This is a genomic window from [Mycobacterium] manitobense, from assembly GCF_025821665.1.
Taxonomy (GTDB): Bacteria; Actinomycetota; Actinomycetes; order Mycobacteriales; family Mycobacteriaceae; genus Mycobacterium; species Mycobacterium arseniciresistens.
In genome coordinates, this window is record NZ_JACKSJ010000163.1 from 1 (window position 1) to 47,278 (window position 47,278).

The 47,278-nt window shown below is 70.3% G+C and carries 48 protein-coding genes; 27 read left to right on the forward strand and 21 right to left on the reverse strand.

Annotated features, from left to right (window positions below; genetic code table 11):
- The 4 genes from H7I41_RS19755 (at position 1) to rraA (ending at position 2,852) form a co-directional block, all read left to right on the forward strand.
- Positions 1 to 924: a CopD family protein gene (locus tag H7I41_RS19755; protein ID WP_264014311.1), complete on the forward strand. Its 924-nt coding sequence runs from the start codon at positions 1 to 3 to the stop codon at positions 922 to 924.
- 93 nt (positions 925 to 1,017) lie between these two features.
- Positions 1,018 to 1,539 carry a hypothetical protein gene (locus H7I41_RS19760; RefSeq protein ID WP_264014312.1) on the forward strand — a complete coding sequence of 174 codons (522 nt, stop codon included), beginning with the start codon at positions 1,018 to 1,020 and terminating at the stop codon, positions 1,537 to 1,539.
- A gap of 48 nt (positions 1,540 to 1,587) precedes the next feature.
- The gene (locus H7I41_RS19765) at positions 1,588 to 2,352 is read left to right on the forward strand and encodes a MerR family transcriptional regulator (protein WP_264014313.1); all 765 of its coding nucleotides are present in this window, start codon (positions 1,588 to 1,590) and stop codon (positions 2,350 to 2,352) included.
- 20 nt (positions 2,353 to 2,372) lie between these two features.
- Positions 2,373 to 2,852, forward strand: a complete 480-nt coding sequence (rraA, locus tag H7I41_RS19770; RefSeq protein WP_264014314.1) for a ribonuclease E activity regulator RraA — start codon at positions 2,373 to 2,375, stop codon at positions 2,850 to 2,852.
- 51 nt (positions 2,853 to 2,903) lie between these two features.
- On the opposite strand, the gene H7I41_RS19775 is transcribed toward rraA, so the two are convergent.
- Positions 2,904 to 4,373, reverse strand: coding sequence for a flavin-containing monooxygenase (locus H7I41_RS19775; RefSeq protein ID WP_264014315.1), 1,470 nt, complete (start codon positions 4,371 to 4,373; stop codon positions 2,904 to 2,906).
- A 71-nt stretch (positions 4,374 to 4,444) separates the two neighbouring features.
- Here H7I41_RS19775 and H7I41_RS19780 point away from each other — a divergent pair, with 71 nt between their 5' ends.
- The 3 genes from H7I41_RS19780 (at position 4,445) to H7I41_RS19790 (ending at position 7,282) form a co-directional block, all read left to right on the forward strand.
- Positions 4,445 to 5,083 carry a TetR/AcrR family transcriptional regulator gene (locus H7I41_RS19780; protein WP_264014316.1) on the forward strand — a complete coding sequence of 213 codons (639 nt, stop codon included), beginning with the start codon at positions 4,445 to 4,447 and terminating at the stop codon, positions 5,081 to 5,083.
- Between the two features lie 99 nt (positions 5,084 to 5,182).
- The gene (gene dinB / locus H7I41_RS19785; RefSeq protein WP_264014357.1) at positions 5,183 to 6,385 is read left to right on the forward strand and encodes a DNA polymerase IV; all 1,203 of its coding nucleotides are present in this window, start codon (positions 5,183 to 5,185) and stop codon (positions 6,383 to 6,385) included.
- A 48-nt stretch (positions 6,386 to 6,433) separates the two neighbouring features.
- Positions 6,434 to 7,282 (forward strand): TIGR03620 family F420-dependent LLM class oxidoreductase, encoded by an 849-nt coding sequence (locus H7I41_RS19790; protein ID WP_264014317.1) that lies wholly within the window; start codon positions 6,434 to 6,436, stop codon positions 7,280 to 7,282.
- Here H7I41_RS19790 and H7I41_RS19795 read toward each other — a convergent pair.
- A complete protein-coding gene (locus H7I41_RS19795; protein ID WP_264014318.1) occupies positions 7,236 to 8,240 on the reverse strand; it encodes a PHP domain-containing protein in 1,005 nt (334 codons plus the stop codon). The genes H7I41_RS19790 and H7I41_RS19795 overlap by 47 nt on opposite strands.
- A 94-nt stretch (positions 8,241 to 8,334) precedes the next feature.
- Between H7I41_RS19795 and H7I41_RS19800 the strand changes: the two genes are divergently transcribed.
- The gene (locus tag H7I41_RS19800; protein WP_264014319.1) at positions 8,335 to 8,688 is read left to right on the forward strand and encodes a hypothetical protein; all 354 of its coding nucleotides are present in this window, start codon (positions 8,335 to 8,337) and stop codon (positions 8,686 to 8,688) included.
- A 38-nt stretch (positions 8,689 to 8,726) separates the two neighbouring features.
- Positions 8,727 to 9,578 carry an LLM class F420-dependent oxidoreductase gene (locus H7I41_RS19805; RefSeq protein WP_264014320.1) on the forward strand — a complete coding sequence of 284 codons (852 nt, stop codon included), beginning with the start codon at positions 8,727 to 8,729 and terminating at the stop codon, positions 9,576 to 9,578.
- Positions 9,579 to 10,046: 468 nt separating this feature from the next.
- Here the strand turns inward: H7I41_RS19805 and H7I41_RS19810 are convergent, their stop codons facing one another.
- Both H7I41_RS19810 and gltB read right to left on the reverse strand, forming a co-directional pair.
- On the reverse strand, positions 10,047 to 11,513 hold the full coding sequence (locus H7I41_RS19810; protein WP_264014321.1) for a glutamate synthase subunit beta: 1,467 nt from the start codon (positions 11,511 to 11,513) through the stop codon (positions 10,047 to 10,049).
- The gene (gene gltB / locus H7I41_RS19815; RefSeq protein WP_264014322.1) at positions 11,506 to 16,089 is read right to left on the reverse strand and encodes a glutamate synthase large subunit; all 4,584 of its coding nucleotides are present in this window, start codon (positions 16,087 to 16,089) and stop codon (positions 11,506 to 11,508) included. The genes H7I41_RS19810 and gltB overlap by 8 nt, the downstream gene beginning before the upstream one ends.
- Before the next feature lie 467 nt (positions 16,090 to 16,556).
- Between gltB and H7I41_RS19820 the strand changes: the two genes are divergently transcribed.
- The 3 genes from H7I41_RS19820 (at position 16,557) to aqpZ (ending at position 19,719) form a co-directional block, all read left to right on the forward strand.
- The gene (locus tag H7I41_RS19820; protein ID WP_264014323.1) at positions 16,557 to 17,351 is read left to right on the forward strand and encodes a PaaI family thioesterase; all 795 of its coding nucleotides are present in this window, start codon (positions 16,557 to 16,559) and stop codon (positions 17,349 to 17,351) included.
- Between the two features lie 28 nt (positions 17,352 to 17,379).
- Positions 17,380 to 18,798, forward strand: coding sequence for a chloride channel protein (locus H7I41_RS19825; protein WP_264014324.1), 1,419 nt, complete (start codon positions 17,380 to 17,382; stop codon positions 18,796 to 18,798).
- Between the two features lie 96 nt (positions 18,799 to 18,894).
- Complete coding sequence (gene aqpZ, locus H7I41_RS19830; RefSeq protein WP_264014325.1) at positions 18,895 to 19,719, forward strand: aquaporin Z; 825 nt, start codon at positions 18,895 to 18,897, stop codon at positions 19,717 to 19,719.
- A gap of 13 nt (positions 19,720 to 19,732) precedes the next feature.
- On the opposite strand, the gene H7I41_RS19835 is transcribed toward aqpZ, so the two are convergent.
- Entirely contained in the window at positions 19,733 to 20,287 is a 555-nt protein-coding gene (locus tag H7I41_RS19835; RefSeq protein ID WP_264014326.1) for a Dps family protein, read from the reverse strand.
- 81 nt (positions 20,288 to 20,368) lie between these two features.
- Positions 20,369 to 21,292 carry a DNA-3-methyladenine glycosylase family protein gene (locus H7I41_RS19840; protein ID WP_264014327.1) on the reverse strand — a complete coding sequence of 308 codons (924 nt, stop codon included), beginning with the start codon at positions 21,290 to 21,292 and terminating at the stop codon, positions 20,369 to 20,371.
- Between the two features lie 145 nt (positions 21,293 to 21,437).
- Here H7I41_RS19840 and H7I41_RS19845 point away from each other — a divergent pair, with 145 nt between their 5' ends.
- Genes H7I41_RS19845 through H7I41_RS19880 form a run of 8 tightly spaced genes read left to right on the forward strand, consistent with a single transcriptional unit; the run spans position 21,438 to position 29,043 of the window.
- A complete protein-coding gene (locus H7I41_RS19845; protein ID WP_372503772.1) occupies positions 21,438 to 22,574 on the forward strand; it encodes a polyprenyl synthetase family protein in 1,137 nt (378 codons plus the stop codon).
- A gap of 25 nt (positions 22,575 to 22,599) precedes the next feature.
- Positions 22,600 to 24,114, forward strand: coding sequence for a phytoene desaturase family protein (gene crtI, locus H7I41_RS19850; protein ID WP_264014328.1), 1,515 nt, complete (start codon positions 22,600 to 22,602; stop codon positions 24,112 to 24,114).
- Entirely contained in the window at positions 24,111 to 25,094 is a 984-nt protein-coding gene (locus H7I41_RS19855; RefSeq protein WP_264014329.1) for a phytoene/squalene synthase family protein, read from the forward strand. The genes crtI and H7I41_RS19855 overlap by 4 nt, the downstream gene beginning before the upstream one ends.
- Positions 25,095 to 25,096: 2 nt before the next feature.
- Entirely contained in the window at positions 25,097 to 25,438 is a 342-nt protein-coding gene (locus H7I41_RS19860) for a lycopene cyclase domain-containing protein (RefSeq protein WP_264014330.1), read from the forward strand.
- On the forward strand, positions 25,435 to 25,770 hold the full coding sequence (locus H7I41_RS19865) for a lycopene cyclase domain-containing protein (protein WP_264014331.1): 336 nt from the start codon (positions 25,435 to 25,437) through the stop codon (positions 25,768 to 25,770). The genes H7I41_RS19860 and H7I41_RS19865 overlap by 4 nt, the downstream gene beginning before the upstream one ends.
- The gene (locus tag H7I41_RS19870; RefSeq protein WP_264014332.1) at positions 25,767 to 26,477 is read left to right on the forward strand and encodes a class I SAM-dependent methyltransferase; all 711 of its coding nucleotides are present in this window, start codon (positions 25,767 to 25,769) and stop codon (positions 26,475 to 26,477) included. The genes H7I41_RS19865 and H7I41_RS19870 overlap by 4 nt, the downstream gene beginning before the upstream one ends.
- Entirely contained in the window at positions 26,474 to 28,039 is a 1,566-nt protein-coding gene (locus H7I41_RS19875) for an FAD-dependent oxidoreductase (protein ID WP_264014333.1), read from the forward strand. Before H7I41_RS19870 ends, H7I41_RS19875 begins: the two co-directional genes overlap by 4 nt.
- Positions 28,036 to 29,043 carry a DUF5914 domain-containing protein gene (locus tag H7I41_RS19880; RefSeq protein WP_264014334.1) on the forward strand — a complete coding sequence of 336 codons (1,008 nt, stop codon included), beginning with the start codon at positions 28,036 to 28,038 and terminating at the stop codon, positions 29,041 to 29,043. Before H7I41_RS19875 ends, H7I41_RS19880 begins: the two co-directional genes overlap by 4 nt.
- Here the strand turns inward: H7I41_RS19880 and H7I41_RS19885 are convergent.
- Positions 29,040 to 29,411 (reverse strand): DUF427 domain-containing protein, encoded by a 372-nt coding sequence (locus H7I41_RS19885; protein WP_264014335.1) that lies wholly within the window; start codon positions 29,409 to 29,411, stop codon positions 29,040 to 29,042. The genes H7I41_RS19880 and H7I41_RS19885 overlap by 4 nt on opposite strands.
- 110 nt (positions 29,412 to 29,521) lie before the next feature.
- Here H7I41_RS19885 and H7I41_RS19890 point away from each other — a divergent pair, with 110 nt between their 5' ends.
- Positions 29,522 to 29,998: an SRPBCC family protein gene (locus H7I41_RS19890; protein WP_264014336.1), complete on the forward strand. Its 477-nt coding sequence runs from the start codon at positions 29,522 to 29,524 to the stop codon at positions 29,996 to 29,998.
- A 12-nt stretch (positions 29,999 to 30,010) separates the two neighbouring features.
- Here H7I41_RS19890 and H7I41_RS19895 read toward each other — a convergent pair whose 3' ends face one another.
- Positions 30,011 to 30,313 carry a hypothetical protein gene (locus tag H7I41_RS19895; RefSeq protein ID WP_264014337.1) on the reverse strand — a complete coding sequence of 101 codons (303 nt, stop codon included), beginning with the start codon at positions 30,311 to 30,313 and terminating at the stop codon, positions 30,011 to 30,013.
- A gap of 224 nt (positions 30,314 to 30,537) precedes the next feature.
- Positions 30,538 to 31,926 carry an NAD(P)/FAD-dependent oxidoreductase gene (locus H7I41_RS19900; RefSeq protein ID WP_264014338.1) on the reverse strand — a complete coding sequence of 463 codons (1,389 nt, stop codon included), beginning with the start codon at positions 31,924 to 31,926 and terminating at the stop codon, positions 30,538 to 30,540.
- Positions 31,927 to 31,992: 66 nt separating this feature from the next.
- Here H7I41_RS19900 and H7I41_RS19905 point away from each other — a divergent pair, with 66 nt between their 5' ends.
- Positions 31,993 to 32,460, forward strand: coding sequence for a DUF4262 domain-containing protein (locus H7I41_RS19905; protein WP_264014339.1), 468 nt, complete (start codon positions 31,993 to 31,995; stop codon positions 32,458 to 32,460).
- On the opposite strand, the gene H7I41_RS19910 is transcribed toward H7I41_RS19905, so the two are convergent.
- From H7I41_RS19910 to H7I41_RS19920, 3 genes are all read right to left on the reverse strand, one after another.
- Positions 32,448 to 33,266, reverse strand: coding sequence for a class I SAM-dependent methyltransferase (locus tag H7I41_RS19910; protein WP_264014340.1), 819 nt, complete (start codon positions 33,264 to 33,266; stop codon positions 32,448 to 32,450). The genes H7I41_RS19905 and H7I41_RS19910 overlap by 13 nt on opposite strands.
- Positions 33,267 to 33,330: 64 nt before the next feature.
- Positions 33,331 to 34,362 (reverse strand): NAD-dependent epimerase/dehydratase family protein, encoded by a 1,032-nt coding sequence (locus H7I41_RS19915; protein WP_264014359.1) that lies wholly within the window; start codon positions 34,360 to 34,362, stop codon positions 33,331 to 33,333.
- The gene (locus H7I41_RS19920; RefSeq protein ID WP_264014341.1) at positions 34,359 to 34,865 is read right to left on the reverse strand and encodes a nuclear transport factor 2 family protein; all 507 of its coding nucleotides are present in this window, start codon (positions 34,863 to 34,865) and stop codon (positions 34,359 to 34,361) included. Before H7I41_RS19920 ends, H7I41_RS19915 begins: the two co-directional genes overlap by 4 nt.
- 121 nt (positions 34,866 to 34,986) lie before the next feature.
- Here H7I41_RS19920 and msrB point away from each other — a divergent pair, with 121 nt between their 5' ends.
- A complete protein-coding gene (msrB, locus tag H7I41_RS19925) occupies positions 34,987 to 35,460 on the forward strand; it encodes a peptide-methionine (R)-S-oxide reductase MsrB (protein WP_264014342.1) in 474 nt (157 codons plus the stop codon).
- Positions 35,457 to 35,972, forward strand: coding sequence for a peptide-methionine (S)-S-oxide reductase MsrA (gene msrA / locus H7I41_RS19930; RefSeq protein WP_264014343.1), 516 nt, complete (start codon positions 35,457 to 35,459; stop codon positions 35,970 to 35,972). The genes msrB and msrA overlap by 4 nt, the downstream gene beginning before the upstream one ends.
- Here the strand turns inward: msrA and H7I41_RS19935 are convergent, their stop codons facing one another.
- On the reverse strand, positions 35,973 to 37,325 hold the full coding sequence (locus tag H7I41_RS19935) for a cytochrome P450 (protein WP_264014344.1): 1,353 nt from the start codon (positions 37,323 to 37,325) through the stop codon (positions 35,973 to 35,975).
- Positions 37,326 to 37,422: 97 nt separating this feature from the next.
- Between H7I41_RS19935 and H7I41_RS19940 the strand changes: the two genes are divergently transcribed.
- On the forward strand, positions 37,423 to 38,034 hold the full coding sequence (locus H7I41_RS19940) for a TetR/AcrR family transcriptional regulator (protein WP_264014345.1): 612 nt from the start codon (positions 37,423 to 37,425) through the stop codon (positions 38,032 to 38,034).
- Here the strand turns inward: H7I41_RS19940 and H7I41_RS19945 are convergent.
- The gene (locus H7I41_RS19945) at positions 38,031 to 38,600 is read right to left on the reverse strand and encodes a TetR/AcrR family transcriptional regulator (protein WP_264014346.1); all 570 of its coding nucleotides are present in this window, start codon (positions 38,598 to 38,600) and stop codon (positions 38,031 to 38,033) included. The genes H7I41_RS19940 and H7I41_RS19945 overlap by 4 nt on opposite strands.
- 94 nt (positions 38,601 to 38,694) lie before the next feature.
- On the opposite strand from H7I41_RS19945, the gene H7I41_RS19950 reads away from it, so the two are divergent.
- A complete protein-coding gene (locus H7I41_RS19950) occupies positions 38,695 to 39,375 on the forward strand; it encodes a class I SAM-dependent methyltransferase (protein ID WP_264014347.1) in 681 nt (226 codons plus the stop codon).
- A 12-nt stretch (positions 39,376 to 39,387) separates the two neighbouring features.
- Here the strand turns inward: H7I41_RS19950 and mmpH are convergent, their stop codons facing one another.
- The 5 genes from mmpH to H7I41_RS19975 form a co-directional block, all read right to left on the reverse strand.
- Complete coding sequence (gene mmpH / locus H7I41_RS19955; RefSeq protein WP_264014348.1) at positions 39,388 to 40,458, reverse strand: MMP endo-(1,4)-3-O-methyl-alpha-D-mannosidase; 1,071 nt, start codon at positions 40,456 to 40,458, stop codon at positions 39,388 to 39,390.
- Positions 40,445 to 41,212, reverse strand: a complete 768-nt coding sequence (locus H7I41_RS19960; RefSeq protein WP_264014349.1) for a class I SAM-dependent methyltransferase — start codon at positions 41,210 to 41,212, stop codon at positions 40,445 to 40,447. The genes mmpH and H7I41_RS19960 overlap by 14 nt, the downstream gene beginning before the upstream one ends.
- Complete coding sequence (gene manT / locus H7I41_RS19965; RefSeq protein ID WP_264014350.1) at positions 41,206 to 42,426, reverse strand: MMP alpha-(1->4)-mannosyltransferase; 1,221 nt, start codon at positions 42,424 to 42,426, stop codon at positions 41,206 to 41,208. The genes H7I41_RS19960 and manT overlap by 7 nt, the downstream gene beginning before the upstream one ends.
- Positions 42,427 to 42,606: 180 nt before the next feature.
- On the reverse strand, positions 42,607 to 45,228 hold the full coding sequence (locus tag H7I41_RS19970) for a LuxR C-terminal-related transcriptional regulator (protein ID WP_264014351.1): 2,622 nt from the start codon (positions 45,226 to 45,228) through the stop codon (positions 42,607 to 42,609).
- Between the two features lie 93 nt (positions 45,229 to 45,321).
- A complete protein-coding gene (locus tag H7I41_RS19975; protein WP_264014353.1) occupies positions 45,322 to 45,777 on the reverse strand; it encodes a PPOX class F420-dependent oxidoreductase in 456 nt (151 codons plus the stop codon).
- Positions 45,778 to 45,828: 51 nt separating this feature from the next.
- Here H7I41_RS19975 and H7I41_RS19980 point away from each other — a divergent pair, with 51 nt between their 5' ends.
- Positions 45,829 to 46,128 (forward strand): hypothetical protein, encoded by a 300-nt coding sequence (locus H7I41_RS19980; RefSeq protein ID WP_264014354.1) that lies wholly within the window; start codon positions 45,829 to 45,831, stop codon positions 46,126 to 46,128.
- A 1-nt stretch (position 46,129) separates the two neighbouring features.
- Here the strand turns inward: H7I41_RS19980 and H7I41_RS19985 are convergent, their stop codons facing one another.
- Together H7I41_RS19985 and H7I41_RS19990 are read right to left on the reverse strand one after the other, a co-directional pair.
- Entirely contained in the window at positions 46,130 to 46,444 is a 315-nt protein-coding gene (locus H7I41_RS19985; RefSeq protein ID WP_264014355.1) for a hypothetical protein, read from the reverse strand.
- Positions 46,445 to 46,476: 32 nt separating this feature from the next.
- Positions 46,477 to 47,043 (reverse strand): hypothetical protein, encoded by a 567-nt coding sequence (locus tag H7I41_RS19990; protein ID WP_264014356.1) that lies wholly within the window; start codon positions 47,041 to 47,043, stop codon positions 46,477 to 46,479.
- Between the last annotated feature and the right edge of the window lie 235 nt (positions 47,044 to 47,278).

Here is a 47,278-nt window from a genome sequence, read left to right on the forward strand (position 1 = left end):
ATCGCCGGCGGTCGCGCGGCGCTCACCGGCGCGCTCGTCGTGGTGGCGGCCTCGACGCTGGGCTGGGCGCTGGCCGAGCCGATGAACTCGCTGGCCGGGTCGGCGGTGCGGGCGCTGGCCGACTCCGCGGCGGTGGTCACACTCGGGCTGACGGTGGTGCCGATGCTCGACGTCGGCAGGCACCGCGCCGAACTCGTCCGCTCGTCGGCCACCGCGCTCGGAGTGGCCGCAGCCGTCTGGCTGCTGGCCGAGGTGGTGCGCCTGATCGTCGTGACCGCGCAGGCCGCCGCCCTACCGCTGAGCAGGGTGGGGGCGCGTGACGTCCTGCAGTTCTCGCTTCAGACGACCGTCGGGCGGGCGGGCCTGTTCAGCATCGCGGCGGCACTGGCCGTGGGACTGATCGCGTTGGCCGCACCGCGGACGGCGGTGGCGGCCGTTGCGGCGGGCGGGTCGGCGGCCGCGGGGCTGGCCGCCAGGACGCTCGCGGGTCACCTCGCGGATAGCCCCTGGGGCGGAGTGGCGGTGGCGGTCCACGCGCTGGCCGCCGCTGTGTGGTGCGGTGCCCTGGCGGCGATGGTGCTGACAGTGGGGCATCGCGGACGATGGGCCCGGGTGCTGCCGAGGTTCTCCCAGCTGTCGCTCCTCTGTGTGGGGCTGCTGCTGGCCGCCGGGGTCGCCGGTGCGGTCGCGGCGGTCGACTCGTGGGACGCGTTGTTCTCGACCGGGTACGGGCGCGTGCTGTCGGCGAAGATGTTGGTCACGGCGGTGTTGATGGTGCTGGCGTGGCGGAATCGGGCCGGGTGGCTTCCGGCGGCGCGGGCGCACCGTGCGACGGCCGGATTGTCACGCACCCGCTCGCTGATCGAGTTGGCGATCATGGCCGTCGCGGTGGCGCTGGCCGCCGCACTGGCAGTGACGGGTTGACCGGTGACCCCGCCTGGCATGATGGGCACCACTGCCGGCTTCGACACTCACGCGATCGCGCACGAGCCAGAGACACCGCAAAGGAGCAGCCGAATGGCAGACCAGCAGGGTCGCCCCGACCAGACCCCGGACGCCGCCGCACCGGCCGCTCCCCCGTCGTCGTCGGGCGCTGCCGATCCCGCACCGCCACCGGCACAGCCCGCCAAGAAGGCGCCGGCGAAGAAGGCACCTGCCAAGAAGGCCGCGGTCAAGAAGGCACCCGCCAAGAAGACGCCCGCGAAGGCCGCGAAGAAGGCCCCTGCGAAGAAGGCGCCCGCCAAGAAGATTCCGCCCGCGACGGCTGCCGCTCCCGAGTCCCCGGCCGCCCGTATCCCGGCGCAACCGGAGCCCTCCCTCCCCACGCCGTCCGCCTCCGACATCACCGCCGCCGCCAAAGAGGCTGCTGCTCAGGCGAAGTCGACGGTGGCCACGGCTGCGAACCCCGTCTCGGGTGCGGTGCCGATGCCGCTGAGGTCAGCTGAGCAGTCCCGGGTGCCGGTCGCGGCGGCCGTCGCCGCGGGCGTCCTGGCGATCCTGCTCGTGCTCATCGCACGCCGGTACGCCGACGACGACTGACCTCCGGCACTTGACCCTGACGCGACGTCAGGGCCGATAGTCATTCCCATGGACGACACGGCAGCCAGGACGGTCGGCGCGGTCGCCGATCTGACCGGCGTCTCGGTGCGCACCCTGCACCATTACGACCACATCGGTCTGGTGGTGCCGGGCGTACGTACCTCGGCGGGCTACCGCGGCTACACCGACGCCGACATCGAACGTCTGCACGTCGTGCTGGTGTACCGGTCGGTCGGACTGCCGCTGGAGGAGATCCGGACCCTGCTCGACGAGTCCGGCTCCGACGTCCTTGCGCATCTCGAGCGCCAGCACAAGCTGCTGCTCGAGCGCGCCGTTCATCTGCAGCACACGATCAGGGCAGTGGAGGAACTGATGGACGCACACCGCGAAGGAATGCAACTGACCGCCGAGGAACAGGTGGAGGTGTTCGGCTCCACGGTGTTCGGCGGCGAGTACGCCGACGAGGCACGGGAGCGCTGGGGCGGCACCGAGGTGTGGCGGCAGTCCCAGCAGCGGTCCGCGCAGCTCTCCAAACAGGACTGGATCGCCGTCAAGAACGAGGGCGACGCCCTGCTCGAAGCGCTGGCACAGGCCAAGCGCGTCGGCGTGGCGCCCGGGTCGCCGGCGGCGAACGAGTTGGCCGACCGGCACCGCGCCTCGATCGAGCGGTTCTACGACTGCAGTGCCGACATGCACGTCTGCCTCGCCGAGATGTACCTCGCCGACGACCGGTTCACCCGCTACTACGACGACGCCGAGCCGGGGCTGGCGCAGTTCGTGCACGACGTCATCGTGGCGCGGGCGCAGACATGACGGGCTGAGATAATCGTCGGGTGACCATCGCACCCCGCGCCACCGCTGACCTCGTCGACGACATCGGCCCCGACGTCCGCAGCTGCGACCTGCAATTGCGGCAGTTCGGCGGCCGGTCCGAATTCGCAGGCCCGATCACCACGGTGCGTTGTTTCCAGGACAACGCGCTACTCAAGTCGGTGCTGTCCGAGCCGGGCGACGGCGGAGTCCTGGTGATCGACGGCGACGGCTCGGTGCACACCGCGCTGGTCGGTGACGTCATCGCCGCGCTGGGCCGCGACAACGGCTGGGCCGGGCTGGTCATCAACGGCGCGGTGCGCGACGCCGCGGTGCTGCGCACCCTCGACATCGGCATCAAGGCGCTGGGCACCAACCCGCGCAAGAGCTCGAAAACCGGTGCAGGAGAACGCGATGTGGCCGTGGAGTTCGGCGGCGTGACGTTCGCGCCCGGCGACATCGCCTACAGCGACGACGACGGCATCGTGGTGGTCAGCCCGTAGCGCGGAAAATGCCCCCGACCCGTGTCGGGGGCATTTCCGTGTTCGGGGACGTCAGGCCGAGACGGACGCCCGAAGCTTGCTGAAGTCCAGCGTGCCGTCGTCGATCTTGCCGTTGCGGATGACCCGCAGGTCGACCAGGTAGTTCTGCTTGAGCCGCCACGGCGCCTCGGAACCCGACTTCGGCAACGTGTCGAGGGCCCGCTTGATGTACCCCGAGCTCAGGTCGACGAACGGCAGCCGCTCGATATCGCTCCCGGGATCGCGCGGTTCGACGGTGACGTAGTCCTTCTCGCCCATGAAGCTGAGCAGGCGGCTGACGTACTCCGACGTCAGGTCGGCCTTGAGCGTCCACGAGGCGTTGGTGTAGCCGAAGGTGAACGCCATGTTCGGCACACCGGAGAGCATCATGCCCTTGTAGGCCACGGTGTCCGCGAGGTCCAGCGGTGCGCCGTTGCGTGACACCTTCGCCCCGCCGAAGAACTGAACGTTCAATCCGGTTGCGGTGACGATGATGTCGGCCTCGATGCGCTCGCCCGACTTCAGCAGGATGCCGTCGGCGGTGAAGGTCTCGATGGCATCGGTGACGACGTCGGCCTTGCCCTTGCGGATGGCCTTGAAGATGTCGCCGTTGGGGGCCAGGCACACGCGCTGGTCCCACGGCTTGTAGTCCGGGCTAAAGTGCCGGTCGTAGTCGTAGCCCTCCGGCAGACGCCGTTCGGCCATGGTGCGCAACAACTTCCGGAAGACGTTCGGCAACGCACGGGCAAGCTGGTACTGCGCTGTAGCCTGCAGGATCGCCTTCCAGCGCACCGCGGTGTAGGCCGGCTTCTCCGGCAGCAACCGGTAGGCCCGCTTGGCGAACGGGTCCTTGTCGGGCAGCGATCCGATGTAGGTGGGTGTGCGCTGCAGCATCGTGACGTGACCGGCGCCGTTGTCGATGAGCGCGGGGATCAGGGTGATGGCGGTGGCGCCGCTGCCGATCACGACGACCTTCTTGCCCTGGTAGTCCAGGTCCTCCGGCCAGTGCTGGGGGTGCACGATCGTGCCGCCGAAGTCGTCGGCGCCGGGGAATTCCGGGGAGAAGCCCTGGTCGTAGTTGTAGTAGCCGCTGCAGGCCCACAGGAAGCCGGCGTGGAGTTCGATCTGCTCGCCGTCGCGCTCGACGGTGAGCTCCCACCGGCTGTCCTCGTCCGACCAGTTGGCGGCGAGGACCTTGTGGCTGTACCGGATGTGTGTGTCGATGCCGTTCTCGGTGGCGGCCTCGTTCAGGTAGTTCCAGATCGAGGGGCCGTCGGCGATCATCTGGTCGGTGGCCCATGGCTTGAAGTGGAATCCGAGGGTGTACATGTCGGAGTCCGAACGGATGCCCGGGTACTTGAACAGATCCCAGGTGCCGCCGAGCTTCTCCCGGCGCTCGAGGATCGCGTAGCTCTTACCGGGGTTCTGGTTCTGCAGGTGCCAGGCCGCGCTGATGCCGGAGATGCCGGCTCCCACGATGACAACGTCGACAAATTCGGTCATGGTGTCAAGGTATCAACACTGTGTTGAGTTGGTCAACAGTGTGTTGATAATTGTCGACACCGTGTAAAGTCGTGGCCGTGACCACCGCCAGCCAGGCCCGCGCGCCCCGCGGCCGCCGCTCCGCCCGCCCGTCGGGCGACGACCGCGAGCAGGCGATCCTGGCGACCGCCGAACGGCTGCTCGACCAGCGCGGGTTCGCCGAGATCTCGGTCGACGACCTCGCCAGGGGCGCAGGCATCTCCCGTCCGACGTTCTACTTCTACTTCCCTTCCAAAGAGGCGGTGCTGCTCACGCTCTGGGAGCGGGTGATCCGGGAAGCCGACACCGCGCTCGAGGCGTCCGCGGCCCAGACACCCGACGGCCGCGACGTCTGGCGACCCGGCATCAAGGTCTTCTTCGACACCTTCGGCGCGCACCGCGGCGTGACCGTCGCGGCGTCCGGGTCCGACAACGCCGAGATCCGCGGAGTCTTCTCGACGTTCATGCAGAAGTGGATCGACTTCACCGCGGCGACCATCGAGGCCGAGCGCAACCGAGGCGCCGCACCGAGCACCATCCCGGCACGCGACATCGCCACCGCACTGAACCTGATGAACGAACGCACGCTGCTGGCGGCGTTCGCCCACGAGACGCCGGCCATCCCGACCGACCGCGTGCTCGACTCGCTGGTGCACGTGTGGACCTGCGCGGTCTACGGAGAATGCGGCTGACGCGTCGGACCCTCATGCGAACATGTGTTCGTGTCCGGCGGGCAGGAGCGTAGCGACGCGGGGAAGAGTTCCGGCGGGCAGGAGCGAAGCGACGCGGGGATTAGATCCGGCTCGGCTACCATCCTGCACGCCGATCTCGACTCGTTCTACGCATCGGTCGAGCAGCGTGACGATCCTGCGCTGCGCGGCCGGCCGGTGCTCGTCGGCGGCGGGGTCGTGCTCGCGGCGAGCTACGAGGCGAAGGCCTACGGGGTGCGCACCGCGATGGGCGGCCACCAGGCACGCCGGCTGTGCCCCCACGCGGTGGTGGTGCCGCCCCGGATGTCGGCGTACTCCCAGGCCAGCGACGCCGTGTTCAAGGTGTTCAGGGACACCACCCCGCTGGTCGAGCCGCTCTCCGTGGACGAGGCGTTCCTCGACGTGGGCGGGCTGGGCCGGGTGTCGGGCACGCCGGTGCAGATCGGCGCGCGGCTGCGGGAGCGGGTGCGCGACGAGGTCGGCCTGCCGATCACCGTCGGCATCGCGCGCACCAAGTTCCTCGCCAAGGTGGCGAGCCAGGAGGGCAAGCCGGACGGCCTGCTGCTCGTGCCGCCGGACCGGGAGCTGGCGTTCCTGCATCCGCTGCCGGTGCGCCGGCTGTGGGGAGTCGGCGCGAAGACCGCCGAGAAGCTGCACGCGCACGGTATCGAGACGGTCGCCGAGGTCGCCGAGCTGAGCGAGGCCAGCCTGGGCTCGATGGTCGGCGGGGCGATGGGCCGCCAGCTCTACGCGCTGTCGCGCAACATCGACCGGCGCCGCGTGGTGACCGGCGTGCGGCGCCGGTCCGTGGGTGCGCAGCGGGCGCTGGGCCGGGCCGGCAACTCCATGTCGGCCGCCGAGGTCGACGCCGTCGTCGTCAACCTGGTCGACCGCATCACCCGGCGGATGCGCAGGGCCGGTCGCACCGGCCGCACGGTGGTGCTGCGGCTGCGTTTCGACGACTTCGGCCGCGCGACCCGTTCGCTGACGATGCCGCAGGCGACCGCGTCGACCGAGGCCGTCCTCGCGGCGGCGCGGGAGCTCGTCGCCGCCGCGGCGCCACTCATCGCCGAACGGGGACTGACGCTGGTGGGCTTCGCGGTGACGAACATCGATTCCGCCGGTGCGCAACAGCTGGAGCTGCCGTTCGGTGCGGCCCCCGATCCGGTCGCCCTGGACAGCGCAATGGATCGGGTCCGCAGCCGGTACGGCAACACCGCGCTCACCAGGGGCGTGCTCGTCGGGCGCGACCCCGGACTGGAGGTGCCGCACCTGCCGGACTGAGTTCACGATCTTGACCTCAAGAGTCGTTGAGGTCCTACCGTCGGCGCCATGGATGCACTGGGACCGTACGGCTTCTCCGTCGACGTCGGCGCTGCGGGCGAGCCCGCCGAGATCGAACGGGCGGGATTCCGGACGCTCTGGGTCAACGGCGGTCGACTCGACCGGCTCGACCGCCTCCTCGACGTCATCGAGTCGACCGAACATGCGGTCGTGGCGCCGGCGATCATCCCGCCGGACGTCTACGACCCCGCTGCCGTGACCGATCTCTTCCGCCGCGCGGAACTCGCCGCGCCGGGGCGGCTGCTCGTCGGTCTCGGCTCACCGCAGCGCTCCCGGCCACTGGCGGCGGTCCACGGGTACGTCGACGAACTGGACGCCGCCACCGCGCCGATCCCACAGCGGCGACGCCTGCTCGCCGCGTTCGGCCCGAAGGCGCTCGACCTCGCGCGGGACCGCTTCGCCGGCGCGATCGGTGGCCTGTTCACTCCGGCCTACACCGCCGCGGCGCGGCAACGGCTCGGCGCAGACCGGACGCTGGCGGTGGGGCTCTACGTCGTGCTGGACGACGACCCCGCGGCGGCGCGGGCGGCCGCCCGGGAGCCACTGGACTTCCTCGCCACGCTGCCGCCCTACATCAATTCGTTTCGGCGCCAAGGCTTCACCGACGAGGACGTCGCCACGCTGAGCGATGCGCTGATCGACGAGCTCGTCGCGTGGGGTGAACCCGACCGCGTCGCCGCGCACGCCCGCGAGCTGCGGGCCGCCGGTGCCGACCACGTCCAGCTGACGGTGCTCGGTGGACCGGGCCGGCCAAGCGGCCCCGAAGCGGCCCGACTCCTTGCGACCGCGCTCAGCTCGCCGTCCACGCCAGCAGCGCCTCTGCCGACCACGAGTTGACGATCCGTTCCACCGGAACCCCCGCGTCGAGTGCCCGCTGGGCACCGTAGCCGAGGAAATCGAGCTGGCCGGGGGCGTGCGAGTCGGTGTCGATCGAGAACAGGCAACCGATGTCGAGGGCGAGCTCCAGCAGCCGGGTGGGCGGGTCACGGCGCTCGGGGCGGGAATTGATCTCGACGGCGGTGCCGCTCTCCAGGCAGGCGGTGAAGACCTTCTCGGCGTCGAACTTCGACTCGGGACGCATCCCGCGACCACCGGTGACCAGCCTGCCGGTGCAGTGCCCGAGGACGTCGGCGTGCGGGTTGGACACCGCCTTGATCATCCGGCGCGTCATCGACGGCGCATCCATCGCGAGCTTCGAGTGCACGCTGGCGACCACCACGTCGAGGCGCTCCAGCAGCTCCGGCTCCTGGTCGAGGGAGCCGTCCTCGAGGATGTCGACCTCGATACCGGTGAGGATCCGCAGCGGCGCAACACGTTCGCGGAGTTCGTCGATGATGTCGAGCTGCTTGCGCAGCCGTTCCGGCGACAGCCCGTTGGCGATGGTCAGCCTCGGCGAGTGATCGGTGAGCGCGCAGTACTCGTGGCCGAGGTCGCGGGCGGCCAGCATCATCTCCTCGATCGGGGCCGACCCGTCCGACCAGTTCGAGTGCACGTGCAGGTCACCCCGCAGCGCCGCCCTGATCTCGCCGCCACCGAGATCGGCTGCGTTGTCCCGCAATTCGACCAGGGCGTCGGGTTCGCGGCCCGCCCACGCCTGGGCGATGACCTTGGCGGTCTTGGGACCGATGCCGGGCAGCGACTGCCAGCTGTTGGCGGCGCCGTGCCGCTCGCGCTCCGCGTCGGTCAGCCGCTCGACGGTGTCGGCGGCGTTCCGGTAGGCCATCACCCGCCGGGAATCCTCCCGGGCCCGGTCTTTGAAGTACGCAATCTGGCGCAGGGCGGTCACCGGATCCATGCGTCCAGTGTGCCCGCCGCGCCCGGCGCACGAAACTGCCGCTGAGCCGGCAGCCTGGGCTGCCATACGCTCGATCGGGAGACGAGGGGGTGATGTGGAGGAGACCGACGGCCGGCCGCTGCTGTTCACGGCGAGCAATCCGTTGGACAGCGTCTCCGCCACCGTCACCTTCGGCGGCCACCTCGTCGGCGTCGCACTGGCGCCGCGGGTCGTCGAGATGACCGAGGCCGAACTGGCCGAGGAGATCGTGGTGATCGCGGCGCTGGCCCGCCGGCAGTCGATGGCCGCGCAGCACGTGGTGGTCGCGGGCTACATGGCCGAGCTGGGACACGACTGCGTGGCCGTCCGGAGTCTCCTCGAAGACCAGGTCGGGCTGCCGAGCCCCGCCTCGGTGCTGGCCGCCAGGGCCGCGCTGTTCGCCGAACGCTACGCCGAGGAAGTGGACTGATCGGCGGCTCACAGCCAACGCGACTACGCTCGGAACACGTGCGATTCGCCTTCAAGACCTCACCGCAGAACACCACCTGGGCCGAGATGCTGCCGATCTGGCAGGCCGCCGACGAGATCGACGTCTACGAGTCCGGCTGGACGTTCGACCACTTCTATCCGATCTTCTCCGACTCCACCGGACCGTGCCTCGAGGGCTGGGTCACGCTGACCGCGCTCGCGCAGGCCACCAAGCGGCTGCGGGTCGGCGTGCTGGTCACCGGCATCCACTACCGGCACCCCGCCGTGCTGGCCAACATGGCCGCGGCCCTCGACATCATCTCGGGCGGCCGGCTCGAACTGGGCATCGGCGCCGGCTGGAACGAGGAGGAGTCCGGCGCCTACGGCATCGAACTGGGCAGCCTCAAGGAGCGGTTCGACCGCTTCGAGGAGGCCTGTGAGGTGTTGACCAGCCTGCTGTCCAACGAGACGACGACGTTCGACGGCAAGTACTACCAGCTCAAGGACGCCCGCAACGAGCCGAAGGGCCCTCAGCAGCCGCATCCGCCGATCTGCATCGGTGGCAGCGGCGAGAAGCGCACGCTTCCGATCACCGCGAAGTACGCCGACCACTGGAATTTCGTCGGCGGTACGCCGGCGGAGTTCGCCCAGAAGCGCGACGTGCTGGCCGCCCGCTGCAAGGACATCGGCCGCGACCCCAAGGAGATCACCCTGTCGGCACACGTCCGGCTCGGCGAGGACCGGAACTACCGCGCGGTGATCGAGGACTGCATCGCGCTCGGCGCGGAGGGTCTCGATCTCGCCATCATCTACCTGCCGCCGCCGTACGACACCGCGGTGCTGGAGCCGTTGGCCGAAGCGATCCGGGATTCCGGGCTGCTCACCGGCTGACGCGTTCGATCGGCTCAGCTATACCGATGGATTGGCTTCACCGCCGGTTTCTCCGGCCTGAGCAATGACGATCACGAAGCGATAACGATCAGGCAAAACCTGCGTTCACCGCGTAGAAGGCGGGCTCGAAGCCCGTAGTAGCGGGTCAGACGCCGAAGCGAAGTAGCTCGTCGGGAGTGATCAGTCGCTCGTGCTTGGCCGGGAATTCACGGCTCTTGACCGGGTGGCGGAACAGTGACCAGGCGATTCGACTCACCCGGGATCGCGAAATCGGGTTGATGTACACGGTGATCACTCCTGCGGTGTCGTGATTGCTGACCCGTGGTCGTACTTTACCTCATTACCCACAGACTTTTATTAGAAACACTTCCCCGGCAAATGGTGGGAGGCGCGCCGACTAATCATCTGCTGTTTCTGGTGGGACTGGTGTGGCGACTGTGACCATTAACAGCCGCCCTCCCGAAGTCCCTACCGCTGCGGGGCGGCCGTCGGCTCGATCGGAACAGGCAGCGCCGTCTGGCCCATCAGGTAGCGGTCCACGCCCGCCGCGGCGGCGCGGCCCTCGGCGATCGCCCACACGATCAGCGACTGCCCGCGGCCCATGTCACCGGCCACGAACACGCCCGGCACCGACGTCGCGAAGTCCTTGTCGCGCGCGACGTTGCCCCGGTCGGTGAGCTCCACCTTCAGCTCGGTGAGCAGGCCGTCCTTCTCCGGGCCGACGAAGCCCATCGCCAGCAGCACCAGGTCGGCCTCCAGCTCGAAGTCGGATCCCTCGACCCGCTCGAACTTGCCGGCCTTCATCTCGACCTCGTGCACCTTCAGCGACTTCACCTTGCCGTCCTCGCCGCAGAACTCCTCGGTGTTGACGGAGAACACCCGTTCGCCGCCCTCCTCGTGCGCGGACGACACCCGGTACATCAGCGGGTACGTCGGCCACGGGGTGGTGTCGGCCCGGGTCTCCGGCGGCCGGGGCATGATCTCGAACTGGTACACCGTCTCCGCACCCTGCCGGTGCGACGTGCCGAGGCAGTCGGCGCCGGTGTCGCCGCCGCCGATGATCACCACCTTCTTGTCCTTGGCGGTGATCGGCGGTTCGCCGTCCTCGCCGAGCACCGGATCGCCCAGTTGCACGCGGTTGGCCCAGGGCAGGAACTCCATCGCCTGGTAGATGCCCTCGAGATCGCGGCCGGGGATCGGCAGGTCGCGCCACGCCGTCGCGCCACCGGCGAGCACCACCGCGTCGAAGTCCGCGCGAAGCTGCTCGACGGTGATGTCGACGCCGACGTTGACCCCGGTGCGGAACTGCGTCCCCTCGGCCCGCATCTGCTCCAGCCTGCGGTCGATGTGGCGCTTCTCCATCTTGAACTCGGGGATGCCGTAACGCAGCAGGCCGCCGATCCGGTCGGCGCGCTCCAACACCGTCACCTCGTGTCCGGCGCGGGTCAGCTGCTGGGCGGCGGCCAGGCCGGCGGGCCCCGATCCGACGACGGCCACCTTCTTGCCGGTCAGCCGGTCGGGCGGCAGCGGCACCACCCAGCCGTTCTCGAAGGCGTTGTCGATGATCTCGACCTCGACCTGCTTGATGGTCACCGGATCCTGGTTGATGCCGAGCACGCACGACGCCTCGCACGGCGCCGGGCACAGCCGCCCGGTGAACTCCGGGAAGTTGTTGGTGGCGTGCAGCCGCTCGATGGATTCCCGCCAGCGGTCGCGGAACACCAGGTCGTTCCACTCGGGGATCAGGTTCCCCAGGGGACAGCCGTTGTGGCAGAACGGGATACCGCAGTCCATACAGCGCGCCGCCTGCGACTGCAGCGTCTCGTGGGAGAAGTCCTCGTAGACCTCTTTCCAGTCGCGCAGTCGCAGGTCGACGGGTCGACGCTGCGGGGTCTCGCGGTGGGTGTACTTGAGAAAGCCCTTCGGGTCAGCCACTTGCCGCCGCCATGATCGCCTCGTCCACGTCGACACCGTTGCGCTCGGCCTCGGCGATCGCCTCCAGAACCCGCTTGTAGTCCTTGGGCATCACCTTGACGAACTTCTCCAATTCCGTGTTCCAATCCGCCAGAAGCCGTTGTCCGACCGCCGAATCGGTGGCGTCGACATGGGCCTGGACCGCAGCGTGCAGCCATTCGCGGTCCTCGTCGTCGAGGCCGTCCAGCTCCACCATCTCGGCATTGAGGTGCTCCGGCAGGTGGGCGTGCGGGTCGTACACGTAGGCGATGCCGCCGGACATGCCGGCCGCGAAGTTGCGCCCGGTCGGGCCGAGGATCACCACCTTGCCGCCCGTCATGTACTCGCAGCCGTGGTCGCCGACGCCCTCGACCACGGCCTCCGCGCCGGAGTTGCGCACCGCGAACCGCTCCCCCACCTGACCGCGGAGGAACATCTTGCCGCTGGTCGCACCGAACAGGATCACGTTGCCCGCGATGATGTTGTCCTCGGCGACATAGTCGGCAGGCGCGTCGTCGGGCGGACGCACCACGACCTGCCCGCCGGACAGTCCCTTGCCGACGTAGTCGTTGGCGTCACCGTAGACCCGAAGCGTGATGCCGCGCGGCACGAACGCCCCGAAGCTGTTGCCCGCCGAGCCGTCGAAGGTGATGTCGATCGTGCCGTCGGGAAGACCCTGCCCGCCATAGGCTTTGGTCAGCTCGTGGCCGAGCATCGTGCCCACCGTGCGATTCACGTTGGCGATGGTGGTGTTGAACCGCACCGGCTTCCCGGAATCGAGCGCCTCCCGGCTCATCACGATCAGCTGCTGGTCGAGTGCCTTGTCCAGCCCGTGGTCCTGACGTGAGCTGCAGTACAGGTCCTGGTTCATGAACGCCGACTCCGGCTCGTGCAGCACCGGCGACAGGTCGAGCTTGTAGGCCTTCCAGTGCTCGGCGGCCTGCGTGGTGTCCAGCGCGCCGACCTGCCCGACCATCTCGTTGACGGTGCGGAAGCCCAGCTCCGCCATCAGCTCGCGGACCTCTTCGGCGATGAACATGAAGAAGTTCTCCACGAACTCCGGCTTGGCGTTGAACCGCTTGCGCAGCAACGGGTTCTGAGTGGCCACGCCGACCGGGCAGGTGTCGAGGTGACACACGCGCATCATGATGCAGCCGGCCACCACCAGGGGTGCGGTCGCGAAGCCGAACTCCTCGGCGCCCAGCAGTGCGGCGACGACGACGTCGCGGCCCGTCTTGAGCTGACCGTCGACCTGCACGACGATCCGGTCGCGAAGTCCGTTGAGCAGCAACGTCTGCTGGGTCTCGGCCAGGCCGAGCTCCCACGGGGCGCCCGCGTGCTTCTGCGACGTCAGCGGGGTCGCCCCGGTGCCGCCGTCGTGACCCGAGATCAGCACCACGTCGGCGTGCGCCTTCGACACACCCGCGGCGACGGTGCCGACGCCGTTCTCCGACACCAGCTTCACGTGCACGCGGGCCTGCGGGTTGGCGTTCTTCAGGTCGTGGATCAGCTGCGCCAGATCCTCGATCGAGTAGATGTCGTGGTGCGGCGGCGGCGAGATCAGCCCGACGCCCGGCGTCGAGTGCCGCACCTCGGCCACCCACGGGTACACCTTGTGGCCCGGAAGCTGCCCGCCCTCACCGGGTTTCGCGCCCTGCGCCATCTTGATCTGGATGTCGGTGCAGTTGGACAGGTAGTGGCTGGTGACGCCGAACCGGCCCGAGGCCACCTGCTTGATGGCGCTGCGCCGCCAGTCGCCGTTCGGGTCGCGGTCGAAGCGACTGACGGCCTCGCCGCCCTCGCCCGAATTCGACCGCCCGCCGAGCCGGTTCATCGCGATCGCCAGGGTCTCGTGCGCCTCGGCCGAGATCGAGCCGTAGCTCATCGCGCCGGTGGAGAACCGCTTGACGATCTCCGTCGCCGGTTCCACCTCGTCGATCGGCACGGGCGGCCGCAGCCCGCTGCGGAACTTCAGCAGGCCACGCAGCGACGCCATCCGCTTGCTCTGATCGTCGATCAGCCCGGTGTACTCCTTGAAGATGGAGAACTGGCCGGTGCGGGTGGAGTGCTGCAGCTTGAACACCGTGTCCGGGTTGAACAGGTGGTATTCGCCCTCTCGGCGCCACTGGTACTCGCCGCCCACCTCGAGTTCGCGGTGCGCGCGCTCGTCGGGCCGGTCCAGGTAGGCCAGCGCATGCCGGCTGGCGACGTCGGTGGCGATGTCCTCGAGGTCGATGCCGCCGGTCGGGCAGCTCAGCCCGGTGAAGTACTCGTCGAGCACCTGCTGGGAGATGCCGATGGCCTGGAAGAGCTGCGCGCCGGTGTAGGAGGCCAGCGTGGAGATGCCCATCTTGGACATCACCTTCAGCACACCCTTGCCCGCGGCCTTGACGTAGTTGGCCTTGGCCTGGTCGCTGCTGATGCCGGTGATCACACCGCGGTCGACCATGTCCTCGATCGACTCGAACGCCATGTACGGGTTGATGGCCGCGGCGCCGAAACCGCACAGGGCGGCCATGTGGTGCACCTCGCGGGCGTCACCCGCCTCGACGACCAGCCCGACCTTGGTGCGGGTGCGGTCGCGCACCAGGTGGTGGTGCACCGCCGACACGCTCAGCAGCGACGGGATGGGCGCCAGCTGTTCGTCGGACTCGCGGTCGGACAGCACGATGATGCGGGCGCCGTCGCGGATCGCCGCCGACACCTTGGCCCGCACGTTGTCCAGGGCCTCCTTGAGCCCCTGGCCGCCGCGGTTCACCGGGTACAGGCAGCGGATCACCGCGGCGCGCATCCCGTGCTTGTTGCCGCGGATCTCGTGGTCGGGGTCGACGCACATCAGCTTCGACAGCTCGGCGTTGCGCAGGATCGGCTGGGGCAGCACGATCTGCCTGCACGACTCGCTGTCCGGGTTGAGCAGGTCGCCCTCGGGGCCGACGGTGCCCTGCAGGCTGGTCACCACCTCTTCGCGGATGGCGTCCAGCGGCGGGTTCGTCACCTGGGCGAACAACTGCTGGAAGTAGTCGTAGAGCATCCGCGACCGCTGGGAGAGCACCGCGATCGGGGTGTCGGTGCCCATCGAGCCGAGCGCCTCGGCGCCGTTGCGCGCCATCGGCGCCACGAGCAGGTTGAGCTCCTCGTAGGTGAAGCCGAAGACCTGCTGCCGCAGCACCACCCGGTGGTGGGGCATCCGGACGTAGTCGCCGGGCGGCAGTTCCTCGAGCCGGAACAGGCCGTTGTCCAGCCACTCCTGATAGGGATGCTCGGCGGCCAGCTCGGCCTTGATCTCCTCGTCGTCGACGATGCGGCCCTGGGCGGTGTCCACCAGGAACATCCGGCCGGGCTGCAGGCGCATCTTCTTGACCACGGTGGACGGGTCGAGGTTGAGCACACCCGCCTCGGACGCCATCACCACCAGGCCGTCCTCGGTGACCCAGATGCGCGACGGGCGCAGGCCGTTGCGGTCGAGCACGGCGCCGATCACGGTGCCGTCGGTGAAGCACACCGACGCCGGGCCGTCCCACGGCTCCATCAGCGACGAGTGGTACTCGTAGAACGCCCGCTGGGCGGGGTCCATCGACTCGTGGCGTTCCCACGCCTCGGGGATCATCATCAGCACGGCGTGCGGCAGGCTGCGGCCGCCGAGGTGCAGCAGTTCGAGCACCTCGTCGAAGCGCGCGGTGTCCGAGGCGCCGGGCGTGCAGACCGGGGTGATCTTGTCCAGGTCCTGCTCGGATCCGAAGACGTCGGTCTTGATCAGCGCCTCGCGCGCCCGCATCCAGTTCTCGTTGCCGGTGACGGTGTTGATCTCGCCGTTGTGGGCGACCCGGCGGAACGGGTGCGCCAGCGGCCACGACGGGAACGTGTTGGTGGAGAACCGCGAGTGCACGATGCCCAGCGCGCTGGTCAGCCGGTCGTCCTGCAGATCGAGGTAGAACGCCTTGAGCTGCGGGGTGGTCAGCATGCCTTTGTAGACGAAGGTCTGCCCGGAAAGGCTTGGGAAGTAGACCGTTTCGCGGCCGGGGCCGTCCTGGCCCGGGCCCTTGGTGCCGAGTTCGTGCTCGGCGCGCTTGCGCACCACGTAGGCGCGGCGCTCGAGGTCCATGCCGTCGGCGCCGGCGATGAACACCTGCCGGAAGGTCGGCATCGCGTCACGGGCCAGCGCGCCGAGCGAGGAGTCGTCGGTCGGCACGTCGCGCCAACCGATCACGTGCAGGCCCTCGGCCTCGGCGATCTTCTCCACCGCCTCGCACGCGATGGCGGCGTCCTTCGACGACTGCGGCAGGAAGGCGATACCCGTCGCGTAGCTGCCCGCAGGCGGCAGGTCGAATTCCACCACCGCGCGCAGGAAGTCGTCGGGCACCTGGAGCAGGATGCCCGCGCCGTCACCGGTGTTCGGTTCGGCGCCCTGGGCACCGCGGTGCTCGAGGTTCAACAGTGCCGTGATGGCGTTGTCGACGATGTCGCGGCTGCGACGGCCGTGGATGTCGGCGACCATCGCCACGCCGCACGAATCGTGCTCGAACGCGGGGTTGTACAGCCCTTGCTTCCTGGGCGCCATTCCCACCTGACCCTTACTCTCACGCCTTACACGAAGTGCACCGTTGACGGCCGTCTGCGACGGCCTGGCCGGTTGGCGGAGGAGGTCGTCCGTGCAGCACTGAACAGCGGCCTTTTTCCCCATCGCCTCAATGGGAGAAAACGATAGGACAAACACTGCCTGACATGCCAACTTAGTCTGACCTAACTATACTCGCCGGCGGCGTTGCCGGCCCGCGTCACCCGTGGCCGTCGCGACCGCGAATACCGTTGCGGCATCCATTCTTTGGGTACAGCCCCCGGCGCCACCCCGCCGGGCGGTCAGGGCCATCCCGGTTGCTGCTCCGCCATATAAGTTTGCTGCAAGAAGTGATGATGGCCGCTTTGCTGCACCTTCGGTGGTTCGATGATTTGCGCGAAAGCCTAGTCAGATTCTTAGAGTCGACTCCGTCACGCGGGCTAGGAGGTGACCCGGCACACTTGGCTGCGATGTCGCATCCGCTCAACACCCCCATCGGCCGGTTCGGTATCGAGACGCACGAGGGCACCGGCACCCGCGTCGTCGCCACGATCCCGGTCGCGGGCCTGGTCAATCCCCTCACCGGCGCGCCCACCGTGGCTCCGCTGGCGATGCTGCTCGACCACGTCGGCGGGCTGGCCAACCACATCCGCAAGGGCGACGACGAGTGGACCCTGACCACCGAACTGTCGCTGGAACTCGTCCCCGAGGCGGTCGACCTCATCGCCGGCCACAGCGATCCGGTGGTGGCCTACGCCCGCCCGTTCGCCCACAAGACCCGCACGGCGCTGGCCCTGGCCGAGTTCACCCACCGTGGGACCGTCATCGGCACCGGCACGGTGCGGTCGTTCTACATCGTCGCGGCCGAATTCACCGACTTCCCGTCCGACCCCGCCCACCACGAACGCAAGACCGGGCTGGCCGACATGATGGCGGTCCGTCCCGGACCCGGCCAGGCCGAACTGCGCCAGGCCGCCGACCCGGTGCTCAACAACAGCCTCGGCGTCGTGCACGGCGGTGTCGCCGCGACCGGGCTGGAACTGGTGGCCGACGCCGCGGTCAATGCCGCGGGCACGGCGGGCGACCCGCCGCTGCGCACCGGATCACTGCGGGTGAACTATCTGCGACGGCTGCTCGCCGGTGACCAATCCCGGTACGAGGCAACGGCCTTGCGGGTCGGCCGGAGCACCGGCACCGCCTCGGCGCAGGCCGTCGGAGCGGACGGCCGCCAGGCGCTGACCGCCCACTACACCGCCTATCGCTGACGGTGCGGCTGGGCTAGCATCGGCCACCATGTCCGACGCCCGCGGCACCACAGGCGGGCTCGGCGGTCTCGGCAGGTTCGTCCGCGACTCGGGATACCTGCGCAAGTGGCTGATCCTCGGACTGTCCATCGGCGTCATCGCCGGCCTCGGCGCCGTCGTGTTCTACCTCGCCCTGGACTACGCCGGCCGGTTCCTGCTCGGTGAACTCGGCGGCTACGACATCCCGAGACCCGACGGCGAGGACGGCGGGGACCCGGGATCGCCGGGATTCGAGCGGCCCTGGGCGATTCCGCTGATCGCCTGCGGCGGCGCCCTGGTGTCGGCGTGGCTCGTCGCGAAGTTCGCCCCGGAGGCCGAGGGCCACGGCACCGACAGCGCGATCGAGGCGGTGCACTCCGACCCGCGCAGCATCCGCACCCGCGCCATCGTGGTGAAGACGATCACCAGCGCGCTGACCATCGGCTCCGGCGGATCCGGCGGGCGTGAGGGCCCGGCCGCTCAGATCTCGGCGGGCTTCGGATCCATCCTGGCCCGCAGGCTCGACCTGTCCGACGACGACGGCCGCATCGCGGTGTCGCTGGGCATCGGCGCGGGTATCGGCGCCATCTTCGGTGCGCCACTGGGCGGGGCGGTGCTGGCCGCGTCGATCGTCTATCGCGAGGACTTCGACTACAAGGCGCTGGTGCCCGGCTTCATCACCTCGGCCACCGCGTACGCGGTACTGGGGTCGATCCTCGGCTTCGAACCGCTGTTCGGTTCTCTGGCAGCCGATTTCCGGTTCGACCAGCCGCTGACACTGGCGTGGTTCGTGCTGCTGGGCCTGGCCGCCGCGGCGGTTGGCCTGCTGTACGCCCGGACCTTCTACGGCACCGTGGCGCTGACGGCGAGACTTCCCGGCGGCAAGGTGATCAAGCCGGCCCTCGGCGGACTCGCGGTCGGCCTGCTGGCACTGCTCCTGCCGCAGGTGCTGGCCAGCGGCTACGGCTGGGCGCAGAAGGCCGCGGCCACCGACACGCTGATGGCGATCCCGCTGTGGGTGGTGCTGGTGTTGCCGTTCGCCAAGATCGTGGCTACCTCGCTGTCCATCGGAACGGGCGGCTCGGGCGGCATCTTCGGGCCGGGCATCGTGATCGGCGCGTTCGTCGGAGCGGCGATCTGGCGGCTCGGGGAGCTCGCAGGCGCACCGGGGCTGCCCGACAGCCCCGCGGTGTTCGTGGTGGTGGGCATGATGGCGTGCTTCGGCAGCGTGGCCCACGCGCCGCTGGCGGTGATGATCATGGTGGCCGAGATGACCGATTCGTTCTCGGTGATCCCCTGCGCCATGGTCGCCGTCGGCATCGCCTACCTCGTCGTCACCCGCACGAATGTGTCCATCTACCAGGCCCAGCGGCTGAACCGGGAGACCGCGGAGGCGCAGCGGGCCGCGTCGTCGCCACCGCCGGACTGACGTCTCTATCCGGACACGATCCGGGTACGACGGTGCCGCCGCGACGGCACCGCATGCCACGCTGTGACAGGGGTCACTCCGACGAGGGGGCAGGTCATGCGCGAGCCGACGATGTCGCATCGACTGGCGGCTGAGTTCATCGGGACGTTCTGGCTGGTGCTCGGCGGCTGCGGCAGCGCCGTGTTCGCCGCCAAATTCACCGCCGCCGACGGCTACTCGCTGGGCATCGGATTCTCCGGCGTCGCACTGGCTTTCGGCCTCACGGTGCTCACCGGCGTCTACGCGTTCGGCACCATCTCCGGTGGCCACTTCAATCCCGCGGTGACCCTCGGCGCCGCACTCGCGCGACGCGTGGAATGGCGTGTGCTGCCCGCCTACTGGATCACCCAGGTGATCGGCGGCCTGGTGGCCGGCCTGGTGATCTACGTCGTGGCGCAGGGTCGCGCGGACTGGACCGCGACGGGGAACATGGCGGCCAACGGATTCGGCGACCACTCACCCGGCGGCTACTCGCTGTGGGCGGTGCTCGTGGCCGAGGTGGTGCTGACCGGCATATTCCTGCTGGTGATCCTCGGCTCGACCGACGACCGGGCCCCGCACGGCTTCGCCGGATTGTCGATCGGGCTCACCCTGACCCTGATCCACCTGATCTCGATCCCGATCTCGAACACCTCGGTGAACCCCGCGCGCAGCACCGGGGTCGCGTTCTTCAACGGTGACGGGGCGCCTGCGCAGCTGTGGGCGTTCTGGCTGGCGCCGCTGGTGGGCGCGGCGATCGCCGGCCTGGCGTATCCGTACCTGTTCGGCCGCAACGAAGAGCTGGCCGATCGCCCGGTCCGCGACGACGCGCTGGATGCGGAGACGGACCTCGCCGACCTGCGGGCAGACGAATCAGGCCCGCACCCCTCGGGGCGGGCCTGATTCGTCGGAGCCGCTACTTGGTGCCGTTGGAGCGGGCGCTGTCCGCGGCGCCCTTCTCGGTCGACTTGCCCTCGTGGGTCAGCTTGCCGCCGGCGCTCTCCAGGTGCGCCCGGACGAACCACTGGAACTTCTCCAGCTCGGCCGAGTGGCCGATGAGCATGTCGTTGGTGATGGGATCGGGCTCCTCGGTCTCCTCGATGTTCTTACGGGTGTCGGCGATGACGCCGTCGTAGACCAGGTCCAGCGCGGCGAGGTGGGCGGCGACGGTGTCCCGCTCGAGTGAGTAGTCGTCCCAGGACCGGTCGCTGATGATGGCGCCGGGGGTGCCCTTCGGCGAGGCGCCCAGCGTCGCGATGCGCTCGGCCACCTCATCGGCGTAGCCGCGCACCAGCTCCACCTGCGGGTCGATCATCTCGTGCACGCCGATGAAATTCGGCCCCACCACGTTCCAGTGCACGTGCTTGAGCGTCAGGTGCAGATCGTTGTAGCGGCTGAGCTGCTTCTGCAGGATCTCGGCGACCTTGGCGCCCTCTTTGTCGGTCATACCGGGAACGGTGAACTGAGTCATCGATAGCTCCTTTGCGCGTGATCAAGTCGTCGCGAGCCGCATACCCGCGGGTCGCGGTGCGTAATCAGTGCCGTGCCGACGTCACATTTCGGCCAGATTCGGCACCGCCATCCGCGCACCGAACCGCGGGTTGCGGGCGAGTCCGCTGACCTCGAGCAGCCGGACGGCGCGGTGGCGGTGTGGGCGCAGCGGCTCGAGCAGGGCGACCATCTCGGGATCGTCGATCGGGTGCCCGAGCAGGCTCCAGCCGACCATCTTCGCCACGTGGTAGTCGCCCACCGACAGGGCGTCGGCGTCGCCGAAGGCCCGCTGGGCGGTCTCGGCGGCAGTCCACTCACCGACGCCCGGCAGCGACATCATCGCTGCCCGGGCCTGCTCGGCGGGCCGGGCCACCAGCCGCTCGAGCGCATCGGCGCGCTGCGCGCACAGCACCACGGTGCGGGCGCGGCGCGGATCGACATTGGCCCGGTGGAACACCCAGGACGGGATCAGCCGCCACACCTCGGCCGGCGGCGGCACCCGCATCCGCTCGGGCGCAGGCCCCGGCGCGGGCGAACCGTACCGGGTGACCAGTTGCCGCCAGGCCCGGAACGCGTCGATTCCCTGCACCCGCTGCTCGAGCACCGCGGGGATGAGCGCCTCGAGCACCCGGCCGGTGCGGGCCAGCCGCAGGTGGGGCACCCGCCGGTGCGCCGCGGCGATGGTGGGTTCCTCGGGCGCGAAGCCTGCGGTGTCGTCCTCGGCGCCCAGCAGGGCGGGCAGTGCCTCGATGAACTCCGCGGCGCCTGCGCCCCACGCCTCGCAGTCGACGGTGTCGGGTGACGCGCGGGTGATGCGCGCCGTGACGGGCCCGGACGCCATCAGGCTGGTGCGCCAGATCGCGCCGTCGGCAGCCGTCAGGAAACACGGGTCGTACCGGCCGCGGCGCAGCGGCGTCAACGTCAGCGCCGGGCTGGCGGGACCGCAGAAGGACACGCTGCGGCGGACCGCCCGATGTGTGTCCACGTGGCGACTCCGTCCCGTTCCCGAAGGGGGTTCTGCGTGTGACGTGTTGATGACATCCAGCCCGGATTGGGCCGCTGGGCTGGGGGGTATGCCGACTCCACCCTAGTTTGAAGTGGGTATCGGTTCGCGCGTCGAAAGGGTCGGGGTGAGTGGTGTCGGCGATCGCACGTTGGCGTCCACCTTGCAGACCATTGCGGTAGCGCCACCCAACGGGAACTCCGGCGCGTCGTTCGAGGTCTGGCGCAGCGACGTGCGCGCAGCGGTGCTCGGCGCGGTCACCGGGTTCGTCACCGACCGGTGCACCGCCGACCTGCGGGCCACCGGCGTGGACATCGCCCCCGCCGTGCTCGCCGACTTCGTCAGCGACGGCAAGTGCCTGCGCTCCACCTTCATGTACCTGGGCTGGCTGAGCGGCGCCGCACCCGACGACGCCGCGCTGCGCGCCGCCGCCAGCTTCGAGCTGCTGCACACCTTCGCCCTGCTGCAGGACGATGTGATGGACGATTCGCCGTTGCGCCGCGGGCTGCCGTCGGCACACGTGCGGTTCGCCGACTGGCACCGCGAGCGGGGCCTGGCCGGCTCGGCCGAGCGGTTCGGCGCGTCCGCGGCGGTGCTGCTCGGCGATCTGTGCCTGGTGTGGGCGGCGCAGATGCTGCGCGAGAGCGGGCTGAGCGCGACGGCCCTTGCCCGGGCGTGGCCGCGGTACGACGCGATGCGCACCGAACTCGCCGTCGGGCAGTTTGCGGATCTGGTCAACGACGCGGGCGGACGGCCGACACTGGAGGCCGTGTTGGACGTCGCGCGGCGCAAGTCCGGTAACTACACGGTGCGCCGCCCGCTCGAGATCGGGGGCGCCCTCGCCGGCTGCCCGGAGGACACGGTGACGCTGCTCGGCCGCTACGGCGCGGCCGTCGGCGAGGCATTCCAGCTGCGCGACGACCTGCTCGGCATCTTCGGCTCGCCCTCGGTGACCGGCAAACCGGCGGGCGGCGACCTGTCCGAGCACAAGGCCACCAGCGTGGTGATGGCCGCGCACCACCTGGCCGACGCGGCCGCGCGGCGCCAGCTCGACGAGCTGATGGCCCAGCGCGAGCTCAGCGACACCGACATCATGCGGTGGCGGGCGCTCATCGCCGCCACCGGCGCCGTGCAGTGGATCGAGCAGCTGATCGACCGCAAGCTCAGCCACGCGCTGGAGCGCGTACACACCAGCCGGCTCGACACCACCGTGCGCGCCGCGCTGGTGGAGATGGCTGCGGTCTGCACGCGGCGGGCGGCATGACGGACTTTCAGGCAGGAGCTGGTTGATGCGCACACTCGAAGGCAAGACCGACCGCGTGGTCGTGGTCGGCGCCGGCCTGTCGGGGCTGTCGGCCGCCCTGCAGCTCGCCGGCCGGGGCCGCACGGTCACCGTCGTGGAACGCGAGACCTCCCCCGGCGGCCGGATGGGCCGCCTGGACATCGACGGGTACCGCATCGACACCGGCCCGACGGTGCTGACGATGCCCGACATCCTCGACGAGGCCTTCGCCGCGGTGGGTGACTCGATGGCCGACCGCGTCGAGTTGCTGCCGGTGGACCCGGCCTACCACGCCTTGTTCGCCGACGGCAGCGGGCTGGACGTGCACACCGATCCGGCGGCGATGACCGCCGAGATCGAACGGTTCGCCGGCGGCGAGGCCGCGCGCGGCTACACCGAACTGCGCGAGTGGCTGACCCGGCTGTACCAAGTGGAGTTCGACGGCTTCATCGGGTCGAACTTCGACTCGCCGCTGTCGCTGCTGACGCCGCAGCTGGCCCGGCTGGCCGCGATCGGCGGATTCCGGCGCTGGGACAAGGTGATCCGCCGCTTCATCACCGACGAGCGGCTGCGCCGGATCTTCACCTTCCAGGCGCTCTACGCCGGGGTGCCGCCGGACCGCGCGCTGGCGGCCTACGCCGTGATCGCCTACATGGACACCGTCGCCGGGGTCTACTTCCCACGCGGCGGCATGCGGGCCGTGCCGTCGGCGATGGCCGCCGCGGCCGCCGACGCGGGTGTCGAATTCCACTACGGCGCAACGGTGTCGGAGCTGGAGCAGCGCGACGGCCGGGTGATCGCGGTGCACACCGACGACGGCCGGCGCTTCGCCGCCGACGCGGTGGTGCTGACCACCGAATTGCCCGCCACCTACCGGATGCTGGGCCGCACCCCGCGCCGCCTGCTGCCGATCCGGCCGGCACCCTCGGCCGTGGTCGCGCACGTCGGCTGCAGCACCGTGGACGAGAGCGTCGGCCACCACAACATCCTGTTCGGCGGCGCCTGGGAGCAGACCTTCCGCGACATCATCGACGACGGCCGCGTGATGGGCGACCCGTCGCTGCTGGTCACCCGGCCCAGCGCCGGCGACGCCAGCCTCGCTCCCGCCGGGCGCGACCTGCTCTACGTGCTCGCGCCCGCGCCCAACACCGCTGTCGGCACGGTGGACTGGGCACGCACCGGCGCCGCGTACACCGAGCAGATGCTGGCCACGGTGCAGGCGCGGCTGCCCGGCGTCGGCACCGACCTGCGACTGCTGCACGTGGTGAACCCCGACGACTGGGCGCGCGACGGCATGGTGGCGGGCACGCCGTTCTCGCTGGCGCACACCTTCGCGCAGACCGGCCCGTTCCGGCCGGCGAACACCGTGCGTGGAATCGACAACGTGGTGCTGGCCGGGTCCTCGACGGTGCCCGGCGTCGGCATCCCCACCGCTGTGCTGTCCGGCCGGCTGGCCGCCGACCGGGTCACCGGAGCCGTCACCCGTCCGGCGCCGACGAGAACGAGGAGCGGGCTGCCATGATCGGTTCGGAACTCGACGCCGCCGGCGTCCACGACCCCGCACTGCGCGACGCCTACCGCCGCTGCCGGTTGATCAACGCCCGGCACGGTCGGACGTTCTTCTTGGCCACTCGGCTGCTGGCGCCCGAGCAGCGGCCGGCCGTGCACGCGCTGTACGGCTTCGCCCGCCAGGCCGACGACATCCTCGACGACTTCGACCCCGTCATCCCGATCAGCGAACGCGCCGACAACCTGCAGCGGCTGGCCACCCGGCTGTTCAACCGGATGACCAAGGGCACCGGCGGATCCGCCGAATCCAACGGGCACGGCCCCGCCGACCCGGACGACAAGGCGCTCGACGCCGTGGTGCACACCGCCCGCCGCTACGGCATCGCGTGGGAACTGTTCGACGACTTCCTGGCGTCGATGCGGATGGACCTCACGGTCACCGACTATCCGGACCGTGCGGCGCTTGACCGCTACATGTACGGCTCCGCGGAGGTGATCGGCCTGCAGATGGTGCCGATCCTCGGCACGGTCGGCCCCCGCGAGGACGCCGCGCCCTACGCCGCCGCGCTCGGCAAGGCCTTCCAGCTCACCAACTTCCTGCGCGACGTCAACGAGGATCTGGAACGCGGCCGGGTGTACCTGCCCGCCGACGAGCTCGCCGCCCACGGGGTGGACCGCGAGCTGCTGCAGTGGTGCCGGGCCAACGGGCGCACCGATGCCCGGGTGCGTAGCGCCCTGGCCGAGCAGCACGCGGCGGCCCGCCGGATCTACGACTACGCCGAGGGCGGGATCGCGCTGCTCGCGCCGCGCTCGCGGCCCTGCGTCAGCGCCGCGCAGGTGCTGTACTCGGAGATCCTGGACCGAATCGAGGAGATCGACTTCGACATCTTCACCCAGCGCGCGACGGTCGGCACCGGCCGGCGGCTGCAGGTCGCCGGCGCCGGGTTGGTGCGGGCCTGGCGTGCACGGATGGCCCACCCTGTAAAGGTGTAGCCATGGATCACTGGCAATACCTGATGGTGCTGGGCGCCTGCCTGGCGATCACATTGCCGCTGGAGTTCTTCGGTTCCGGGGTGTACCGCCAGATCGGCCGCACCGCATCGGCGCTGCTGCCCGTCGCGGCGGTGTTCGTCACCTGGGACGTGCTGGCCATCAGCGGGCAGGTCTGGACCTACAACCCCGATTACGTCACCGGGATCCGCATCGGCAGCCTGCCGCTGGAGGAACTGCTGTTCTTCCTGGTGATCCCGCTGTGCGGACTGCTCACCTACAACGCCGTCACCTCCTGCCTGGAGCTGATGCGGCGGCTGCGCGACCGGTCATCGGAGTCCGCGTGATCGGCATCGGTTACACCCTGCCCGCCGTGGTCTCGGTACTCCTGGTGATCGCGTGGGAGTTGCTCTTCCTGCGCACCGGGCTGTTCCGGCGGCCCGCCTACTGGATGTCGATGGCGATCGTGCTCGGCTTCCAGATCCCCGTCGACGGCTGGCTGACCAAACTGTCGGCGCCGATCGTCGTCTACCACGACGACCACTTCAGCGGCATCCGGTTCCCGTGGGACATCCCGGTGGAGGACTTCCTCTTCGGATTCTCGATGGTGACCGCGGTGCTGCTGCTGTGGGAACGTCAGCGTCTGCGCCGCGAGACGGCGGAAAGTGAGGCCATGTGACCGGACTGAGTCGCGACCACGTTCCCGAATCCTTCGACACCGGGGCGGCCGCGTACGACCGGCTGGTCGGCGCGAATCCCGGCTACGAGGACCACCTGCGGATCTCCGCGCAGCGAATGGGGTTGCCGCGCAACGGCGCCGGGCTGCGCCTGCTCGACGCCGGCTGCGGCACCGGGCTGTCGACGGCGGCGCTGCTCTCGGTGGCGCCAGAGGCCGAGATCATTGCGGTGGACGGTTCGGCGGGCATGCTCGCCGAAGCCACCGCCAAGACCTGGCCCGCGTCGGTGCGCTTCGTGCACAGCCGCATCGAGGACCTCGCCGCGGCCGGGGTGGACGGCCCGTTCGACGGGATCTTCGCCGCGTACCTGATCCGCAACCTGCCCGACCCCGACGCGCAGCTGCAGACGTTCCGCACGCTGCTGCGACCGGGGGCGCCTCTCGCGGTGCACGACTACTCGGTGCGCGACTCCCGGGTGGCCACCATCGTGTGGAACGCGGTGTGCTGGACCGTGATCATCCCCGCGGGCCGGCTGCGCACCGGCGACGCGTCGCTGTACCGCTACCTGCGGCGCAGCGTGATGGAGTTCGACGGCGCCGCAGCGTTCCGGGATCGGTTGCGCCGCAACGGCTTCAATGACGTCGACAGCGACACCATGCCCGGCTGGCAGCGCGACATCGTGCACACCTTCACCGCGGTGGCGCCGTGACCGACCCCCGCCGCGTCCTGCACCCGGCCCCGCCGGGCGCACTGAACGCCGACGCCCTGCCGCGGCGACCGCGGGCCGTGGTGGTGGGCGCGGGCATCGCGGGCCTCGCGGCGGCCACCGGCCTGGCCGAACGCGGCATCGAGGTGGAGGTCGTCGAGCGCGAGTCCTATCTGGGCGGCCGGGTCGGCGGCTGGGAGGACGACCTGCCCGACGGCACGCCGGTGACCATGAACCGCGGCTTCCACGCCTTCTTCCGCCAGTACTACAACCTGCGGCACCTGTTGAGCCGCATCGATCCCGGGCTACGGATGCTGGTGCCGGTCGAGGACTACCCGCTGATCGACGCCCAGGGCCGGGTGGACACGTTCCGCGGACTCCCGCAGAGCCCGCCGTGGAACGCGCTGGTGTTCGCGCTGCGCAGCCCGACGTTCCGGCTGCGCGACCTGGTCCGCGTCGACGGCCGGGCGGCCGGCCCGCTGGCGACGGTGTCGGTGCCCGACATCTACGACCGCCTGGATCACGTCGACGCCGACAAGTTCCTGCGGGACATCAACTTCCCGGAGGCCGCCCGGCACCTGGCGTTCGAGGTGTTCTCCCGCAGTTTCTTCGCGCTGCCCGAGGAGCTGTCGGCGGCCGAGCTGGCCACCATGTTCCACATCTACTTCCTCGGCTCCAGTGAGGGCCTGGTGTTCGACGTGGCGAACGCGAACTTCGACGAGGCGCTGTGGCAGCCGATGCGCGAGCGGCTGGAGGGCCTCGGCGTGCGCTTCCACACCGGGGTCTCGGTGCGCGAAGTCGCTGAAACCGATGGGCAGCAAGGATTTCGGGTGCACTGCGATTCGGGCACGACGCTGGACGCGGACGGCGTGGTGCTGGCCACCGACGTGACAGCTCTGCGCGACATCGTCGGACGGTCGCCCTCGCTCGGCGACGCCGACTGGCGGGCCCGCGTCGACGCGCTGGGCACCGCACCGCCGTTCGTGGTGCAACGGCTGTGGCTCGACCGGCCGGTGCACCCCGACCGGCCCGCCTTTCTCGGCACGGGCGGGCGTCCGCCGTTGGACAATGTCAGTGTGCTGGAACGCTACGAACGACAGGCCGCCGAATGGGCCGGCCGCACCGGTGGGTCGGTGGTCGAACTGCACTCCTACGCCGCCGTCGGACCCGCTGGGGCGAGCGAAGCGACGGGGAGCGTCACCGACGAGCTGCCGGGCCGGCTGCTGGCCCGGCTGCACGAGCTGTACCCGGAGACCAGGGATGCCCGTGTCGTCGGCGAATTGGTGCTGCGCCGTCAGGACTGCCCGCGGTTCGCCCCCGGCGACTTCGACCGCAGGCCCGGCGTGGCGACCCCGACCGACGGGCTCGCACTGGCCGGCGACGGCATCCGCATCGACCTTCCGGTCGCGTTGATGGAGCGGGCCGCCACCACCGGGTGGTCCGCCGCCAACCAACTGCTGGGAGGCTTCGGCATCGCCGGGCATGCGCTGGTGACGGTCCCGACCGAAGGCCGGTCCCCCACGTTGAGCCGGCTGATCGCCCGGGCAGAGCGGGACGCGTCGTGAGCCGGCTCGCCGAGCTGAAAGCCAAGTGGGACAAGGTCGTCCCGTTCGAGGTGCTGCCGAAGATCCCGTGGGCCCGCCAGGAGCCCACATACCGGGAGGCGCAGCCCGCCGTCATCGACCGCGCGCTGGCTCGGGCGCAGGCCCGGCCGACCGGCAACTGGTTCACGTTCGCCGCCAGCGACGACATCCGCGACAAGCCGCTGGGCACGACGGTGGGTGGCGTGGAGATCGTGGCATGGCGCGGCGCCGCCGGTGAACTGCGCGTGGGACCGGGCAGCTGCCCGCACCTGGGCGCCGAGCTCGCCACCGGCACCGTGGACTGCGGTGCGCTGGTGTGCCCCTGGCACGGGCTGCGGCTGGGCGGTGACCGCCGCGAATTCGGCTGGAAGCCCTACCCGGCCCACGACGACGGGGTGCTGGCCTGGGTCCGCCTGGACGCCGTCGGCGGCGAGACGCCCACCGACGCGCCGCTGATCCCGGCGCGGCCACCGGCGCCCTACCTGCACGCCGTCACCCGGCTCGAGGGGGTGTGCGAACCGGCCGACATCATCGCCAACCGGCTCGACCCCTGGCACGGTGCGTGGTTCCACCCGTACTCGTTCACCCGGCTCGACGTCCTCAGCGCGCCACCCGTCGATGGTGAGGTCACCGAACAGGCGGACCGCTTCCTGGTGGCGGTCACCTTCCGGATCGGCCGCCTCGGCGTCCCGGTGATCGCCGAGTTCACCGCGCCGGGCCCACGGACCATCGTTATGCGCATCGTCGACGGCGAGGGCGCGAGCAGCGTCGTCGAGACCCATGCGACGCCCGTCGGGCCCGGACCCGACGGCCGGCCACGCACCGCGGTGATCGAGGCCGTCGTCGCGCACTCGGACCGGCCCAACTTCGGCTACGGCGTGTACGCGGCGCCGCTGATCGCCCCGGTCATGCGATACGCCGCGACCCGGTTGTGGCGCGACGACCTGGCCTACGCCGAGCGCCGCTACCTGGTGCGCAGCCGCTAACCGACGGTGATCTCGGCCTTGTCCGGGTAGAACGCGACCCGGCCTGCGATCGCGGCCACCGCGGGGTACGGCTTCGGGTAGGTCCAGATCGCGTCCTCGACCACGTCGTCGCCCGCGGCGACGGAGTAGTAGGCGGCCTCACCCTTGTACGGGCAGTACGTGCCGGTGTTGCTGTGCTGCAGCCGCTCGGCGACCACGTCGGACAGCGGGATGTACTGCACCGCGGGATAGGTCGACTCCTGCAGGGTCACTGCGTCGGTGGTGTCGGCGACCAGTTCGCCGTTGACCCGCACGGTCACCCGCGCTCCGGTCGGCGTGACGGTGATCGGGTGCTCTGCGGTGGGGTGCAGGACGGGACGTTCTGTCATCGGAGGTCTCCTCACGCGTGCGTCATCCACTGTCCTCCTGCCAACCGTGTGCGGCCGGGGATTCTTCCGCAGCGGTCCGCCGAGTTCGGCCCGGCGGCTACCATCGCCGGATGACCGACTTGGGTGCGGCCTCCGCCGAGGCCACCGTGGACATCGCCGCCGATCCCGCGACCGTGTACCGCCTGATCACCGACCTGCCGACGCTGGCTGACCTGGCCGAGGAGGCCACCGCGATGCAGTGGCAGAAGGGCGACGGGGCGCGGCCCGGAGCGGTGTTCAAGGGGCGCAACGAGAACGGCTCGAAGCGCTGGACCACCACCTGCACGGTGACCGACGCCGACACCGACCGGGTGTTCGCCTTCGACGTGCGCAGCGCGATGCTGCCGGTGGCGCACTGGCGCTACGACATCGAGGCCGCGGGCGCCGGCTGCCGGGTGACCGAGCGGACATGGGACCGCCGCGCCGGCTGGTTCAAGAAGGTCGCGGTTCTCGCGACGGGCGTGAGCGACCGCGACACCGCGAATTCCGAGCACATCAAGGTCACCCTGCAGCGACTCAAGGCCAAGGCCGAAGCGGGCGCCCAGTAGACACGGCTCGCGCTACGTCACCGTGGCGGGCTGCCCGTTCTTGTTGAGGTAGTTGCGCCCGTCGGCGGTCGAGATGCCGCTGGCGGTGACCCAGCGGGCGCCGTCGAAGCGGAATTGTTCGCGCGACGACGCGTCGCCCATCGAGAAGCAGTCCGGACCGCAGTCGTAGGCGACGGTCACCGCGCTCGTCGCGCCGTCGGAGAAGACGAACGTGTGCGGTCCCTCCGTGAGAGGTGCCTGCTCCGCGGAAGCCGACGGAGCCGAGGCCAGGCCGCCGATGCAGACGGCCGCCAGAACGATGGCAATCCTCTTCATGATTTCTCTTTTCTCCACGGTCATTCGCCGACGCTGATTCCCACAAGCTATTGGTAGATCACCGGGAGTTCTCGGCAATCACGCACGCGATTCAACGCCGCTTGTCATCGGAAGGAAGTTCAGGCAGCTGACGTGCACCGACGTGTAGCCGCGGCCTTCACAACCGGCTGACGCAATCAGGCGGCACACCACGATGGCTAAGCAGCCCTCGGAACCGGCGCGCGTCAGTGCGGGCGGCCGGCGATCCGGTCGGCGAGCACCGCGAGCGGAGACGTGGCGGCCCGGCCGCGCGCCTCGTGCCGGTCGGCGAGCTGGTAGGCGGTGTACAGACCCCGCACGCCGAGCCAGCGCAACGGCTCGGGCTCCCAGTCACGCGCGCGGTGGCCCACCCAGGGCAGCGCGGTGCGGTCGGTGTCGTGGCGGAGCACCAGGTCGGTGAGCGTGCGCCCGGCGAGGTTGGCGGCGGTGACACCGTGCCCGACGTATCCGCCGGCCCAGCCCAGTCCGGTCGACCGGTCGAGGCCCACACCGGCCGACCAGTCCCGCGGCACGGCGAGCACCCCGCACCAGCCGTGCGCGACCGGGACGTCGCGCACCTGCGGCAGGATCGCGTGCAGCACCTCGGTCAGGCGCGTGATGGTGCGCGACGGCACCCGGCCGTCGACGTCGGTGCGTGAGGCGTAGCGGTAGGGCACGCTGCGCCCGCCGATGGCGATGCGGTCGTCGACCGTGCGCTGGGCGTAGAAGAAGCCGTGCGCGGTGTCCCCCGCCGTCTCACGGCCCTCCCAACCGATCTCGTCCCAGATCCGCTCGGGAATCGGCTCGGTGGCGATCATCGAACTGTTCATCGGCAGCCACCGCCGCCGCAGCCCCGGCATCCGAGCGGTGAACCCCTCGGTGGCGCGCAGCACCGTGCCCGCCCGGACGGTGCCGTGCGCAGTCTCCGCCCGGCCTGCCGCGATGCCGGTGACCGCGCTCTGCTCGTAGACGTCCACGCCGAGGCGTTCGACGACGTCGGCGAGTCCGCGGGCCAGGCGCGCGGGCTGGATCCGTGCGCAGTGCGGCGTGTGGTAGGCCGAGAGCATGCCGTCGAACCGGATGCGTTGCGCCGCTTGGTCTCCGGTCAGCCGCGTCACGCCGTCGTTGCCCCAGCGCAGCTCCTCGTCGAACGCCGCCGCCAGCCGGGCGGCCTGCGCCGGGTTGCGGGCGATCTCCAGGGTGCCGCCCTTGACGATGCCGGCGTCGATGCCCTCCCGGGCGGCGACCGCGATCACCTCGTCGACCGCATCGTTGAGCGCCCGCTGCCACGCCACCACCCGCTGCGCGCCGTACTGCCGGGCCAGCCCGGCGCGGTCACCGGGAACGAGGCCGGACAGCCAGCCGCCGTTGCGGCCGGATGCGCCGTAGCCGGCGAAGCGCGACTCGAGCACCGCGATCCGCAGCGACGGGTCGGCGCGTTTGAGGTAGTAGGCGGTCCACAGCCCGGTGTATCCCGCGCCGACGATGCAGACGTCGGCGTCGCGGTCACCGGGCAACCGCGGGCGGGGTGCGGGCGGTTCGGCGAACCAGTGCGAGACCTCGCCGTTGCGCACCTGCCCGCGATCCGTCGCCACCGCCCGATCCTGTCAGACCCCGGGTGCACGCTGAGGTCAGGTACCACTGACGAAAGGACGCCGCCGATGTGCTGGCAGTGCGATCACCCCGAGGCCTCGCTCGACGACTACCTCGACGTGCTGTACGACAAGGTCGTCGAGCACGGCTGGGCGGTTCAGTTCGTGGAGAGCGAACGTAATCCGTTCTCCTACACCGTGGGTCTGCACGAGTGCGGGCTACCGGAACTGCTCGTCACCGGTGTGGACCCGCCCCGGGCACTGCAGGTGCTCAACGCCGTCGCCGACTACTGCGTCTGCGAGGAACCCCCGGCGCCCGGCGACGAGATCGAACTGCCCGACGGGGTCCAGCTCGAGGTGGTCGAAGTGGCCCAACCCGACGCCCACCTCGGCATGGCGATCAACCTGTACGGCCGCGACGTGCGGGCACTGCAGCTGGTGTGGTCCGACCGGCGAGGGCGCTGGCCGTGGTCGGCCGACTTCAACCCCGGCGGCCGCAGGCAACCGGTACTCGGGCCGCGCACTCAGAACGCGTAGCGGTGGAACTGCGCCATGGTGCGGACCCCCGGCACCCGGTTCATCACCGCCGCCATCACCCGGTAGCCGCCACCCAGATTCGAGAACGCGTCGGACTCGAACACCGGCACCCACGCGAGCAGGCGGGTGCCGGGGACGGCGTCGAGGATGTCGGCGGGCGTGTTGATCGCCCAGTGCAGTGTCGACCCCGAGCGGCGCACGACGGTGTTGGTCCACTGCGACCGGATGCCGAGCCGGTTGAACGCGTCGAATTGCAGTTCGCCTGAAGGGAATCGGGCCACCAGCCGGCGCAGCAGCGCCACCCCGTCCGCTTCGGTCAGGTACATGGTCAGCCCCTCGCCGAGGATCAGCGTCGGCCGGTCCGATGTGATCGAGGCGAGCCACGCCGGATCGGTGACCGACGCCGCCACCAGGTGATGGTGCTCCGGCTGTGGATAGAACCGCTCCCGCAGCGCGATCACATCGGGATAGTCGACGTCGTACCACTCGACGCCGGGTCCGGGCGACAGGCGGAAGAAGCGGCTGTCCAGCCCGCAGCCGAGATGGACCACCACCGCATCGGGATGCACCGCGAGGAACTGCCCCGCCCAGGTGTCGAAGTGCTTGGAGCGCAGCGCGACACTCGGCGCATTGCCCGGCTTGATCCCGGTGTTCGCCCAGTCGTAGTCGATCTGCGCGACGATCTCCGCGGCGTGGTGGTCGTGCAGCACGGAGTCCGACGCCCCCGCGTCGAGCGCCTTGGCGTACAGCGTCGCCAGCATGGTCTCCGGCGCACCGGTCAGGTCGACGCTCGTCTTGTCGGTCATGACACCGACGGTAGCGCGCGGGCCACCGCGCAGACAGCCCGCTGAACACCGGCGGGCGCGTCGTTCAGCCCGCGGATCCGGCCTTGCGCTTGGCTTTTCGCAGCTCCATCCAGAACCGCGCGGCCTCGCGGATCGACTCTTCCACCGGCCGGGGCTGCCAGCCGAGCTCGCGCACCGCCTTGCCGTGGTCGACGTGCGCCTCGGCCCGCATCAGCCGCAGCGACCCCATCGACAGCCGCTCGTCGGTGCCGCGCAGCCGGGCCTTCGTGCTGCCCATCGCGGCCATCGCATACGACAGCGCCAGCGGTACCGACTTCGTCGGCGGCGGTGTGCCTGCCGCCTCCGCCGCGATACGCACCACCTCGGCGTTGCTGATCATCTTCTCGGAGATCAGGTACCGCTCGCCGGGACGGCCCTTCTCCGCGGCCAGGATCATCGCGCGGGCGGCGTCCTCGACGCCGACGGCCTCCAGTTCGATTCCGCCCATCACGAACGGCAGCTTCCCGAACGCGGCGCCTGCGATGATCGCGCCGTGCGGGGTGCGGCCCCAGTCGCCGGCGCCGTAGGTCGTCGACACGCACATCGCCACGGCGGGCAGGCCCCGGCGGCGCGCGTAGTCCAGCACGAGTTCCTCGGCCTGCACGCGGGATCGGACGTAGGGCGTCAGGCGTTTGCGCTGCGCCTCGCCGATGACGTCGTCCTCGGTGGCCACGCGTCCCCGCTTGCGGCCGACGGTCACGTAGCTGCTGGTGAACACGAAGCGCCGCAGCGGATGGGCGTCGTGCACCTGCGCGGCGATCTCCAGCACGTTGCGGGTGCCCTCGACGTTGGTGCGGAACAGCGGCGCCGGGTCGCGCAGCCAGCCCCTGGTGTCGACGACGCAGTAGTAGACGTCCTGGCAGCCCGTCATCGCCTCGCGCAGGACGTCGTCGCTCCAGATGTCGCCGACGAACCGCTCGACCTGCAGATCGTCGATGCCGACGGTCTTGGCGCCGTCGCGCACCATCACGCGGACGTCCCGGCCCGCCGCGACCAGTTGGCGCGTCACGTGCGAGCCGAGGTAGCCGTTGGCGCCGATGACGAGCGCGCGGGTCACCGGGCGCCGCCGTACGTCTTCAGCCACACCGCGGCCTCGTCGGGCAGGGTGCCCAGCGCCCGCGCCTTTTTGCACCATTTCGTGGCGGCCGACACGAACCGCAGCGGGTTGTAGATGTCTTCCTGGCGGCGCCACTTCCCGTCGCCTGCGTAGGTGACGATCGAGATGTTGGTGGCGCTGATGACGCTGCCGTCGCCGGGGTCGCGCATCGGGTTGTCGAGCTCGCAGATCACCCGGGCGGTGGCCTCGTCGTAGACCGTCCACAGCGACGGGAACGACGTCATGTAGCTGCCGGGAAAGGCCTCCATCGTCTTCCAGATCCAGTCGCGCACCTGCTCGCGGCCGCGCATGGTGCCCGCGGCGTGTTCGACGTAGACGATGTCCTCGCTGTACTGGTCGACCCACGGATCCCAGTTGCGGGTCTGCGCGGCGGTGTCGACGGTCTTCTCGAAGTCGGCGAAGGCGGCGACGAGTTCGTCGCGGCTGAAGGTGCTGCCCGTCACCACCAAACTAGAACACGTTCTACCCGTGTTGTCGAGAACCGTCGCCGAGCCGGTACACGCCGGGACTAACTGAACCAATCTCGAGGTTGTAGCTCGTGCCCCGAAGAGTAGAAAGGGACAGATGAGCAGGACTTATCAGAAGAACCCGGCGGCGGTCGACGCGTTGTCGCCGGAGCAGTACCAGGTGACTCAGCGCAACGGCACGGAGCGGCCGTTCACCGGTGAGTACTGGGACAACCACGAACCGGGCATCTACGTCGACGTGGTCTCCGGTGAGCCGTTGTTCGCCTCGACGGACAAGTTCGAGAGCGGCAGCGGGTGGCCCAGCTTCACCAGGCCGCTGGACGCCGCGAACGGCGCGTCAAATGTGCGAGAGAAGCGGGACTTCAGCCACCTGATGCTCCGCACCGAGGTCCGGTCGGCGCACGGCGACAGCCACCTCGGGCACGTGTTCAACGACGGGCCGCGGGAGGCCGGCGGGTTGCGCTACTGCATCAACTCGGCTTCGCTGAGGTTCGTCCATCTCGACGACCTCGAGGCCGAGGGATATGGCGAGTACCGACAGCTCTTCTCTTCCAAGGAGGCACAGGCATGAGCACCACCGAGAAGGCGATCCTGGCCGGCGGCTGCTTCTGGGGCATGCAGGATCTGATCCGCAAGCAGCCCGGGGTGGTGTCGACCCGCGTCGGCTACACCGGCGGGCAGAACGCCAACGCGACCTATCGCAACCATCCCGGCCACGCCGAGGCGATCGAGATCGTCTACGACCCGGCGAAGACCGACTACCGGGCGATACTGGAGTTCTTCTTCCAGATCCACGACCCGACGACGAAGAACCGGCAGGGCAACGACGTCGGCACCAGCTACCGGTCGGCGATCTTCTACGTCGACGACGAGCAGAAGCGCGTCGCACTCGACACCATCGCCGACGTGGACGCCTCGGGGCTGTGGCCCGGCAAGGTGGTCACCGAGGTGACGCCGGCCAGTGATTTCTGGGAGGCCGAACCCGAGCATCAGGACTACCTGGAGCGGCTGCCGTGGGGTTACACCTGCCATTTCCCGCGGCCGGACTGGAAGCTGCCCAAGCGGGCCGACGCGACGACGTAGTCAGGACCCCAGGGGTGTCGGCCGGCGGCGCATGACCACCCGGCCGCCATCCTTGGGGGTGAACGCCACCCCGCGGGAGTGCACCTTCTCGTCGCGCGCCGCCGTGGTCTCGACGTCGAAGTGCCGTAGCACCGTTCGCAGCACGACGTCCATCTCCATGTTGGCGAAGGCGGCGCCGACGCACCGGCGGGTGCCGCCACCGAACGGCGCCCACGCGAACATGTTGGGCCGCTTGCCGACGAACCGCGTCGGGTCGAAGCGCTGTGGGTCCGGGAACTCCCCGGTGTTGGCGTGCAGCTGGTTGATGCTCACCAGCACCGAGTAGCCGCGCGGGATCCGCCACTGCCCGATCTGCACCATCGGCGCCCAGACGTGCCGCCCGCAGAAGTCGATGACGGTGCGTGCCCGCTGCACCTCGAGGATCGTGGCCTGGCGGTACTCGTTGCCGTCGGTCTGCGCCTCGGCCACGAGTTCGGCGAGCACCGCGGGATGGCGGCTGACCCGCTCGAACGCCCAGGCCAGCGTCGACGCGGTGGTCTCGTGCCCGGCGGCGAGCAGCGTCAGCAGCTCGTCGCCGATCTCACTCGGTGTCATCGTCGAACCGTCTTCGTACGCGCTGCGCAAGAACAGCGAGAGCACGTCGGTGCGCTCGTCGAAGTGCTCGTCGGCCCGCGCCTGGGCGATGAGGGTGTCGATCACCGACTCGTAGGTGCGCCGGTAGTCGTGCAGGCGTCGCCACGGGCTCAGCGGGCCGAGGTCGCGGGCCGGTTCGGGGAACACGACCAGGCGCGAGCCCAGCGTCACCCACGGCGGGATGACCTCGCGGAGGCGGTCGAGTTCTGCGCCGTCGGCGCCGAAGATGGCGCGCAGGATGATGTTGAGCGTGATCCGCATCATCGGTTCCAGCGTCTCGAACGGTTGGCCGTCGGGCCACGACGCCATCTCGCGGCGGGTCTCCTCCTCGACGATCTTCTCGTAGTTCTTCATCGCCTTGCCGTGGAACGGCGGGGTGAGCAGCTTGCGTCGCCTGCGGTGGTCGTCGCCGTCGAGGGCGAACACCGATCCGGGTCCGAAGACCCGGCTGAGGTTCGGCTGTACGTTGCCGAGCTCTTCGGGACTGGTGGTGAAGACCTGTTTGGCCAGCGCCGGATCGGTGAGGATCACCGTCTTGCCGAACATCGGGATGTTGGCGACGAACGCGGCGCCGTGCCGCCGCGTCAGGCGGTCGATCATCTGGCGTCTGGCGAGGACGTACACCAGGCCCTGCAGCAGCTTGGGCACGCGCGCCGCGGGCGGCAGATGTGGCCCGGCTGACGCGGAGACGGGGTGTTCGGTGATGGCCGCTTCGCTCATACAAGACTCCAGACCCCGGTTGGTACTGCGATGTACCGTGGATGTGTGGAGTACGGTACCGCTTGGTACCAACACGCGCAAGAGCGGTGGGAGGGACATGACCACCTCAATCGACGACGGAGCCAGCGCCGCGGCGACCGTCTCATTCCGCGGCCGGCTGCTCGACGGCCTGGCCGCGTCGATCGCCGAACGCGGCTACCGCGACACCACGGTGTCGGACATCGTGCGGCACGCGCGCACCTCCAAGCGCACGTTCTACGGCTTGTTCGGCACCAAAGAGGACTGCTTCATCGAGCTCCTGCGCGCCAACAACGAGGCGCTGGTCAATCACATCCGGGCCGCGGTCGACCCCGAGGCGCCCTGGCAGGAGCAGATCCGGCAGGCCGTGGACGCATACGTCGCCCACATCGAGTCGCGGCCCGCGGTCACGCTGAGCTGGATCCGCGAACTGCCCGGGCTCGGCGTGGTGGCGGCACCGCTGCACCGGCTGGCCATGGAGCACCTGACCGACATGCTCGTCGACCTCAGCAGCAGCCCGGGCTTCCAGCGCGCAGGCCTGCCGGTGGTGCCCCGACCGCTGGCGGTCATCCTGCTGGGCGGCCTGCGCGAGTTGACGGCGGTGCTCGTGGAGGACGGCCGCGACGTCCGAGGCATCGTCGAACCGGCGATCGCGGCGTCGACGGCGCTCCTCGGCCCGCAGGCCCGTTAGCCCAGGATCAGCCGCGCCGACTTCGTGAGCCGCTCGGTCATGTCGGTGTAGGACGAATAACCCATCCCCGCCCACACCAGGGCGCCCACGTAGAGCAGCTCGAGTGACTCGATGACGTCGTAGTCGGTGTCCGGTCCCAGCGCGGTGACCAGGCGGTCGCGGACGTCGCGCCCGATGCGCTGGCGCAGCACCTCGACGTCGGGGTCGCGGCCGAGCAGCGCGTTGGTCACCGCCCCCGCGAACTCCGGTTCGTCGGCCACCAGGAGGGCGATGTGCTGCAGCACCTCGATGACGCGCGCGGCGGGTTCCGGCGAACCGTGGTCGGCGGGCGGGGACGCGGCCAGGCGCCGCCAGAACACCTCGGCGACAAGATGTTCCTTGGAGGAGAAGTAGGTGTACGCGGTGGCCGCTCCGACCCCGGCCTCTGCGGCCACCCGTCGTACGGTCAGGCCCGCGAATCCGTCACGGCCGAGGATGTCCACCGCGGCGCGGCCGAGCCGGTCGACGGTGTCGGCCTGTTTGGCGGTCAATCGGCGCCGAGTCGACTCCAAAGCCGGATCGGACACATGTCCGGACGCTACTACAACGCCGGGGGGCCAGCAACGGCCGAGCCGCCCACTCCGCGGCGGGCCGCGCCCGGCCGACGGCTAAGTTGAGATCATGAGTGCCACCGAATCCGTCACCGGGACCGCCCTGCCGCCGCGGGCCGCGCAGCTGTTCGCCCTCGCCGAGAACGTCACCGGCTTCATGCCGGCCGACGAGGGCCGCGTGCTCTACGACGCGGCGGTGCGGTACCTGCCCGGCGGAGTGGGCGTCGAGATCGGCACGTACTGCGGCAAGTCGACGGTGATGCTCGGCGCCGCCGCCCAGGAAGCCGGCGCGGTCGTCTACACCATCGACCACCACCACGGCTCCGAGGAGCACCAGGCAGGCTGGGAGTACCACGACAGCGGCATGGTCGACCCGGTGACCGGGCTGTTCGACACGCTGCCCACACTGCGCCACACGCTCGACGCCGCCGGGTTGGACGACCACGTGGTCGCCATCGTCGGCAAGTCCACCGTGGTGGCCACCGGATGGCGAACACCGTTGCGGCTGTTGTTCATCGACGGTGGTCACACCGAGGAGGCCGCGCAGCGCGACTTCGACGGCTGGGCCCGCTGGGTCGAGGCTGGCGGCGGGCTGATCATCCACGACGTGTTCCCCGATCCCCGCGACGGCGGCCAGGCGCCGTTCCACATCTACCGCCGCGCCCTCGACACCGGCGACTTCCACGAGGTGTCGGCGATGGGTTCGATGCGGGTGCTGGAGAGGACCCGCGGCCGGCCGGGCTCGCTGTAACCGAAGGCGCGGTCAGCGCCGGGTGTCGGCGCAGGCGCAGTCGAACTCGTCCTCGAGGCCGCGCGGCAGATCGGCGGCCCGGAAGATCCCGGAGCCGGACGTGGTGCGCGACAGCGCATCCGCGGCCAGGATCACCGCGCCACCGGTCCACGTGGTGCGCTCTTCCGGCCAGCGCTTGCCGTCGGCGAACACCAGGCCCGTCCAGTACGAGCCGTCGCGTTCCCGCAGATGGTGCATGGCCGCGAACTGCTGGTGTGCGCGCCGGGCGTCGCCGATGGCGTCCAGCGCCATCACCAGTTCGCAGGTCTCGGCTCCGGTGACCCACGGCCGGTCGTCGACGCAGCGGATGCCGAGACCGGGCACCACGAAGTCGTCCCAGCGGTCGTTGATGCGTTCCACGGCCGCAGGCCCGCGCAGCGCGCCGCACATCACCGGGTAGTACCACTCCATCGAGTGGCGGTCCTTGGGGACGAACGACCCCGGGTGCGCGACGATCGCGTGACCCAGCCGGCCGACCGCGACCTCCCACTCCGGCTGCGGGTCGTCGAAGTAGTCGGCCAGCGCCAGTGCGCACCGCAGACTGTGGTGGATACTGGCGCACCCGGTCAGTAGGGCCTCGTCGAGCGGTCCCGCTTCGCTTCGCGCCCAGGCGATCTCGCCGTTCGGCCGCTGCAGGTCGAGCACGAAGTCGACGGCCCTGGAGACCACCGGCCACATCCGCTCGGCGAATCGCCGGTCGCGGGTGATCAACAGGTGGTGCCACACCCCGGTAGCGACGTAGGCGCAGAAGTTGCTGTCGCTGTTGGCGTCCTCGATCACGCCGTTGCGGAACTGGATCGGCCATGAGCCGTCGGGCCGCTGCCGGTCGCGGCACCACTCGAAGGCGGCACGGGCGGGTTCGATCAGCCCCGCGACGGTCAGCGCCATCGCCGACTCGACGTGATCCCAGGGGTCGGTGTGCCCGCCGTCGAACCACGGGATCGCGCCGGAACTCTCCTGCGTCGCGGCGATCGAACGCGCGGTCTGCAGGCACTGGTCCGGCGTGAAGACGCCGGCCACCCCGGGGAGTTCAGTCGCGCGCACGGGTCACCTCGACGTCGTCGGGGGTCGCCGGCTCCTGGAAAGCCGCCGGTTTTTCGAAATACAGAGCGACGCTCTTGCCGACCAACGGGTTGAGCAATTCCTCGGCGCGCCGGGTGATCCACGGCTGGTCGACCATGTCCCAGACCAGCAGCTTGTGGTAGGCCGCCACCGCGGGATGGTCGTTCTTCGATGTTCCCACAGCGCATTTCAGCCACCAGAACGGTGAGTGCAGCGCATGCGCGTGATGACTGAAGGTGTACCGCAGGCCGTGCGTCAGCACCTTGTTGCGCAGCGCGTCGGCCCGGTAGATCCGGACGTGGCCGCCCTCGTTGGCGTGGTACTCGTCCGACAGCATCCAGCAGATCCGCTCCGGCAGCCACCGCGGCACCGTGATCGCCAGCGAGCCACCCGGTTTGAGCACCCGCACCAGTTCGGCGATGGCCCGGTCGTCGGCGGGCACGTGCTCCAGGATCTCCGAGGCGATGACGACGTCGAACGTGCCGTCGGCGTAGGGCAGATCGAGGGCGTCACCCTTGACGGCCTCGGCGCGGGCGCCCTCAGGCGCCTCACCCTGCTCCTTCATCGCCTGCAGGATCTCGTCGACCGCGTTGAGGTCTTCGGTGTTCTGGTCGAAGGCGACGACGTCGGCGCCGCGCCGGTAAGCCTCGAAGGAATGCCTGCCCGCTCCGCAGCCCACGTCGATCACCGACGTGCCGGGCCCGACCCCGAGCCGGCCGAAGTCGACGGTCAGCATATCGCCCGCTTGTACACCGAAACAGTCTGCGCGGCAACGGATTCCCAGCTGAACACTTCGAGTGCGCGACGCCGGCCTGCCGCACCCAGGCGGTGCCGCTCCAGCGGCGAGTCGAGCAGCTCACCCAGCACCGCGGTCAGCTCGTCGACGTCGGCGGGCTTCACGAGCCGGGCACACTCACCGTCGGGTCCGACCACCTCGGGCAGCGCACCGGCCCGGCTGGCCACGATCGGTGTCCCGCTGGCCATCGCCTCGACGGCGGGCAGCGAGAAACCCTCGTACAGCGAAGGGATGCAGGCCACTTCCGCCGACGCCAGCAGTTCGGCCAGCTCGGAGTCGGACAGCCCGCTCGAGGTGGTGACGATGTCGGAGATGCCGAGCTCGGCGATCAGCTTCTCGGTGGGCCCGTTGGGCTCGAGCTTGCTGACCAGCTGCACGTCGAGGTTGCGCTCGACCCGCAGCCGCGCCACCGCGTGCAGCAGGTGGCTGATGCCCTTGAGCGGCACGTCGGCACTGGCGATCGCGATGATCCGGCCGCTGACCCGGTCCGGCGCGGGGGTGAAGAGTTCGGTGTCCACCCCCAGCGGCACCACGTGCAGCTGGCCGGGAGCGACGCCGAAGTCGTCGGCGATGTCGGTGGCCGACGACGAGGAGACGGTGAGCAGTTCGGGGATCTGGCGGGCCACCTGCTTCTGCATCTCGGCGAAGCCGTACCACCTACGCACCAGCGGCTTGCGCCACCAGCGGGCAGCCGCGACGTCGACCACCTTGTCGCGGGTGATCGGGTGGTGCACGGTGGCGACGACCGGCAGCCCCGACGCGGCGATGTCGAGCAGGCCGGTGCCCAGGCTCTGGTTGTCGTGCACGACGTCGAACTCGTCGCGCCGTGCGGCCAGCAACCGGGCCACCCGCATGGTGAACGTGCGTGGCTCCGGGAAGGCCGCCGTCCACGTCGCCAGCAACTCGAGCAGGTCGATGCGGTCACGGATCTCGCTGGGCCTCGGCACCCGGAACGGGTCGGGTTCGCGATACAGGTCGAGGCTGGGCACCTTCGTCAGGCGCACCCGCGGATCGAGCCCCTCGGGGTACGGCTGACCGGAGAACACCTCGACGTCGTGACCGAGTTCGACCAGGCCACGGCTGAGGTGGCGGACATAGACACCCTGCCCGCCGCAGTGGGTCTTGCTGCGGTAGGACAGCAACGCGATCCGCATACTCAGATGATTCCGAAGACGACTGGCGACGCCGCGCTGAGCTCGTCGAATCGTGTCACGCGCAGACTCCGCACCCTCTGGACATGTGTCCAGACTATAGTTTGACGTGCTAGTGGACGCAACGCGGCCGCACAGGGCTTGACTATCACAGCCCGCTGGCCGGTGTCCTGCCCAGCCCGTCTACCAGCCGCTGAGCGGGCCCCGGCGGAGGATGCGGGCCAGCTCCTCGCGTGAGCTGGCGCCCACCCGCTGGCAGGCCCGGTAGATGTGGCCCTCGACGCTGCGCACCGACATCACCAGCCGGTCGGCGATCTCCCGGTTGGACAGGTCCGCGCACACCAGCTCGACGATCTCGCGCTGGCGCGGGGTCAGTGGCTGGCCCGCCGGGTTCCGCAGCGCCGGTGTGCACAGGCCGCCGCAGTCGTCGGCGATCTGCGCCGCGAGCGTCGCGGCGTACTTGCCGCGCCTGCTCTGCCCGCTGCGGGTGTACGCGACCGCCGCCTGGGCGGCGCAGTCGGCGGCGGCAGCTCGGTCGCCGCCGGCCTGGTAGTCCATCGACGCGTCGAGCAGGCCGGCTCCGTCGTCGGCCTCGAGCGCCTCCGCGTGCCGGGCCACCACGTCGGCCAGCGGCAACCGCAGCGAGTCGGCGAGCTCGCGGGCGCGCTTCGTCATCGACGTGTCGCCCCACAGCACGATCGCCTGCACGCACGCCAGCTCGTGGGTGGGCTGGCCGCGGTCACGGGCGTCCCCGGCGGCGGCGTGGGCCACCTTGACGGCCTCGGTGAGCTCGCCGCCCGCCGCCAGCGTCCAGCCGGTGGCCAGCGACAGGTTGGTCTGCATGTAGACGTAGTCGTCCGGCACGCACCGGCGTGCCTCCTCGAGCGCATGCCGCGCGGCGTCGGCTTCGCCGAGCTTCGCGTGCGCCTCGGCGAGCCCGAAGCAGCTGGCGGCCCGCAGCCCACTCGTGACGCCGTGCTGCTCGGCCCCCGCCAGCGCCTCGTGCAACAGCTTCGCCGCGTCGCGCATCGCCCCCCGCGACAGCATCGCGTGCGCCCGCAGCGAGGCCAGGTTGGCATGGGCCAGTCCCGGCACGTCGCGTGCGGACTCGGCGAGTTCGTCAGCCCAGCGCACACATTCGTCGATACGGCCGTTGAGACGGCAGGCCCGGCCGTGGACCCCGCCGAACCAGAACCGCATCTGCGACGACTCGAACGAGGTGACCGCCCGCTCGATGGCGCGGGTGGCGAGTTCGTCGATCTCCTCGGCCCGGCCCAGTGCGCCGAGCGCCATCATCAGCGCGATGGACGCCAGCATCGCGTGCAGATCGGTCAGCGAGCCGGTGTCCAGCGCCGCGTGCGCCTTCTCCTCCGCCGCGACGCACCGGCCCAGCACCGCGTCCACCCCGGCCTCGATGGCCAGCCGCGCCGCCAGTTCGACATCGGTCTCCGGCGCCGCCGCCAGCGCCTCCAGGATCGTCACCGCATCGCGGGGGCGGCCGAGCAGCCACGTCAGGTTCGCGGCCCGCAGCGTCGCCCAGTGGTGGCTGTCGGCGCGGTCGCCGGTGCCGATATCCGACAGCACCTCCTCCGCCCGGTCGCCGCAGCCGAGCAGGATCATCGTCATCGCGCGCAGCGGAGCGGCCTCGGGCGCACCGGCTTCGGCTGCGGCAGTGGCGAACCGGTCGGCCGCGTCGGGATCGAGGAGTGCCAGCTCGTGTCGCGCCGCCTGGAGGTAGAGCTGCGGGTCGGGCGGCAGATCGGACTCCAGGGTGAGCAGTGCGCGCCGGACCGTCGCCTGCATGTCGCCGTCGGGCTGTTCGCCGAGCCTGCGGGCCAGCTTCCCGCGCAGGCTGGACAGGTACATCTCGCCGGCGGCCGCCCGGCGCAGTTCGCCGTAGAGCGGGTGGGCCAGCCGGGCGGTCAGCCCCGCAGGCGTCCGCTCGACGTTGACCAGCCGCATCTGCTCGGCCGCCTCGAGGTCGCTGCGCTGCGCCAGATCGCACAGCACGTCGACGCTCAGCGGCTCGCACTGCGAGAGCAGGTCGACCACGAGGGCCGGTCCGGGGGTGAGGCTGCCGAGCTGGCGGCCGACCATGTCGGTGATGCCCTGGGAGACGGCCACGTCGCCGTCCCACATCCACACCCCGGCCACCTGGCGGATGCGGCCCGCCGCCACCTGATCCTTGAGCAGCTGCAGCAGATACAGCGCGTTCCCGCCGGTGAGCTTCCAGAACCGCCGCGCCGTGCGGCTGTCCACCGGCCCCTCCAGGGTCTTCTCGATCAGGGTGCTGGTCGCCTCCGCCGACAGTGGCTCGAGGTCGAGCCGCGCCAGCAGCCCGTCCTTCCACAGCGCGGTCACCGCGTCCGGCTCCTCCGCACCGGCGCGCATCGTCACCACCAACCGCACCCCGGCCGACTGCGCAAGCTGGTGCACGACGTGCGCGGACAGGCCGTCGAGCAGGTGGGCGTCGTCGACGCCGACCAGTACCCGGCCGTGGCGATGTTGCGGCACAAATGAATTGATGAGGCGGCGCACACTGGTCAGGGCCTCCGACATGGCCGGGCTGATCGTCGCGCTGAACGCGCCGAGCGGCAGCGGCCGCGCCGACTCGGTGCCGACCACCCAGGTCACCCGGTCGTTCGCAGTTGCGCTGCGCGCCAACACTTCCCGCGCCAGCCTGGTCTTTCCCACGCCCGCGGCGCCGACGATCACCACGCCGGCGTAGCCGCCTCCCCCGCCCAGGGCACGGCGAATGAGCGCCAGCTCATTCTCCCGCCCCATCAGCGAATTCCCGCTGATCACAGGCCGAATATAGCCCTCGTCAATATCCGGGGGCGGGTATTCGGCAGGTTCGATCGTGATGCGGCGCACACGCGCGGACGGCCCCGCGAGGATCTACGCCGGCGGGAAACCGCCTGTGGCAACGGGTCCCCACCGCACCGGCGTGACCCTGATCAGGCACTTACCCTGCGCGACCATCGCCTGGCGATACTCCGTCCAGTCGGAGTGCTCGCCCGCCACCGCCCGGAAGTACTCCACCAGTGGTTCGACCGCGTCGGGCAGCAGGATCACCTCGGCATCGCCGTCGACCTGGACGTAGGGACCGTTGAAGTCGTCGGACAACACGGTGACGCTGGCGCGCGGGGTACGTCCGATGTTGCGCGACTTCGCCCGCTGCGGGTAGCTGGCGATCACCAGGCGGCCGTCGTCGTCGACGCCGCCGGTGACCGGCGAGCTCTGCAGTCCGCCGTCGGCGCGGAACGTCGTGAGCACCATGCGGTGCCGCGGCCGGACGAATTCGAGCAGGCCGGGCAGGTCGACGGGGTCGGCGGTGGCGATCTTCGGAGCCATGCGACCGACAGTAGCGACGACTTGTCGGTGGCGGCGGCTAGCGTGTCGAACATGAGTTCGAATGACGCATTGACCACGCTGTTGGACAGGCTCGATGCCGCCGACCGGTCGCTGGCGGCGCTACCCCTTTCCGACATGACCCCACGAGAACTGGAGGAGGTGTTACGCCGGCTCGACCGGTCGATCGCCCTGGCCGACGAATTACAGCAACGGCTGCTCGGCCGGTTGATCACCATCGGCAATCCGATGCGGATGGGTGGCGCCACCTGGGCGGAGGTGCTGTCACGGCATCTGCGGATCTCGCCCGCCGAGGCGCAGCGCCGCGTCGCCAGGGCGGCGCACGCCGCGTGAGTCACCGGGCGTCGGGCTTGCGCTTCAGCGTCCAGGCCGGGATCCAGTGGGTGACGGGCCTGCGTCGCGGGCCGTAGGCGACGTCGTAGGTGACAAGACCCCACCAGTAGCCCTGCTCGCACATCCCCCAGCAGGTCAGCCGGCCTTCGACGACCGAGTGCATCTGCAGGCCGGCGGGTTGGTAGCCGCCGACCCGGTGCGGCTCTCGCGGGAACACCGCCGCGAGGTCGACGAGGACCGTGACCGGCGGTTCCACCGCCCGGAAGGCGTGCTGGGTCGGCTGCCCGTTGTAGCCGATCGACTTCAGCTCACCCACCGTTCGATCATACGTTCGAACGACCGTCGAAGTCACCGATGGGTTGGGACCACCACGGCGTACGGCCGCGGGAAGCCGAGGCCTGTCAGGCGCGCGCCGCGGATCGCCGTGACGGGCACCGATACGACGGTGCCCGACGACGGCTCGTAGCACTGCAGCTGACCGTCGAGCCGGCGGTCGTCGTCGCGGTGGCGATCGGTGAGCAGCACCCAGTGCCGGGGCAGCCAGTTGCCGATCAACATCGCCACCGGGAGCTTCCGGTCGAGGGCGGCCAGGACGTCGGCCAGGCCGTCGCGCTGGCCGCGGCACAGTCGCCAGCGATACCGGACGCCGTGGGCGGCGGCCTGCGCGGTGAGCGCGCGGGCCATCCCCGGCGGAGTCGTCCCGAGCCGGCGCGGCCAGATGCGATTCACCTCGGCGTGGATGCGGCCCTGCTCGCCGGCGAACCAGTCGCGGCCGGACGCGGTGACGGCGTACCCGGAGGGGTTCAGCAGGGCGGCGCGGTGGCCCGGATCCATCAGCGCGCCCGCGACGACGGCGACGGCCGGACCGCATGTCAGGCCGTCACGTTGTCGAAGACGCAGTGCCGACAATTCCATCGCGCTTCAGTGTGCGGCGTCGCCGGTCCGCGCGCCACGAAGCGCACACTTCCTGCCACCGGTCGATCAATTTCTGCCAGCGGAATTAAACCCCTGACCTGCCGGTTTAACGGGTCAGACCGGAACGAGAACCACCAAGAACCGGCCGACACCGCGTCCGAACCGCGACCTCTCCGCCACGGCTCGAACCTCGAGACAAGAAAGAAGCACGACCATGAACAAGTTCGGATTCGCC

Bases quoted from the DNA above. Each gene is read 5' to 3' on its own strand.
- H7I41_RS19760 (WP_264014312.1), top strand. From the start codon at position 1,018: ATGGCAGACCAGCAGGGTCGCCCCGACCAGACCCCGGACGCCGCCGCA.
- H7I41_RS19960 (WP_264014349.1), bottom strand. From the start codon at position 41,212: ATGCTGACCGTCGACTTCGGCCGGCTCGGGGTCGGGCCCGGCACGTCG.
- H7I41_RS19835 (WP_264014326.1), bottom strand. From the start codon at position 20,287: ATGACTCAGTTCACCGTTCCCGGTATGACCGACAAAGAGGGCGCCAAG.
- H7I41_RS19905 (WP_264014339.1), top strand. From the start codon at position 31,993: ATGTGCTGGCAGTGCGATCACCCCGAGGCCTCGCTCGACGACTACCTC.
- H7I41_RS19775 (WP_264014315.1), bottom strand. From the start codon at position 4,373: ATGACCGAATTTGTCGACGTTGTCATCGTGGGAGCCGGCATCTCCGGC.
- crtI (WP_264014328.1), top strand. From the start codon at position 22,600: ATGCGCACACTCGAAGGCAAGACCGACCGCGTGGTCGTGGTCGGCGCC.
- H7I41_RS19765 (WP_264014313.1), top strand. From the start codon at position 1,588: ATGGACGACACGGCAGCCAGGACGGTCGGCGCGGTCGCCGATCTGACC.
- H7I41_RS19990 (WP_264014356.1), bottom strand. From the start codon at position 47,043: ATGGAATTGTCGGCACTGCGTCTTCGACAACGTGACGGCCTGACATGC.
- gltB (WP_264014322.1), bottom strand. From the start codon at position 16,089: ATGGCGCCCAGGAAGCAAGGGCTGTACAACCCCGCGTTCGAGCACGAT.
- H7I41_RS19910 (WP_264014340.1), bottom strand. From the start codon at position 33,266: ATGACCGACAAGACGAGCGTCGACCTGACCGGTGCGCCGGAGACCATG.
- msrA (WP_264014343.1), top strand. From the start codon at position 35,457: ATGAGCACCACCGAGAAGGCGATCCTGGCCGGCGGCTGCTTCTGGGGC.
- H7I41_RS19790 (WP_264014317.1), top strand. From the start codon at position 6,434: ATGGATGCACTGGGACCGTACGGCTTCTCCGTCGACGTCGGCGCTGCG.
- H7I41_RS19795 (WP_264014318.1), bottom strand. From the start codon at position 8,240: ATGGATCCGGTGACCGCCCTGCGCCAGATTGCGTACTTCAAAGACCGG.
- H7I41_RS19980 (WP_264014354.1), top strand. From the start codon at position 45,829: ATGAGTTCGAATGACGCATTGACCACGCTGTTGGACAGGCTCGATGCC.
- H7I41_RS19895 (WP_264014337.1), bottom strand. From the start codon at position 30,313: ATGAAGAGGATTGCCATCGTTCTGGCGGCCGTCTGCATCGGCGGCCTG.
- H7I41_RS19935 (WP_264014344.1), bottom strand. From the start codon at position 37,325: ATGAGCGAAGCGGCCATCACCGAACACCCCGTCTCCGCGTCAGCCGGG.
- H7I41_RS19940 (WP_264014345.1), top strand. From the start codon at position 37,423: ATGACCACCTCAATCGACGACGGAGCCAGCGCCGCGGCGACCGTCTCA.
- H7I41_RS19855 (WP_264014329.1), top strand. From the start codon at position 24,111: ATGATCGGTTCGGAACTCGACGCCGCCGGCGTCCACGACCCCGCACTG.
- H7I41_RS19885 (WP_264014335.1), bottom strand. From the start codon at position 29,411: ATGACAGAACGTCCCGTCCTGCACCCCACCGCAGAGCACCCGATCACC.
- H7I41_RS19820 (WP_264014323.1), top strand. From the start codon at position 16,557: ATGTCGCATCCGCTCAACACCCCCATCGGCCGGTTCGGTATCGAGACG.
- manT (WP_264014350.1), bottom strand. From the start codon at position 42,426: ATGCGGATCGCGTTGCTGTCCTACCGCAGCAAGACCCACTGCGGCGGG.
- H7I41_RS19890 (WP_264014336.1), top strand. From the start codon at position 29,522: ATGACCGACTTGGGTGCGGCCTCCGCCGAGGCCACCGTGGACATCGCC.
- msrB (WP_264014342.1), top strand. From the start codon at position 34,987: ATGAGCAGGACTTATCAGAAGAACCCGGCGGCGGTCGACGCGTTGTCG.
- H7I41_RS19825 (WP_264014324.1), top strand. From the start codon at position 17,380: ATGTCCGACGCCCGCGGCACCACAGGCGGGCTCGGCGGTCTCGGCAGG.
- aqpZ (WP_264014325.1), top strand. From the start codon at position 18,895: ATGCGCGAGCCGACGATGTCGCATCGACTGGCGGCTGAGTTCATCGGG.
- H7I41_RS19950 (WP_264014347.1), top strand. From the start codon at position 38,695: ATGAGTGCCACCGAATCCGTCACCGGGACCGCCCTGCCGCCGCGGGCC.
- H7I41_RS19860 (WP_264014330.1), top strand. From the start codon at position 25,097: ATGGATCACTGGCAATACCTGATGGTGCTGGGCGCCTGCCTGGCGATC.
- H7I41_RS19975 (WP_264014353.1), bottom strand. From the start codon at position 45,777: ATGGCTCCGAAGATCGCCACCGCCGACCCCGTCGACCTGCCCGGCCTG.